The sequence below is a fragment of the Streptomyces sp. NPDC003379 genome (genome assembly GCF_053589195.1).
The window spans coordinates 112,444-168,337 of sequence record NZ_JBSFRK010000016.1 but is presented as its reverse complement, the minus strand read 5'-3'; the positions used below and the strand labels follow the sequence as shown (position 1 = coordinate 168,337).

Here is a 55,894-nt window from a genome sequence, read left to right as displayed (position 1 = left end):
CGTCCCCACCCATGGCCGGAGTTCCGGCTTTTGCAGAATCTGCGGCCCTCACCAGGACGGCGACGTCAGGGCAGGGGCCAATGCGTGGCGACCCAGAGGCATGGATCTGCTCCACACCGCCGTCGGGTGCCACTGGCTGAATGCGTGTATGCGGGCGTTGGGCCCGTCGGGGCGGAGCCGGGGGCCCGCGTGTGCGTGCCCCCGGCGTCCGTCACTCGTCGCCGGGCGCGCGCCCAGCACCTTGGAGCGGACCTGGTCGGCGGTCATAGCCCCGGTCCACACCCGGACCTCGTCCAGGGAGGCGGGCAGGTAGTGCCCGTTGAACCCACCGGCCCCGCCACGCCCGGCGGCGAGTTCACCGCCGCCCTGCTCGATCGCGGGGAAGGCGGCACCGTCCTCCTGCGCCTGCTCGGTCTCACTCAGGTACAGGTGCGTGTTGCCGAAGCCGCCCTAGCGCCAGAGGTAGCCGTCGGCCCAGACCTTCTCCACCCACAGCGCCCACGACGACTCCTTGCCGTCCGGGGTGGACTGACCGAAGACCTGGGCGCGGGAGCCGACCTTCATGGCCGCGAACTTCGCACCGTCCAGCTTGACGCCGGCGGTCACCGTAAAGGAACCGGTCTCGTCCACCACCGGGCCGGTGGTGGACATGTAGCCCGAGCTGCCGTCGAGTTCGAGCTCCTTGTCGTCGGGGTCCACGACCGCGCCGGTGGTCGAGATGTCCATCGAGCCGATTGCGTACGAGGTGGACTCGGCGACCTTGCCGTTCTCCGCGGTGGCGGAGTCCCAGTAACCGACCAGCTCGGTCGCGGGCACACTGTCGGTCTCCAGGCCCGCGTCCTGGCGCAGCTGGTCACCGGTCAGCGCGCGCTGCCAGACGTTGACTTCATCGAGCCGGCCCATGAAGTTTTCACCCCAGGCGCCGCCGACCTTCGACCGTCCGAACTGCAGACCCTCGGTCGAGACCCAGGGCGTGTATGCGCTGGAGGCCGCGTACAGCTTGACCGGCTGGCCCTGCGGGCGTCCGTTACCGTTGCTGCTCTCTGATGAGGCGCGGGCGGCGTTGGAGCGGTGGACGCGGCGGGCGTCGTCGGCACAGGCGCTTGCCCTGCGCGCGCGGATCGTGCATTCAAGCTGCCGACGGATCCGTTGTTCATGGAGAAGGTCTACGACGTCGTCCTCCTGTACTTCAACCCGCCCGAGTGCGCGGTCATCAGCGCCCTGCACCGCCAGCACCGGGCAGCGGAGTTCAAGAAGTTCCTGATCCGCATCGACGAGGAGATGCCGGGGCACCTGCAGATCCACCTGATCGTGGACACTACGGCACCCACAAGACTCCCGGGACCGAGAGTCGCGTAACGGCCCGTCGGGGCATCCACCGCACAGGACAGAACTCGTGCCGGCTGGACCGGGCATGTCCGCGAGCCACGCCCGTTGGACACTCGACGCACTCAAGCACCGCCACCACGACCTCTCACCGAAAGAGATCGCCTTACGAAGGGCATGGTTCCGATCGACGAACATGCACGCATCCTTCAGCGAAGGACTGCTTCGTGGCACAAAATTGAAGATTCCTCTGCGCGCGCTACCGTCGCCACCGAACAGGCCCAGAGAATTCCCTCAGTTCACCGCTCGGCCGCAGGCACCCACAAACAGCTGAACCGCTGAACGGAGACTGCACCCCAGGTCTCTCTTTCACTCAGCCATCTGAAGTGAACTGGGTGTGCCGACGGCACGTGCGAAGACCGCGACGACTACGAACGGAAGTGATCGAGTGACCGCCGATATCGCCGCCGACAACGAGCTGAGTCTGGATGCCGCAAAGGGGCGCATGCTGGATTTTCAGAACGGCCTGAGGCTGGCCCATCTGCTGTACGTTGTGGCCGAGCTGGGCGTTGCCGATCAGCTCACCGCGGGTCCGCTGCCGGTCGACGAGATCGCCAAGCGAGTTGACGCACATCCGGGTACCTTGTACCGCGCGATGCGGGCAATCGCCAGTCGAGGGGTGTTCACCGAGGTGGCCCCTAGCATTTTCGCGCTCAACACCATGGCTGAGACTCTGCGCTCGGACATCCCGGGTTCGCTTCGGGACCACTTCCGGTATGAGGGACAGCCCGCGCTGCAGCAGGCGTACGCCGCTCTGGGCTACAGCATCCGGACGGGAGAGTGCGCTTTCGAGCACGTACACGGCACCGACCTGTTCTCGTATCTGACAGCGCGTCCTGAGCTGGACCAGATATTCAACAACGCGATGGGGGAGATCGTCAGTCACCTCCAGGGTGTCGCAGTCGAGGCCTATGACCTGTCCGGGATTCGGCAGATTGTGGATATCGGCGGCGGCCACGGCTACCTGGTGGCTCGAATCCTCGAGCGCTACCCGGAAATGCGGGGCGTGGTGTTCGACCTCCCCCCGGTTGTTTCGGGGGCCACCGAAGTGCTCACCGAAGCCGGTGTCATCGACCGCGCCGAGACAGCCGGCGGTGATTACCTGACCTCTGTGCCCGCCGGTGCCGACGCCTACGTGATTTCCCATGTGATTCACCAGTTGAGTGACGCAGAGGCAATCACCGTGCTCAAGAACATCCGTGCGGTCATGGACCCCTCCGGCCGGATCGTCATCCTCGATCCGGTGATCCCGCAGGGGGATGTCCCGCATCCCGGGAAGTTCTTGGACATCGTAATGATGGCGCTCACCCCGGGCCGTGAACGCACGGAAGCCGAGTTCGTCAGCCTGTTCAAGGCAGCCGGGCTGCGCCACGCGGAGACGGTGGCGCTTTCGGCACCCTCGAGTGTCATCGTCGCCGTGGCCGACTGACCCCGGGGCAGCTCGGACGGCGGGGCCTCCTGGCAGCTCGAGTCGGCTATGCCGCCCGCGCGCCAGGAGGTCCTGCTGTCCGTAGCCAAGAAACTACTCAGGGTCTTCGTCAGACTCGGGCGACCAGCGCGAAGGTGATGTCGGACGGGTCCTTCAGTACGGCGACACGGCCGCCGCCGCTCGTGTTCGTGGGAGCGGAGACGAGCGTGCCCCCCAGGGAGACCGCTGCGGCCGACGCCGTATCGACATCCTCGACGCCGAAGTGCAGGCTCCAGCCTGCCGAGCCGGCGGGCCCGTCGGTGATGCCGCCGAATTGCGTTGCGTCACCGGCCGCAGCAGCCTGAATGACGCCGTCAGCCTCCGAGGGCTCGATCGTCCAGCCGAAGACCTGCGCATAGAACGACGCGGAACCACCGACGTCCGGAGTGCTCAATCCGAACCAGGACGGTGTGCCACGTTCGCGCATCAGGCCGGAACCGGGGTGCTTGTCCGGCTCCCACGCGCCGAAGACCGCCCCGTCAGGAGCCGCGTAGACGGCGGCACTGCCGGCCACCGACACCTTCCTCGGAGGGCTGACCACCTTGCCTCCAGCGTCCTCCACCGCTGTCGTCGTCTTGAACAGGTCATCCGTCATGAAGTAGACGCTCCAGCCTGCCGAATGCTCCTCGCCCTCCTTGAGCTTGATCGCGCCGACGATCTTCTCGCCCCGAAGAGTGAAGTTCACGTAGCCGCCCGGAAGCTCGAGGGGCTCCCACCCGAAGAGGGAGCTGTAGAAGGTGCGCGCCGAAGCGACATCGGGGGTGTCGAGATCCGCCCAGCACGGTGCGCCCGGAAGGTGACGGGTGATCTTCATCGTTCTCTCCTCACACTGCAGCAATCGCTCTACGTCGCCATGGGCCGACCTGCTTCAAGGCCCAGCCCGACCAGCGTGGCGGTGCCCCGCAGCCCAATTCCAGCGAGAACCCGCAACTCGCGTATTCCTTCCATCAGTTGTGTCGGCCATGTCGAATTCAGTCACGGCTTCACATCCCAGGTTGACCGAGGGTTGGTGCCCCACCCGTCTCAATATCTTTGCGTCGAGGACGGCTTGGGCGACTTCCGTGTACAGATGGCGACGTGCCTTCATCAACCCCGCCACTGCTTCCGGGGCCGGGTGTCGGCGTCGAGGATCGCGCCGCCGGCGAGCGCGAGACCACCCTCGTGCTCGGCCGGCGCCATCGCGACCGTGGTCTTCCCCGGCGCGCGGAGGTACACCTCGCCCTCGTCGACTTGCCCACCCCCATCGGGCCGACCAGGACGACCTGCGACCCGGTCACCGGATGGGGAGGTTGTCGAGGTACGCCTGCGCGTTGCGGCGGGGTCGGGGCACGCTGTCACCGCCGAACTTCTCGGCCACCGCGTCCGCGAGGACGAGGGCCACCATGGCCTCGGCCACGATCCCGGCGGCCGGCACCGCGAACACGTCGGAGCTGGTGGTGGGCCGCGGGCCTCACCGGTGGCGACACCGACGTTCAGAGCGCGCGGCACGGTCGCGATCGGCTTCATCGCCGCCCGTACGCGCGGCAGCTCACCCGCGGTCAGACCGCCCTCGGTACCACCCACGCGCCCGGAGACCCGGCGGATGCCCTCGTCGGTCTTGACGATCCCGTCGTGCGCCTTCGAGCCCGGGCACCCGTGTGGGCTCGAACCCGTCACCGATCTCGACGCCCTTGACCGCCTGGATGCCCATGCGAGCTCCGGCCAGGCGGGCGTTCAGCTTGCGGTCCCAGTGCACATCTGAGCCAAGACCCATCGGCACCCCGTAGGCGAGCACCTCGACCACACCACCGAAGGTGTCGCCGTCCTTGTGTATCTGGTCGACCTCGGCCACCACCGCCTTCGACGTGTCCGCGTCGGGTACACACCCTGCGGTGCCTTCACGGAGCACAGCTCGACCACGTGGCTGACGGTCTCGATGCCGACAGCCTCCTTGAGGTACGAATGTGCGATCGCCCCCGATGCAACCCGGGCGGCCGTCTCGCGGGCCGGGGCCCGCTCCAAGATCGGCCGCGCCTCGTCGAACCCGTACTTCTTCATGCCCGCCAGGTCCGCGTGACCGGCCGCGGACCGTGTCAGCGGTGCATTACGCACCATGTCCTTGAGGATCTCCGGGTCGACGCCGCCGGGCCAGGTGGTCCGCCACCATCTCCGTGGTGATCGGAATGCCGGCGGGAAGCCCCTTCAGCGCCGCCACAGGTGCGGCTCCGTGCGACTCCCCTGCGGTCAGCCGGCGCAACCTGCTCAACGGTGCTCCTCCTGCAGCTCTCGGGGGACCCACGGGGATGTCGAGGGCTTTCCCGGCCCGGTAGACCCTCCAGAGGGCCACGCATAGGTGAGGTCGGCGCCGCGTGGCAATAGGCGTACAGCAGGTCGGCGCTGTCTCGCAGATCCTCGAACCGAGGCGAGGAATCAGGGGCTTCGACAGGCCTGTCGGTCAAGGTGACGAGGGGAATACCAAAGGCATCGCAGAAGCGCACGAATCTCGCCACCGACCCGCAGGTCTCAGCGTTCAGCCCGCCTTGGAGCAGCCGGTGCTGGTTGATCACCAGGCCGACGACGTGGCCGTCCAGGCGCACGAGTGTGCAGATGATCTCGCGCTGCGGGGCCGTGCCGTCCACCGAGGCGACTTGCCGCATCTGGCGGCGAGCAGGACGCCGACCCGTGGGATGACCCCACACGCATGGGCGATGCGCCGGAAGAAGCCCCCATAAGCGGCGGGCGGGACGTTCTCCCCGACACGGTCTCCGGCCACGCTGTTCAGCGAGACCAGAGGGGCTCGGGACGCGATGGCCATGGCCATGGCCGTGATCCGCTCCACCGTCATGAGGTGGGCTTCACTCAGGACGCCGCCGCTGTCGGGAAGTCGTGGGCGTACAAGAAGACTGGGCGACCCTCCACCTCGCCCCAGCCCAGCGATCACATCGTCCGCAGGCGGCCGCCCGTCCTGCGGGACTGAGTCCGTCGCGGCGGTGCGACTCGTAGACGACGGCGACCTTCACGTCGCGCTCCATGGCGGCGCTCACCAGTCCGCCAGGTGCAGGACCGTGGCCGGTTCCTCGTCTCTCGCCACGAGAGCACCGTCGGCCGGGTACGCGAACGCCCGGTTGTAGTACACCAGCGGCGTCCGGTCGTCCGCGTGGGTGTCCACGACTCGGCCGATGAGGATGCTGTGATCGCCGGCGTCGATGATGGCGTGCATCGTGCAGGCGACTCGGGCGCAGGCGTCGTGCGAACCGGGCAGTCCCAGTTCACAGGCTTCCATGTCACCTGCGGCGAACCGGTCGACCCCTGACTCGGCGAAGCGTCGCGCGACCATGTCCTGACCGCATGCGAGGACGTTGATCAGGAAACGGTCGGTGGACGTGAACGCCTCGTGCGTGCTGGCGGTCTTGTTCAGGCAGACCAGGACGAGGGGCGGGTCCAGGGAGACGGAACTGAACGAGTTGGCGGTGAATCCCCAGCGCTTGCCCGCGCCGTCGATCGTGGTCACCACGGTCACCGGTCCGGGAACCCTGGCCATTGCCTGTGTCAGGGCTGTGTGGTCCATCGTGTCATCTCCGGGTTCGTCGCGGATCAGGGCTGGAGGCGGCTCGTACGCCAGCCATGGCCCTGTCGGTCGTAGCGCAGCCTGCGGTGCAGCCGCTGGGAGTCCGCGGACCAGAACTCCACGACGGTCGGCGCCAGCAGGTACCCGACGTACGCGGTGGGGCGGGGCAGGGGGGTGCCGGGAGCTCCCAGGCGGGCCGCTTCGGCGCGCAGTGCCGACACGGCCGCCATGTCTTCGAACGGTGTGCTCTGCCGGGAGACCGTGGACATGGAGTGCATGGGGATCGGCCGACCGAACCAGAGGGCATCGGATTCGGCGTCGCCGAGCTGCGACACCGGGCCGGAGAGGATGAGCTGCTGGCCGGTCTCCCGCCAGTAGAGCAGGCCACAGGCCCATCCGGTGGCGGCCAGTTCGACGCCCTTCTGACTGGTGCTGTGGGTGGCGAAGACCAACCCGCGGTCACTGACGTCGGTGATGGCGACGATGCGGTTGGAGGCTCGCCCTCTGGTGTCGGCGGTGGCCAGGGCGAGCGCACGGGGTTCCCGCACTCCGCGCGCGGTCGCCTCGACAATCCATTGGCGGACGAGCGGCATGGGGTCGGACGGTGGGTGCTCGTATTCGGGGAAGTCGATGTCGACCTCGCCGGTGAGGCTTTCGAACTGGCTGGTGTTCACGTGGTCCTCGCTAGACGTAGAGGGCGCCGCGCGCCGCGATGGCTCCGTGGCCGCCGACCTGCACGCTCCGGACGTGTTCCCCCGCGCCTTCCGCGGTCGCCAGCATGAGAGAGGGGCGGCCCATCTCGACCCCCTGGAGGATCTGGAGCCCTTCGCCGTACGCGCTGAGGCCGTGTCGGGCCAGGTGGATGGCGAGGGGGCCGGCGGCCGATCCCGTCGCGGCGTCCTCGACCACCCCGTAGGCGGGCGAGAACATGCGTGCCCGCCAGTGGACGCCCTCCCCCGCAAAGCAGTTGGCTGCCATGTCCGGGAACTGGCCGAGGGCTCTGTGGTCCGGCGTGAGGGCCGACAACGCGGCGATGCTGTCGAGCCCCACGAAGACGTGCCGAGGGCCATTGCGGTAGATCTCAACCGGTGCCGTGGACTTCGGGACGCCGAGTGCCTCCAGGAGCTCCGTGGTGTGCTCGTACGGCTCCCAGGTGGGTATCGGCTGCTCCATCCGCACTGTCGGTATGCCCTCGTCGTCGCCCAGCTGGAACGGGATGAGCCCCATGGCGGTCTCCAGCACAAGCTGCTGCTTCTTCAGGGTCTGTCCCAGGGCCACCGCTGTGCCGAGCATGGGATGCCCCGCGAACGGCAACTCGTTGACCGGAGTGAAGATGCGGATCCGGGCGTCGCCGCCCTGCTCGGGCGGCAGGACGAAGGTGACCTCGGAGAGGTTCATCTCCCTGGCGATGCGCTGCATCGATTCGGCCGTCAGGTCGGCGGCGTCGAAGAAGACGGCTACGGGATTGCCTTCGAGCGGGCGGCGTGCGAAAGCGTCCACGACTACGTACTCGTGCATGATGCTCCTCCCCTGTGGACGGATGTGGTGGTCGCCACCACTGATGCGAACACGGGCCCCAGGTCCGCCAGTTCGTGGGTGGCGTACGCTCCCTCGACCGTGGCCTCGACGTCGAACCTGGTCCGGTGGTCGGGTAGGCGTCCAATAAGTTCCGCGGCGCGGTTCGGCGGGAGGCCGGCCGGCCGGTCCGACTCCCAGAGCATGACCGCGCCCCAGCGGTTGTGCTGCCTGTCCGCCATCCAGAACTTCAGCCGCAGGCCCGGGACTTCGCGCCAGGCGTCGACGGCCTCGTCCCGCAGGTGCTCGCGCAGGGAGTCGATGGTCTGCGGGGAACCGTCGAGTTCCCACCAGGCGATGTCAACCCGCACGGCCGAGCACCTCCCGGATGGCCTGCCCGACGATGCGCGGACCGTCGACGGTCAGGACCGACTCGGCGTGGAACTGCATCGAGGCGAAACCCGGGCCGCGGAGTGCGTGCACGTGGCCGCTGTCCTGGTCACGGCTCACTTCCACAAGCCCGATCCGCTCGATCTCGATCTTGTCCTCGGCACTGTGGGCGGCGAACGTGTTGTAGAAGCCCACGTGTTCACGGGAACCGAACAGGTCGATCTCCCGCTGCACGCCCTGGTTCGGGACATCCCGGCGGACGAGGTCGAGGCCCAGGGACAGGCTGAGCACCTGGTGGCTCAAGCACACGGCGATGAACGGCTGGTGCCGCTCCAGAAGGCCGTCGATCGCCGAACGGAGATGACGGATCTTGGGGTCTCCGGCGACCCGCGGGTCTCCTGGGCCGGGCCCCATCACCACGAGGTCGTGGCCGCCGAGCCCATAGGGCTCGTCGAAGCGGCTGACCGACACCCACAGTCCCAGCGCGCGCAGTTGGTGTCGCATCATCGCCGTGAAGGTGTCCTCCGCGTCGATGATCAGGGCTTTCAGCCCGGCCAGCCCGGTGACGGCGGGCCGGCGGCCGGTGTGCTCCTGCAGCCAGAACTGGGCGATGCCGGTGTTGCGACGGCTGAGGGCCGCACGGACGTCAGGATGTGTTGCCAGACTGCGGGGGTGTCCGGCTTCCAGCGCGGCGAGGAGTCCGGAGGCCTTGGCGCGTGTCTCTTCGACCTCTGAGGCCGGGTCGGAGTGCCTCACCAGCGTGGCGCCCACTCCGATCTGTACCCGGCCGTGTGTGTCGATGTCCGCGGTGCGGATGAGGATGGCCGAGTCGAGTGAGCGCTCACCGTTGGCGTCCCGGCCGATCAGCGCGGCCACGCCGCTGTAGTAGCCGCGGCCTTCGGGTTCGTACTTCCGGATGACGCGTGCCGCGCTCTCCAGCGGGCTGCCCGTGACCGTGGGGGCGAACATCGTCTCGCGCAGGATCTCGCGTACGTCGCGGTCGGTCCGTCCCTCGATGAAGTACTCCGTGTGGGCCAGCCGGGCCATCTCCTTGAGGTGCGGGCCCAGGACGCGGCCACCGTTCTCACAGATGCGGGCCATCATCTTCAGTTCCTCGTCGACGACCATGTACAGCTCGTCTGTCTCCTTGCGGTCCGCGAGGAACGCGGTGACGCCCTGCAGCGTGGGCCCGGCAGGTGGATATCGGTACGTGCCGCTGATCGGGTTCATCACGGCCGTGCCGCGGTTCACGGAGATGTGGCGCTCGGGTGTGGCGCCGACGAGGGTGCGTTGGCCGGTGTGGATGAGGAAGGTCCAGTACGCGCCCTGCTCACGCTCCAACAGGCGCCGGAAGAACGCCAGCGCGCTGTCGAGGGAGTAGTCGCTGATGTCGGCCACGAAAGAGCGCTTGATGACGAAGTTGGCGCCTTCCCCCGTGCCGATCTCGTCCGTGATGACACGTCGCACGGTCGCGGCGTACTGGTCGTCGTCCACGTCGAAGCCGTGGGACGTCACGCGCGCCGGAGTGCCGGGCAGCCGTACGAGGATCTCGGGCACGGGCACCCTGGCCTGACCGGTGACCGACAGAGCGATGGCCGGTGAGCCGTCGTCGGGCACTGTGAAGCCGCGCTCAGCGATCTGCCGATACGGCACCACGACCAGGACCTCATGTCCGGCCCCGGACGAGTCGTCGTCCACCTCGGACAGCGGGATGTCCGCCAGCGTCTCGGGGAGCGTGACGTCTCCGACCAGAACGTCGACCATGTTCGGTGTCCCGCACTCTGGCCGGTGCAGCAGAGCGAAGGCGTCCGGCTCCAGGCTCAGGATGCCGGCGAGCAGGTCGTCGCCGTCTCGGCCACTCACGCGAACACATCCCCGGACGGAACGACCATCGCGCAGCGCTGCGCCGCGTAGCCCAGTGCGAGCCGGTGATGATGCTCGGAGAAGTCGCCCAGCGTGTCGGCAGCCAGGAATGCCTGGATGTCGTTGGTGAAGGCTTCGAGCGCCGTTGCCAGAACACCGACGTGCGCGTAGACGCCACAAAGGATGAGCTGATCGCGGCCCGCGGCCCTCATGCGCTCCAACAGGTCCGAGTGGTGGAACGCGCTGTACCGCCACTTCGTGAACGTCCAGTCGCCGTCGGCCGGGGCCAGTTCCGGCGTCACCTCCCGGTCGGCCGGGTCGGTGCGCATGCCTGGCCCCCAGAAGTCCTTCAGGAGCCCGCGCTGCTCGTCCGTCATCCGGCCGGGCTGTGCGGTGTACGCCACCGGCACCCCGAGGGCCGCGCAGCGCTTGCGCAGCGTGGCCGCGTTGTGGACGAGCTCGGAGCGCAAGGGGTCCGGCAAGGTGTTGAGGAAGTAGCGCTGCATGTCGTGGACGAGGAGGACTGCACGTTCCGGCCGCGGCGTCCAGCGCGCCACATTCTCCGGCAGGCTCTCAGCGGTGGGCAGGGGGTAGGTAGCGATGGGAGGTAAGCCGGCCATCGAGTGGCTCCTTCCAGACGGTGTGGCCGAGTCAGCGTTGGTGTTCACGGGGCGTCGGACCAGGCGGTGACCAGGGAGACGGCCTGTCGTGAGGTGAGGCGAGGGTCGCAGAGGGTGGTGTGCCTGCCGTCGGCCGATCCGAGCGCGGAGGTATCGGCGACGCACTCGGTCACCTCGTCCGGAGTGGTCTCCAAGTGGAGACCGCCGGCTACGCCGCCCGCCGCCGCCACCGCGCGGCAGAACCCGGCGACCTCACGGGCCAGAGTGGTCAGCAAGCGGGTCTTCCTGCCGCCGGGGGCGGTGACGGTGTTGCCGTGCATGGGGTCGCACAGCCAGATCACGGGATGCCCCGCAGAACGGACTGCCGCCACCAGCGGAGGCAGACGGTCACTGACCGCGTCGGCACCCATTCGCGCGATCAGAGTGAGACGGCCGGGCTCCCGGAGCGGGTCGAGGCGCTCACACAGGGAGGTGATCTCCGCCGTGGTCATGGTCACACCGACCTTGCAAGCCACAGGGTTGACGACATCGGCGAGCAACTCGACATGGGCGCCGTCCGGCTGGCGGGTCCTCTCGCCGATCCAGGGCCAGTGCGTGGAGCCGAGCCAGCGCCTGCCGTCACCGATCTCTCGGATCATCGGGACTTCGTAGTCCAGGAGAAGTGCCTCGTGACTCGTCCACACCAGGGGTTCGATGCTCGGCCACGCGCGGAGAGCCGGGGCACGCCATCCCAGGTGTTCCACGATGTCGCCTGCCGCCATGTATCCGGTGAGGATGCGCAGCGGATCGGGCTGCCGGCTCTCCAGGTCGGGCTCCGGACTGTTGACCATGTGTCCGCGGTACACCGGCAGTACCAGGTCGCCGACCTGCTCGAAGGAGTTCGAGCGCGGCTTGGCGAACTGTCCTGCTATGCGTCCCACCCGGACGACGGGCTTGCCGGTGACCATCTTCAGCGTGGTGGCCAGCAGGTCGAGCACGGCGGATTTTCGCCGGACGTGCTCGGCGGTGCACTCCTCCGGGTCCTCGGCGCAGTCTCCCGCCTGCACCACGTGCGCTTCGCCGGCAGCGACGGACGCGAGCAACGACCTGAGCGTCTGGACGTCCTCCATACGGACCAGAGGCGGACGGGAGCTGAGAATTTCCCTCACACGCTGGACCTGTGAAAGATCGTTCCATTCGGGCTGTTGTAGGGCTTTCGATTTATGGGTGCCGCTTACTACATGTCCCACGACTGTGCCCCCGTGAGGCGGAGAGGAGAATTTACGGCCGATTCATGACGGTCCCGCACTTAAGCGGACAGTCTCTCAGGTGGGGATTCCCTCACGCTCGACGTGCGGGACGTCGATTCCCAGCGAGCGGAACTGCTGACACGGGTTCATGAACTCGCGCTGCTGCTTTATCTTCCCGTCCTCGAACAGGAAGGAATGAATGAAATGATTTCGGTAGTGCCCTTCGGGGTATCCCGGGAAGCGGATCTTTCCCTCACCGTCACACTCGACCCAGAAGCGGTTGGGGTCCTGTGTGTCGAAGACCTCGATGTTGATCCAGGCCCAGTCGGGGAAGCACTTCAGGGACCAGACGGCATGCTCGCCCAGCCGATCGCGGCCTCGGATGACGATCGGTTCCCCGCTTTCCGTGGTCCACAGTCCGCCGACACCGTCCTCCGTGAAGAGAAGGTGCCGCCGGAGCCGATCTTCACCGCGGGTGCTCATGTACTGCTCGACGATGGCGCGGTTATGGGCGCGCAGCGGGGTCTCGTCGGTGGGTATTCGGGGCTCTGCCATGGTGTCCTCTGCTGGCTGGAGGGATGGGGCCGAGGGGTTCACGTCGCAGGTCAGACGATGAAGCTGATGTCGCGGGGGTCCTGGCCGACGAGGGCACGGCCGTAGACCTGCTCGGGGATGCCCATGCCGAAGCCTGCGTGGCGGCTGCCGACGTTGATGTCACGCCAGAGCCGCTGGAGCGGGTTGGCCTCGTTGAAGGCGGAGGAGCCATAGGCGGTCAGCAAGGTGCCGACAGCCTCTCGACACAGTCGCCCGACCTGGGCGGACTCCAGCCGGTTACGCGCTCGCACGGTCAGATCCGTGTTGGTGCCGGCATGGGCGTACTGATCAACCGTGTCGGCGATGCGGGTGGCGATCAGCTTGGCCGTATCGATCTTCCAAGTGGCGTCGGCGAGGTCGAGCTGGAAGGTCGGCGACTCGGTCTGGTCGCGATAGGTGGAGCCCGCGACAGGGCGGGTGGGGGCCTGGTCGCGGACGTAGGCCAGGGCGGCTTCGGCCCCGCCGATCAGCGACCCGGTCAGTCCGATGGCGAACAGGCCGGTCAGGCTGTTGCGGTAGGGCAGATCCGGGTCGACCACCCCGTCGGTCTCGCCGTTGAGGATGGGCACGTAGGGCACCAGCCGGTGGTTCGGCACGAACAGCCGGTCGGCGACGACGGTGTTGCTGCCGGTGCCCCTCATCCCGGCGAAGTGCCAGGTGTCCTTGATGCGGACCTCGTCCGCGCGCATCAGAGCGAATTGGATTTCGGGCCGTTCGTCGCCGGTGGGAACCGCGATCAGGGCGCTGACCCATTGGGCGTGCAGACAGCCGGAGACGTAGCCCCACTCGCCGCTGACGACGACGCCGCCGTCGGCCGGCTCGACGTCCTTGGCAGGCAGCCCCAGCACCAGAGCGCACCGGGCGTCGGGATCCTCACCCCACACCTCGTCGCCGGCAGCCGGAGGGAAGAGGGATGCCACAAAGTTCCCGGCGTTCAGAACGCCGGCGATCCAAGCTGCGGAGCAGCATCCACGGCCGAGTGTGATGGCGACCTCGAGCAGGGTGCGCATATCCGTCTCGTAGCCTCCGTGCCGCCGTGGCGTCATCAACCGCAGCAGGCCCGCCTCCGTCATGGCCGACATCACACGCGCTGAAATGCGACGCTCGGTTTCACATTCGGCAGAGTCTTCCCAGAGCAGCTCCCGCAAACCTTCGGCTCGTTTCACGAGCTCGACATGGTCAGGGGCCTGCGCCTGCGCGTCGGTACCAACCACCGGATTTGACATTCCGAATCATTCCCTTCGGTTTCTCGGCTCCAGAACGCTATGACCTCGAAAACGTCGAGGTCAAGGAAAATTTTCACTTTACAGGCGATCCAATGAATCGCGAAAAGAGCATGACTCACCCGCACGGCGACTTTCACGCCGTGTTCGCGATTTTTGCTGTTCGATATGTCGAGGAACGGCGTTACGCCTGTCGTTTCGCCTCTGCTTTCCATCGGCGGCGCAGGTTTCCGACGACAACCCGCCCGACCGTGGCCGGATTGAGTAGAATCGTGGGAGGGGAAAGCAGGGAACTGACCTTCACGAACTCCTGGGTCAGCGCCGAGTCGCGTTCCGCGGCGGTCATCAACCAGCCGAAGTACGCATTGCTGATGCGCACCGGAAGGGGCCGCGGGCCGGCCACCTCGGGAAGTGAGAGATCGCTGCCGACGGCCATCCGCCAGGCGACCTCGATGCGCCGTGCGGCCGTCTTGAAGAAGCGACGCGGCAGCTGGTCCCCGCCCTGCGCCAGAGTTTCCTTCAGCGCCCCGGCCTGCAGGGCGGCCGCCGACATCCCCTGGCCATACACGGGGTTGAAGCTGCAGATCGCGTCCCCGAAGACCAACAGCCCGTCGGGGAAACGTGCCAGCCGCTCGTAGCGGCGGCGCACGCTCGCCGGGTAGCGGTGCGCGACCGGGTCGTCGAGCGGCTCAGCAGCGCAGAGGACCTCGAAGACGTCAGGTGGAACGATGGGTTTGGCGAAGTCCAGGAACCCGCTCGGGTCGGTGGGCGGGTGATGCCCGCCGTAGCCGATCAGCGTCAGCATCCAGTGGTCTTCTCCGTGCTGAAGGAAGGTCGCGCCGGTCGGCCGTCCCGGGCAGGCTCCGACGATGACGACCTTCCTGCTGCCGAGGGCGCCCGGCGCCACCCTCAGGTTCCGGCTGACGTACTTGATGTCGATCGCGAGCCGGTCTTCCTGTGGCTGGTCGTAGCCCAGGTCATCAAGCCATCGAGTCGTACGTCCGCCTCGACCGGTCGCATCGACGACAAGGCTTGCGGTGAGTTCCTGCTCCGCTCCGCTGTCGCGGTGCACGACGCGGACACCGACGACGCGACGGCGGTCTGGGGCACTGATGAGTCCCGCCGCCTCACAACGATCCACGATCTCGACGTTCGGCAACGCCCGCACCAGAGCCCGTACTTGCCCCTCCAGCTGGGGGCGGCTCGGCTGGTAGGTGGGGATGGGGTCCGCGTAGCGGCCCTCCTGGCTGAGGAGGTGGCCCCCTGGCGCGAAGTGCATTTCAGTGGGTTCTCGGACCACTGGCACTCCGTCCGCTTCGAAGTCCTCCAGCAGACCGGGAAACATCTCTTGGAGCCACTTCGTGCCGGCGGGCAGTATCGCGTGCGCGTGGTGCCCCTGGGGCACTCCGCGCCGGTTCTCCTCCGACTCTGCCAACGCGTCCCGGTCGATCAACGTCACTCTGTCGAACGTGTCGGACAGCACTCGTGCGGCGAACAGGCCACCGATGCTGGCCCCCAGCACTACGCAATGGCCGACCGGTGTCCCCGGCCCAGTCCCGCCGGAGCGGCCACTCCTTGGTAACCGATGCTCCCGCGGGTCGTACGGATGCGCGGTGTCGTCAGGCATGCGTGTCCTCCACTGTGCTCGGGAGATGTGGTGCGGTGTGGGGCTGGGGAGACGATCCGGACCGCGGTTGCTTCGGACGGCGGCCAGAATTGAACCGACCGGCCGCAGGGCAGCCGCGGATTTCTTCGCGCGGGCGCCCCCCGCCGGACCGGTCAGTGAATCGGCGCTTAACTCTCCGGTATTTTCGGGCAACGCGGGCACACCCGGCTCGTAACCTGAGGATGCCCGAGAGGCATATGCCGCGAGGGGGCGCGTTGACCCCACCATCAATTTGAATCCTCTGCCGGCAACGCCATGAGTGGAATTGCTAATTCCACCTGTGGCCTACTGCCGGTCCTGGGGATTTCCCATCAGACCGAGGGAGCGGTATCCGGGTCGGCGAGCGAACCGCTGGCCAGCCAGCACGCCGGAAGCGGCGCCACCGTGCGCCCGTGTCCGATCCGCGGATCGTCGCCCGCGTACACCTCCGTCTGCCAGCCGTAACCGCCCATCCAGGACTTCAGGTCGTCGCGGGCGGAGAGCCAAGAAGCTCCCTGCTCCTCGACCCGCTCACGCACGGGCCTGCCCTCTTCCCCGAGCATGGCCGCCTTGAGGTGCTCCAGCATGAGCCGGCTCCCGGGGGCGGACAGCTTGGTGAGATCGGCCAGAATCGCGTCACCAGCCACATCTGTCAGATACATCAAGAGGCCCTCGATCAACCAGATCGTGGGCTGCGACGGATCGAACCCAGCAGCCCGCAGCGGCGATTCCCAGTCCTCCCTCAGGTCAGCCGCCACCCCGTGGCGTTCGCACGCAAGGGGGAGGCCGGACCGTTCGATCAGAGCGTCCTTGAACGTCGTCATCTCCGGCAGTTCCACCTCGAACCAGCGCGTCCCGGTCGGCAGATCCAGCCTGACGGTGCGACCGTCCACGCCGGCGGCCAGCGTGACGACCTGGTGGACCCCCCGCTGGGTCGCGGCGATCACCTCATCGTCGAAGAACCGTGTGCGCACCGCGAAGTACGCGGGAAAGCCGCGTGCGCTGTTGTGGGTCTGCTTGATGACCTCGGCCACGTCCGCCAGTACCGGGTCCTTCGCCAGGGTCGAGAGCATCGTGGCGGCGAGCGGATCCCGGAACAGCGCGTCGGGACGGTCGCTCTCCAGCTGCCGCATCCACGCGACGAACAATGCAGTCTGCCCGACGCCGACCGAGGGCGACTTCAGCTCCCCCATAAAATCCTCCCCAGAAACAGTTAAATTCAACGCAAAGGCGAGCGCCCTTAGCGCTAACTCATTGGCCTGAGCATCCACTTGAAGCATGGCACGCGTGCGACGGTGTTCACTATGCGCATCGACTATACGAGAGCGTTCTTGCTTGACCGGTGAACTGATGGAATTCTGTGGGCTTCTACGGCTGCGATGATAGTGTTCACTGCGCTATCTTCAACTTTATTCCACTGAGCAGGCCCCCGTTGAAGGATGTGTGCATGCTCGACACTTTGGACCGTGCGCTGATCCACGCGCTGCACATAGACGGCCGCGCGCCGTTCAGTCAGATCGCTGTCGCGCTCGACGTCTCACCCCAGACCATTGCCCGCCGCTACCGACGCCTGCGTGACGAGGCGTCGCTGCGCGTCGTCGGGCTCGCGGACCCCCACCGAGCCGGTCAGACCCAGTGGCTCGTCAGACTCACCGCCGCCGCGAGTTCCGCGCAGGACCTGGCGCACGCCCTGGCCCGTCGACCCGACACGTCATGGGTCAAACTCACCTCTGGCGGAACCGAGATCGTGGCGGTCATCCACACTCCTACCAACGATGCCGTCGGCAACTCCTTGTTGCTGCGCGACATCCCCCGTACCAACAACATCACCGCTGTGTCCGCGTACTGCCTCCTGCACATGTACCTCGGAGGCCCCACCAACTGGCGCCGAAGCGCCGACACCCTCACCGAAGAGCAGCAGCGCATCCTGAGATCGCACGAGACAGCGGACAGTGCCTACGTCCCCGTCCCTCGTCAACTCGGCGAGAGTGACACGGACTTGCTGGTCGCGCTGCAGAAGGACGGGCGTGCCAGCCATGCGGAACTTGCCCAGGCGACTGGCTGGTCCCCCGTCACCGTCGCGCGCCGCCTGGCCGACCTGCAGGCCGGCGAAGCCATCTTCTTCGATGTCGAGGTCGACACCGGGCTGTTCGGCGCCAATACCAGGGCGCTGCTGTGGATGTCGGTGAGCCCCGCACATCTGGAACACGTGGCGACGACTTTGGCGAGCCATGACGAACTCGCCTTCGTCGCCGCAACCACCGGCCCCACCAACCTCGTGGCTCAGGCCCTGTGCAGCGACCCCTCCGACCTCCATCACTACCTCGCCCGGCGGCTCGGCTCCCTCGATGCGATCCAGACCCTCGAGACCAGTCCAGTGCTCCAGAACGTCAAGGCGGCGAGCCCGATGATCACGGAACTCGCTCGTAGCCGGCAGTCGGCAGCGGGCAGGCGCGTACGGCCGTGAGGACCGGCGCGTCCGCACATGCCGAAGCGGCGGCCGCGCGGCCGCCGCAGGAACTGTTCAGGCACGTGGCTCGCTCACCGTTGCGTCCCGGCTGTGTCCGACGCCTCCTTTTCGATCATCAGCCTGCTGCCGACGAAGCTCACCACCACGAGCGCGGCAGCGACCCAGAAGGCGATCTGGACTGCGTGCAGGGCTTCCGAAGGCCCGCCGGGCTCCGCGTTGTCAAGGTAGACGCTGCCCAGGACGGCGACGCCGAGTGTGGCTCCGAGCTGCTGGACGGCATTCAGCAGTCCGGCCGCCGACCCGATCTCCTGGGGCTGCAGCGGCTTCAGGGCGATGGTGAAGAAGACAGGAGTGAAGAGCCCGACACCCAGGCCGACGACGGCCAGCGCCATCAGCAGCGGCTTGGGGTAGTCCGTGGGGTCCGCCGCATGGTAGACGGCGATGGCGCCCAGCGCTCCGACCAGAAGGACCACGAGGCCCAGGGGCATCAGGCGGTGCCCGTAGCGCTGGGCCAGATGTGCGCCCGCCACCCACGACGCCAGTGCCAGTCCCACCGACCACGGAGCAAGCGTCAGTCCCGCCTTGAGGGCATCAGTGCCGACCCCCAGCTGAAGTTGCAGCACGATGACCGTCATCAGTCCATTGGTCACCGCGAAGAAGGACGCCGACGTCACGAGAGCGGCAGAGAAGCCCCGGTGAGTGAACAGACTCGGCTCCACCAGGGGGCTGCGGCCCCTGCCGACAACACCGCGCTGATGCAGCCCGAACACCGCCATCACGATCAGACCCGCCGCGATGGCGCCCCAGCTCCACCCGGACATCGATCCGCTGCCTGCCCCGATCAAGGGATACACGATGAGCCCGATGCCGATCATGGCCAGGAGTGTGCCGGTCAGGTCGAGAGTGGGGCGGTTCGGCGCGCGGTTCTCCAGCAGCTTGGGGCTGATGGCAAGCACCACCAAGGAGACGGGAATGTTGACCAGAAACGCGGCTCGCCACGACGAACCGAAGAGGTCGGCATGGGTCAGGACACCGCCGAGCACCGGACCGCAGACGGCGGCCAGCCCCATCACGGGGCCGATGCTGCCCAGCGCCTTCGACATCTCGCCACCGGAGAACATGGTCTTGATCAGGCCGATGGTCTGGGGAATGATCACGGCCGCCGTTGCCCCCTGCACCACGCGGAAGGCGATCAAGAAGCCCGCCGAGGGAGCCACGGCGCACGCTATGGACGCCAGCATGAACCCGGCGACCCCGATGACGAACACCCGCCGTCGGCCAACGATGTCGCCCAGCCTGCCGCCTGTGATCAGCAGCACCGCGAACGGAAGGGTGTAGGCCGTCGTGAACCACTGGATGTCGGACACGGACCCACCCAGATCGGCATGGATCGTCGGCGCGGCGACCTGCACGATGGTCGCGTCCAAAAGGTTCATGGCCTCACCGAGCAGCAGGGCGACGAGCGCCAGCCACCGCCATCGGTACGACTCTGTGGAAGACGGCACAAGTACACGCTCAGCAGTCATCGGAGTTCCTCTCCACCGTTGTCTACACATCGAGCCGAACCTCCGGACAAGGTCATCGGGCCCGACCATGAGCCAGCGTGGAAGGATCGGCACAGAGGCTCCAGCCGGAGCGCAGAGTTGGAAGATTCCTTCCATCAAGGGCGCCGGGCGTGTGGATTTCCCACGCAACGACCTGTTGCCCTTACTCCCTGCGCGGCGCCGTGCAGGGGGGCGAGACAGCCGAAGGAGAGCGTGAGCTTCCTTCAGTCAGCCGCCCGGGATGGAAGAAATGTTCCAGTGCGCGGTGAGAGCTGGAGTTTCCGGGTGTGATCACTCCACGCTGGGATCCCTTGGTCACCGCGTGTGCACCAGGGCTTCATATCCCTACGTTCTTCCTGTTCAGGAGGGTGCATGGCAGCCCTGCCCGCTACCCAGAAAGAAGTCCGCCTCGTGGCCCGGCCCGACGGGCTACCGCGGCTGGAACACCTCGGTGTCGTCGAGACGCCGCTGCCCTCGCCGGGGGAAGGCGAGGTACTCGTCCGCAATCACTTCTTCCAAGTCTTCGCCACGCTGCGCCTGCTCATTACGGGCGTCACTCAGGACACACCGTTCCCCGTGCTCAGCCCCGGCGACCCGCTGGTCGGGGCAGCGATCGGCGAAGTTGTGCGTGCACCGGAGAGCAGCTCGCTGCAGCCAGGGGATCTCGTCTCGCACGGGCTGGGCTGGCGCGAGTACGCCGTCGTCCCCACGGGCGAGTGCGTACGCCTGGACAGTGAGGCGCTTCCCGACCCCATCACTCATCTTCAGCGAGGCTGGACCGCCTATGCGGCATTGACACGGGGGGTGGAACTCCGCCCCGGGGACACGGTGTTCGTCTCAGCGGGCGGAAGCGGGATCGGCGCGATGGCGGGGTTGATCGCCAAGCGGCTGGGGGCAGGCCGTGTCATTGCCAGCACCAGCTCGCGGCAGAAGGCCGACCGCCTCGTGAAGGAGCTCGGTTACGACGAGGTCATCATCCGCGGTGGCGCACCACTCACCGAACAGTTGGCGAAGGCCGCACCGGAGGGCATCGACGTCTTCTTCGACAACGTCGGAGGCGAACAGTTGCAGGCTGCCGTGGAGGCCGCACGTCCGGGCGCCCGGTTCGTCCTGATCGGCGCCCTGGCCGGACAGCTCTCCGAACACAGCGGCGGCACCACGGCACCTGTCCAGCTGGACTCCATGCCGCTCATCCGCAAGAGGATCGTGCTGCGCGGCTTCAGCTCGGACGACTTCGACGACGAGTCGGAGTGGACGGAGACGTTCGGTGCCTGGCTCCGAGCGGGCGAACCGGTCTTCCCCCACGCTCGGATCAAGGGCATCGAGCACGCCCCTCAAGCACTGCTGGACGTGATCGAGGGGCGGCACATCGGCGCCGCCATCGTCGAGCTGTAGCTCCAATCCTCTTTCGTACACGACTACGGTGAGTCGGGCGAAGGCTCCACGCCCTGCCCGACCGCACCACCCTCACGTCACACGCTGAGAAGGAGCCCCCGTGTCGCGAGCCACCACGCACGTCCTCGACCTCCCCCTCGCTGTCCGCCCAGAGCCGGACGAGCTGATACAGGCCGCCATGGAGTGGCACTTCGACCCTGATACAGGATCCCGGTTCTGGCTGGAGCGGGCACAGACCCTGCCCTTTGATCCCCGCCGCGACATCCGCACCCACGAAGACCTCAGGCTGTTCCCCGATGTGACGGCCGAACTGCGCGACGCCCGTGCCGAGGACCTGATCCCGCAAGGCTACGGCCAACACCCGGATGTCATCGGCGTGTTCGAAAGCGGCGGGACCACAGGGGCGCCCAAGCGGATCGTCCTCCTCCAGGACTGGCTGGAGCGCATGGTCCACTGGAGCAACGCCAACCTCGACGCCCACGGTTTTCCCGCCCAAGCCAACTGGCTCGGGCTCGTTCCGACCGGCCCGCACATCGTGGGTGAGTACTTCCGCAGGTCGGCGACCAGCCACGGCCGCCATGGCTTCACCATCGATCTCGACCCTCGTTGGGTGAAGAAGCTGATCTCCAGTGGACGAGGCGCTGACGCCGACGCCTACGCCGAACACCTCGTCGACCAGGCCGCGTTCGTACTGCGCACCCAGGACATCGAGGTGCTGACCATCACGCCCCCACTGCTTGAGCGCCTCGCGCGGCGGGACGACCTGGCCGAGTTGGTCAACGAGAAGATCCGGGCGATCCGCTGGGGCGGCACACAGCTGGACGCCGACTCCCGGTATCTGTACAAGACCGAGGTCTTCCCCAAGACGGTCCTGTGCGGCAACTACGGCAGCACGATGATCCTCGGATTCGCCGGCGAGCGTCCGGGCCTTCCGGCGGACTCCGGTTGCGTGTTCGACTCCTACAGCCCGTACGTGACGTTCTCGGTCGTCGATCCGGAGACACTCCGGCAGGTAGCGTACGGCGATCGCGGCCGCGTCCTCGTCCACCACATCAGCAAGTCGTTCTTCCTGCCCAACAACCTGGAACGGGACACGGCAACCCGGATCGAGCCACTCGCCGGTCAGATCGGCGATGCGGTGGCGGACATCGCTCCGGTCGCGACCTTCGAGGACAAGGCCGTGATCGAGGGGGTCTACTGATGGCGGGGGCCTCTCCTGATCTCGTACAGCTTGACGCCCTGGGCCCTCAGGGCCGGTTCAGGGCCCGCAACCGCATGGCCGTCCACGATGTCGCGGGCCGGCAGGTCGCCGACTTGAGTCTGGTTCCGTCCTTGTTCGTCGAGCGCACGATGAAGTCCCTGCACCGAGCGACCACCCCCGCACTCGATGACCGGATCGGCATGATCGGCCGTGCTGCCGAGCTCTTCTCGACCGCCACGTTGGACGGCCAGTCGGTCGACGAGTACGAGTATCAGGTCAGCCGAGTCGGAGGAATACCGATCTCCGTCGTGCGGGCCACCACCCTGGCCATCGCACATCGGATGACGAAGGCCCACTACAGCGTGGAGCACGCCCGGCCCACCGGGGCGGTGACACGGTGGAACGACCCCCTGACCCGCACCGGCCGTGCGGTGTGGGCGCGGCGCGGAAGCGTGTTCGCGGTGCACGCGGCCGGCAACCACCCCGGCCCGCACAGCCTCTGGCCAGAGGCGCTCGCGCTCGGGTACCGCGTGGCGGTCCGGCCTTCCCGGCGAGAGCCGTTCACCCCGCATCGCCTGATCACCGCACTGCGCAGCGCGGGCTTCGGCAACGACCATGTGGCACTGCTGCCGACCGACCATCCGACCGCGGACGCCGTGCTGCGGGGATCCGACCTGGGACTGGTCTACGGCGGGCAGGACGTGGTGCGCAAGTACTCCGCGGACTTCTCGATCCTTCCGCAGGGCCCGGGCCGTTCGAAGATCCTTCTGACCGAGGATGTGGACTGGCGGGACCACCTCGACACCATCGTCGACTCTGTGAGCGGCCACGGCGGCACCGGTTGTGTCAACACCACCGCTGTCTTCGTCGAGGGTGACCCGACTCCGCTCTGCGAAGCACTCACCGAGCGCCTTTCCCCGGTGGCCAGCCTGCCGCCGGAGGATCCCGCGGCAGTGTTCCCTGTACAACCGCTCGCCACAGCCAAGGCGCTTGAGGCACATCTGCTCCACAGGGCGGCAGACACCAAACCGTGGCTCGGTGGCGACGGCATCGCTGATGAACTGGGGGACGGCAGCGCCGTACTCCGGCCCGCCGTCCACCAACTCGACCGGCCTGACGCCCCGCAGACTTCCGTCGAGCTGCCCTTCCCTTGCGTGTGGGTCGCCCCGTGGACCCGCGCAACCGGGATCGAACCGCTGAAGAACAGCCTCGTCCTGACGGCGATGACCCACGATGTCCGGCTCGTCGATCAGCTGCTGGAAGAGCCGTCGATCAGCAACGTCTATGTAGGCGATCACCGAACGTTCTGGATGGAGTCCGGAATGCCCCACGATGGCTATCTCGCCGAATTCCTGATGCGCTGCAAGTCTGTGATCAGGAACTGACCCGTACTCCGTAACGGTGAACGCCCGCGCCCACGCCGAGGGGACCAGCTTCCCCTCGGCGCTCCGGGCCGCGGCAACGCACGGGTCCCAACCAAGCGGAGCACTGTCGTGTGCAGGCGCCGCGCCGACGGTTTGCCGCGCCTTGCCATGTGGTGCGTGAAGGATGGTATGCACATGCTCGATGACCTGGACCGCGCCTTGATCCATGCGCTGCACATCGACGGACGTGTCTCCTTCACACGAATAGCCAACGTCCTGGACGTATCCCCGCAGACGGTCTCCCGGCGCTACGACAGACTCCGCGACCGTGCCGCGCTCCGCGTCGTCGGTCTGCCCGCCCCGCACCTGACGGGTCAGGAGATGTGGCTGCTCCGCCTGACTGCGGCGCCCGAGACAGCCCTCGATCTCGCCCACGCCCTGGTCCGGCGCCAGGACACTTCGTGGGTCTACCTCACCGGTGGCGGTACCGAGATCGTCGCGGTGCTCGAAACCCCGCTGGGCACATCACACGGTCACTCGCTTCTCCTCCACGAACTCCCGCCCAGCATCGGGCTGACCGCGGTCTCCGCCCATCACCTTCTGCACACCTACGTCGGCTGGCGCACCCCTTGGCGCATGAGCGCCAACGCCCTCACGCCCCGCCAGCAACGCCTGCTGGGCGGCACGAAGTTCACCGAACGTCTTGAGTCCCCAGCTGCGGAGCAGTACCGGCAGATGCAGCTGTCCCCCGCGGACCGCGCCCTCATGGACGCCCTGCGGCAAGACGGCCGAACCGGCGTCGGCGACCTCGCTGTCACCACGGGCTGGTCGCCCGCCACGGTCTCGCGCCGACTGGACAGTCTCCGCGACTGCGGGGCGATCTTCTTCGATGTCGAGATCGACTCCGCGCTGCTGGGCGGCAGCACCAGGGTCCTCCTGTGGATGGCGGTCACCCCGGCCCATCTCGATGAAGTGGCCACCACACTGGCCCGCCACACCCAGCTCGCCTTCGTGGCCCACACGACCGGCCCCACCAACCTGGTCGCTCACGCCCTGTGCTCGGACACCGCGGCCTTCTACCACTACCTCACCCACGGCCTGGGCTCAGTGAAGGCAATCCGCACATTGGAAACCGCCCCTGTCCTTCGAACCCTCAAAGCGGTGGGCACGATCACGTCCGGAGCGGGCATGCGACCTGGCAGCCAGTGAGCGTGTTCTTTGAAGGGGGCGATCGAGTTCTTGGACGGTTCGCGCCCAGGATCCCCTGGATGAGAGCGCGACCGGCTCGGTAACCCCGTGCGGGTCGGTGGCGAACGGCTTCTCCTTCGTCACGTGCACCCCCGCCTCGGCGCGCGCTTCGATGGCTTCCCGCCGACGTGGTGCGGCGCCGCGGCGATGACGAAGTCCGGTCGCACCTGATCCAGCAGGTGCGTCGGGTCGGTGAAGCCGGGCACCTGACACCGGGCACCTGACGGGGCACCTGACACCGGTCGGCTTGCGCGGTCATGCGCTGCGGGTCCACGTCGCACACGGCCACGAGCTCGGCGAGTCGGCAGTCGGCAGTCGGCCAGAGCGGGAAGGTGGTCCTTCCTGGCCTGGCCACCGAGTCCCACCACGGCGACCCACCACGGCGGCCCTTCGCCCGCCGGTACGGGCCCGGGCCGATGACGCTCATCGCGCTCGCGATCACCCCGTTGGCCCAAGTCCCGCTGCTGCTCGCCTCTCCCGGTCTTCGCTGGAAGATCGCGGTCGGAGCGGCGCTGTTCCTGCAGCTTGCCTGCGCCGGTGCCGCGGGGACTACGCAGCGTTCGATTCGTCAGATCGTCACGGAGCGGTGCCCTGAAGGGCTCACCGTTCTTCCTGGCTCCGCGCTGGGACGCAGCGAAATATCTGGCCGGGTCCAGGGCAAAGGCGGTTCCGCGTTCAGCTACGCGGTGAAGATGCCCTTCAGCACCAAGGCCGGAGCGCCCGAGAGGGTCGCGGCCCTGCACATCAAGGACGCCTACACCAAACCCAAGAAGACCGAACCAAGCAACACCAAGAAGGACATCCCCGGCCGTACCGCCAAGGAGCCCTTGACCCGCCTCTATCACGACCAGAAACGCCGGGAGGAGAACCGGGATGAGGCGATCAAGGTGTGCAAGGCCGAATGGGGCGCTGGCTACTCCGAGGGCGGCAAGAAGCAGTGCGATTGGCAGGATCATGAGCGGCTTCTACTCCAAGAACCGCATCATCGACGGCCCCGACGACGGTTTCCTGATCAAGGTGTCCTGACCTGCACGTCCTGTGGGCGGGTACCCTCGCCCACAGGAACAGTCACACCGGCCAGAACTGCAGCAGGAATCGCTCCACTCCATCGGGCACGCCCTGCTCAGCAAGGGCCGCGACCTCTTCCTGCCCCACCACGTGAGCGCGCAGCCGCCATCGCTGGTTCGCGACGCCGAGGTCGATTCCGTTCTCGTCCGGCCCGCCGGCCGTGTGGAACTGAAGCTGCCCCGTCGCGGAGTCCAGCTCCATCTCCCCTGTCGCCTCCCAGGAGGCGGTGCGATCCGGCTCTGGTGGTGAGTCCCAGACCTCGACCGTGAACGCGGCCGTGTGCGTATGGCCTCCCGACTTGATGTCGACCCGCCCGTGCTGCGCCGACACCAACCCGTCCGCGCCTTCGGGCCAGTCGTCGATCACGTCCTCGTCGGCCTCCTGCAACCACAGCAGGAACCGCTCGATCCGGACCGGGAACTGCTCACGATGCACTAACGCCATACTGATACTCCGCTCGCTCAGCTCGCTACCCCACCAAGCTTCGCGGCACATGATCGAAGACGAGTGGTGTCGGCGCGAGCAGGGTCGTCGTGAGCCGATCAGTCTCGGCCGCCGGCCACCGAGCTCGGCATGCTGGAGCAGGTCGACGTGCACGTGTCCCGCCCGGCCCGCACGCTGGCGTCATGGTCTCCAGCGTGCCCGTAGTGATCTACCCACCCGACGAGGACGGCAGCCGCCGTGTCCGCATCGACGGCACGATCTTGGGGCGCGCGTACTCGGTGCAGGATGTGGCCCGGTTCATGCAGGAGGCCGGGCTCCAGAACTTCGATGAGGTCGACGTCGTCCGGTCCGCGCTGATCGAGTGGCGTGGCGGCGGGCCGGGACATCTGGTGACGTGCTTGAGGGGAGTGGCCGGCTGAGTGCCGCTCGGCGCCTCCCCGGCCAAGACGACGCACGGCTGCCGCTTCATCTCCGCATGAGGTAGTCCTCAGGTGGGGTTACTAGAGGTAGGCGCGGCCCGGGAGGGCGGCGGCCTCTTTGCCGGGGCGCATCTCGATCCACGCCATGATCGCGGCGACAGTGGCCAGGACGACGATGTAGACGCCGCCGAGGAAGTCGGGGACGCCCTCCACCTTGTCCGCTCCAACCAGGGCGAGGATGACGACTTCGACCGTTGTTCCCGCGGCGAACACAGCGAGCAGGCGGCGGTCACGAGCAGTGCGGCGGGTGAGCGTGAGGTAGAGGAACGGCGCGAAGGAGAGCAGCCCGGCGGTGAGAATGGGCAGGAGTGTCCAGGCGGCGCGCTTGAGCATGTGGAGTCCCTTGTCTGGGGTTGAGTGATGGGCCGCAGACTGCCCGCTCTCCATAGGGACCGGAGGCGGTGTGACTGATCTGTAACGGTACGGATGGGCACCTGCGAACACGTGTGCGGGAATCTCCTCTGCCAAATGGAGTGGGCGCTGACCGCGTGCTGCTGACGGCACGGCCTCCCCGACCGGCACTCTTCACCGGTCACGGAGTCGCGACCACCTGCCTTATGCAGTCGCGCGTACTGCTCCCGGCCCAGATCCGCCAGATTGGAGCCGGTGGAAGCGTTACGAGGTTTCAGGCACTGGTTCCTCTCGTACGGCTTCTCGTCTCGCTTGCCGGGCCCGCACCGTCTGGCAGTACCAGCACGTCCCGTTGTTGTCAGGGCTGCTTGCCGCCCTCCCGCGCGTCTCCGCGATCAGGCTGCCCTCAGCTTCACCGGTCTGCTGCGACAGTCCAGCAGCGGGGGTCTTTCACCCCCACCCGAAGTAGCGGCGCCTCGTGGCGTACCAGACAGTACTTCCAGTCAATTCGGCAGCGCACCGCCTCCGCGGCCTGCCGGTCGCCCCTGCCGTTGAGAGAGGCATCGAGGTGACCTGGTTCATCGACGGCCGGGACACCGAACGCTGCATCCGCGCAGTCGTGTCGCTCTCACGCGTACCGCCTGGCCGAAGTTGTCGACGGGCGGGGCGCTGGTCGGCTGAGGCGCTGGTCGGCTGAGGCGTCGGGCGTCTCGCTCCGCCGGCGCGTGACCGCGTCCGGCGGCTCGCGCCTCGACGTCTCGGCGGTGCGCCCAGCGGACGTGCTCGTCGTGCCGGGCTTCGAGGTGCCGCCCGCACACGACGTCGGCGCAGCCCTGGCGCGCCTTGAGCCGGAGGCGGCCGCGATCCGCGCGCGGGCCACGGTGGGCACGACGGTCGTCTCCGTCTGCGTCGGCGCGTTCTGCCGGCGGAGGAGGGTCTGCTGCGCGGGCGCGAGGCGACGACGTCCTGGCCGTACGCGGACCGGCTTGCCCGCCGGTACCCCGACGTGCGCATCCGCTCCGAGCAACTCGTCGCCACCGACGGCGGCGTGACGACCACGGCGGCCTCCAGCGCGATGCACTTCGCGCTGCGCCTCGTCCGCGAGCACGACGGCCTCCGCGTGGCCCGCGCCACCGCGCGCGTCGCGCTCCTCGACGACGCGCGCTCCACGCAGTCCGCCTACGTCGACCCTGGACCGCCTGCCCGCCGTGGGCAGCGGCTTCTCGCTCGGCGTCAAACGGTGACTCGACCAGAACCTCATGGCGCGCTACGACCTGCCCGCCCGCGCCCTGGCGTTCCAGGTCAGCACCAAGACCATGCTGCGCCGCTTCCGCGACGAGCTGAGCCAGACGCCCCTCGTATATCTGCACACCGCCCGGGTGCGCCGGGCCAAGCCCCGCTGGAAACGACCGGGAGGACCGTCGCGAGCATCGCCGCCGGCGTCGGGTACCGCGACGCCGGGACGTTCGGCGCCCTCTTCGTCCGGTACACGGGACTCCCCCACACGCACCCCCGCTGTCGCTCCGGCCGCATCCGTGCACAGTTCGTCGTTCCCGCGCACCGCAGGAAGCGGCGGGCCTTATGCTCCCGTAGCAGATGGCAGCGGGTCACGGCGAGAACCGCTCGGGGGCGACGGGGGGACGGGATCACATGACCGTCGAGGAGTACTGGAGCAGGAGCGACGACGAGCTGTACGCCTTGCTGGGGGCGGAGCTCCTGGGTGAGGGCGTGGGGCTCTCCCCCGCTGACGACGAGGACAAACGTCGGTTCGGGCAGCAGTGGTTCGCCAACAAGCACCGGGAACTGCAGAGCAAGATCTGTCATCACGAACGGGCCCAGGCGCTCATGGGCACCACCGGTTCGGACCGGCTCCTCGACGCCTACGCCCTCCAGGAACTGCTACAGCAGTCCATCGGCGACCCGACGACGGCCACCCTCATTGCCGTCCTCGTCGCCAGGGTGGGACTCGGCACCTTCTGCCACAACGCGCCCGCGCGCCCATGAAGACCCTGGCGGACCGCAAGCGCGCGCTCCTCCAGGCGGACCGCGAGGCGGCGCTGGCGGAGAAGCGGCGGCAACTGCGGGAACTAGGGGCCCACGACCTGCTGCGACAGCTCGACGACTACTCCACCAGCTGGCGACAGAATCCTTGGTGCAAGCCGGGCACCGACCTGTCCATCGGCTTCGTGGACATGGTGGGCGAGGAGTTGAGGGCCGCGATGGCCGACCTCGGGGCGAGCGCCGCCCGGCTCGAATCGGTACGTGTCGTCACCACGCTCGACCAAGCCGTGTCGGCCCAGATGACCCCCTTCGACGACGGCTCGGGCCTGGTCATCGTCGCCGACGGGATCTTCGGCATGTGCTCCAGCTACTGCCAGTACCTCGCTCTCTGCGCCGACACGAGGTCCCACGCCACGTCACGGCCCACGGCCTTGTGGCGGCTGCTGCGCGACCTGGGCAAGGGGGAGGTCTTCGGGTACGAGGACGTGCTCACCGCCCTGCTGCGCTACCACACCGCCCATCAGCGGGCCTTGGCCGTGTCGACGCAGCTGGGGGTGCGGCTCAGCCCGGAGGGCGAGCAGTACGCCGCGCAACTCAGTCACCTCGCCTATCGCTTCGTCGTCGGCCATGAGATGGCCCACCACGTTCTCGGGCACTCCCACGGCCCGAGCGCGTTCGCGCCGGGCGAGCACCTCCCGGCCTGCTCCGCGGACGACCGCAGGGAACGGGACGCGGACCGGCTCGCCTTCCAGGCCACCAGACGAGCCAGTGATAAGCAAAGCCACGGCCAGTGGGAATCGATGGTCATGCTGGAACGGGCCACCATGGCCGCGCTGATGGCCATGATGGCCCTGCACGTGGCGGAGCGGACGCTGTTCATCCACCGCGGTTGCACGCATCCCCCGGCCGCGGTCCGGACAGGCTGGCTGCTGGAGCAGCTCAAACCGGGCAAGCAGCGGTCCACACGCCGTCTCCTGTGCGTACCGATGAAAGCCACGGAGGCCGCCACCGATCTGTCAGAGCATGCCCGGCCCTTCTCCTGGCAGGCGTTGGACCCGGACCTGGTGTACAGCCCCATGCCCCGCTCGCACCTGGAGGCGATCGGTGAGCTCGACGCGCTGCAGTGCGAAACGGAGGCCTTCCACGTCGCCTGGCTGGAACGGCACGCCACGACCGACACCGCCTGGCTGGGCGAGGGAGCGCGGCTGGCCGCCGCCGGGGAACCGGCGCCCGCGCTGCGGCGCTGGGGCGTGGACGAAGGGGTCTCCCGCGCGCTGTGCAACCCCCAACGGGCACTCACCTTCTTCACGTTGAAGGAGCACATCGCCCGGTCCTTCACCGAGCGGGGCATCGCGGAGCCGTGGCTGGCGCCGCACGCCCTGGTGGCGGGCATGCTGATCACCAGGCGCGTGCAGCCGCGTCGAGCCCGCCTCGCGCAGGGCCCCGACGGGCACGACCCGCAGGACGGAACCCTCCCCAGCACGGATTGACGGGCGCGGCGCAGCAGCGGGCATGCCGCCCGTCGAGACGCCCAGGTCCCGAACGCCTGCTGCGGAGACGGTTCCTACAACGCTGAGGTCGAAAGACAGACTCTGATCCGTGGAAGACATTTTCGGACGCTCCTGCTTTGCTCGGGCGCGACGAGTCCCACCTCCAGACGGGCGCCATTGCCGTCCTGAAGATGCTGGCAGGCTCCAGGTCCCCGCCCGCCGCGTGCTGGGCGTGCGCACGCAAACCACAAGGAAACGCTTACCCAGGTCCACCCCCGCGGACCGCAGATGAATAATCTCGTCCTTGACGTCCTGCCGCATGGCACCCTCCGATGAATCCGCCTCAGTGGATGCCCCGGGGAGCCAAAGGAAGAATCGGAATCTGACACGCGTGCTCCTGGACGGCACAACGCCGCCATGGCGACAGACCGTGCCGACCCGCCGGGTTGCCGGGTCGTTCGAGGATGCCGAGTGCCGGTGTTCTCAAACAACCTGACTTTCACGGAAGGCACACAGTCGCTAGAGGGCCGACAATTCGGGTCAGGCCACAGGTACGAGAAGATGGCGGCCATGCAGTGCATCGAGTTCCTGAACTACCCCATTGGCGAACAAGTGCCGGACCTGCAGTGGGGCGTCCGTATCGACGGCACCGATCTGCGCGTGTACGCCGCCGACGCCACCCGCGGCCTCTGGCGCCGGGAGCGCAAAGACGACGGCACGGCCGAGGAGGAACAGCGCTTCCTGCTCCGCCAGCACGACGGCCTCACTCTGGCCGAGGTCGGTGACCCCGCACGCCATTTCCTCGGCGACCCGGCACAGGAGTTCGCCGATCCCTCCGCCGGCACCACTCCGGTTCTGGGCTGTTCGTGCGGCGTCTGGGGCTGCTGGCCCCTGCGAACCGTCATCACCACCACTCCCGAAACCGTCACGTGGTCCTCCTTTCGGCAGCCCTTCCGCAAGGAGTGGGGGGAGCTCGCCATGGGCCCGTACGTCTTCGCCCGCCCTGCCTATGAGGCCGCGTTCGCGGAGCCGGTCCGTCTCGCTGCGGACCCGCTACGGACAATGATTCCGTGACCCCCAGCCGGTACGGCTGCAGGGGCCAGCAGGCGGATCGCGGACTCGGCCGCGGCTTTTGCGGCGCCATAAGGAGTGATCGGATCCGGCGTAACTGCTTCGTCGTAGTGGACCCGGGAGCCGGTTGCCTGGGGTCCCAGGGGCTGTCTGAGCAGGTCAGCGGATATATGGAACCATCAGACACCTCAAGGAACGTGGGCGGTTGGGGTGGGTCAGGCGTGGGAGGGGACGGTGCGGCGGATTCCCTGGAAGCGGCGCGCCCAGGACCTAAGCCGGCGTCGGGTACCGTCACCGCCCCCGCTGTTCCACCATTTCCACTGGCAGCCTGGTCCTTCTTCTCCGGGGTGACTGCCTTGATGTTGCGTTTGCGCAGGTAAGAGCGGTTGACCGGGAGGACGAGTAGGCCTAATGGAACCCGAAGGTTGGTCCTGAGCCCCGTTCATGGGTGACGGCCTCGCCGTCCTTCGGGGCGCGGTAGCGAGCCTTTGAGTATGCCCGGACCTTCGAGTCCTATTGACAAGACGAAGCCGCTACCGCGCCCAACAGCGTTCGTTCAAGGTGAGGCAGAGGAGTATCGACAAACGTGCCCGAGCGGTATCACTGGTGACGGTTATGAGCACGTTCCGTCACTGCACTCCTGGCCCATCGTTAACGCGATTCGCTGTTCGCAGTCCGAGCTGGCCGTGTGGATCACCTCTCTCCATTGCCTGAGTCTCAGCTCTGAAGCAGACCGAGGGCCGCACGGCTTGCTGGGGTTGCGAACGGCTGGTGGGATGACGTCCCTTGAGCACTTCCATTAGGGAGCACGCGCACCCTGCACAGACTCGGTACTGGAAAAGAGCCCGTCAGAGGAGGATCACATGGAGGTCACCGCGTTACCGGCGCCCGTGTTCTGCGGGGTGGACTGGGCAGAAGATCACCACGATATTGCGCTGGTCGATGCCGGCGGGACGCAACTGGCCAAGCAGCGGATCAGTGATGATGCAGAGGGATTTGCTCAGCTGATCGCCCTGCTGGGCGAGCACGGCGACCGCGCTGACGCCATGATTCCAGTTGCGATCGAGACGTCCCGTGGACTTCTCGTCGCGCGTCTTCGGGCCACCGGCCGCCCCGTTTACGCAATCAACCCGCTTGCGGTTGCTCGCTACCGGGATCGTCACTCCGTAGCCCGGAGGAAATCCGACGCCATCGACGCCGCGGTGTTGGCGAATATCCTGCGGACCGACATGGCCGCTCACCGACCACTGCCTGCGGACTCCGAGCTCGTGCAGGCCATCGCGGTGCTTGCCCGAGCACAACAGGATGCCGTCTGGGACCGCGGCCAGGCCAGCAACAAGCTCCGCTCTCAGCTGCACGAGTTCTACCCGGCCATCCTGGACGCGTTCGCCGCTCACAAGCACGGGCTGTGCGCACGGGAAGCCCGAACCATCCTTGCCGCCGCCCCGACGCCGACCATGGCTGCATCGCTCACGCGGCGTCGATTGCAGTCTTTACTCAAGAAGGCCGGCCGAGTACGCGGTATCGAGGCTGAAGCCGACCGGCTCCATGAAGTGTTCCAACGCGACTATCTGCACCAGCTTCCGCAGGTGGAAGCGGCGTTTGGCCAGCAGACAACTGCTCTACTCAGACAGCTCAACACCGCCTGCCTCAATGCGGATCAGCTCGAGGAATCTACGGCTGCCGCATTCGAAGAACATCCTGATGCATCGGTCATCCGCAGCTTTCCAGGACTCGGATCCTTAACCGGCGCCCGCGTCCTGGCGGAAATCGGTGATGACCGGACCCGATTTGCGAGCGCCGACTCGCTCAAGGCATACGCCGGAAGTGCCCCAGTTACGCGGGCAAGTGGTAAGAGTCGCACGGTTATGAGCCGGAGGATCAAGAATCAGAGGCTAGCAGCCGCAGGCTACGTGTGGGCCTTCGTATCGCTTACCAAGTCAGCAGGCGCGAGGGCCCATTACGACCGCCGCAGGGAAGCCGGTGACCGGCACGTCGCGGCACAACGCAATCTCTTCAATCGCTTCATGGGCATGCTCTTCCACTGCCTCCAGCACGGCCAGCTCTACGACGAGCTCAAGGCATTTCCGATCCATCCGGATGACCGTTCCGCCACTGCGGCTTGACTCTTATCGGCGTGGGATGTCTTGTCCGCGGCGACAGCATTAGGCGGGGTCCGGGGGACGGCCGACCGGCAAAGCGTGGCGGGACATGCTCGAACCGCGGCCGAGGCGCGCTCGAACCCGGTCGCGCGCCGGTCGTAGAGGGTGGGCTGCCGCCCTCGTCCAGCCCGGACACCCCGCCAGGAGAATGACTTGAAGGAAACCGTTCGTCTGGTTCTTTGGTGGCCGGTTGTGGCGCTCTCCGAGGTCGCGGTCGGTGTTCCGTACTCCCTCGATCTCTACGACACCTCGGGCTTATCGGTTGTATCTACCTCGCCTGTATCTACCTCACCGGCCTCATCTGTCCTATCGGGCTGCGGCTTCGCGTGGAGGATGTCGCGGGCCTGGTCCGCGGCGCGGGTGATGCTCTCCGAGACGAAGTCGAGGAAGCGGGCGACACTCTCCAGGCGGGCGGCGGCCGGGGTGTCGGGGCCGAGGACGGAGACGCCCTGCCGGGCGGTCGCTACGACCTGGGACATGGACCGGGCGCTGACCATCATCGAGTGGTACCAGATGTCGTCGTCGACGACATAGCGTTCGCGGCGGCGTTCGTCGCGCTGCCGGCGGACGAAGCCCTGTTCGTCGAGGAACGTGATCGCCTTGGAGACGGACGCCGGGCTGACCTGGAGACGCTGGACGAGCTCGGAGGCGGTGAGGCTGCCCGAGTCGGTCAGGGTGAGGCAGGTCAGCACCCTGGCCATCATCTTGGGCATGCCCGAGGCCATCATGACGGTGGTGAACACCTCCTCGAAGTCGCGCACGGCTTCGAGGTCGCGCCCGTGGGGCTGCGGCGAAGCCACTCCCTTGGGCGCCACCTGCCTGCGGCGGTGGGCACGGTGTTCGGTGGCGCGGTGGGCGAGGTCGGCGCGGTAGCCGGTGGGGCCGCCGTTGCGCATCACTTCCCGCGTGACCGTCGAGGTCGGGCGGTCGAGGCCTCGGGCGATCTCCGCGTAGGCGAGGCCGTCGGCCAGTCCCAGCGCGATCTGCTGGCGTTCCTGCTGGGTGAGTCTGCCTCCCGGCATCGCGATCTCTCCTTCGTGGGCGCAAGAGGCCCTTCCGTGGGCTCCAGATGCCCCTCAGCATAGCGTTCACTTACAACTCGTTGCAACGAAACGGCAGAGTGTTGTTGCATTAGCCTCGAAACCATTGCAACGAATTAAAGCCATCTACCTGCACTAACGCTGTTAGTACGCAACGCATTGCTTGCCGAAACTATGAATGCAACGTAGCGTTTTCATCATCAGAAAGCGCAGGGCGCCGAACGGGCCTCGCGACACAGACGAAGGAGCACACCATGCAGAAGTTCGCCGTCCCCGCCCCGGCCGCCGCCGTTCTCGACATCCCTGCGGGACGCATCCAGGTCATCGCCGCCGACCGCGACGACGCGACGGTGGAGGTCCGGCCCGCGGACGCCTCGAAGAACCGCGACGTGAAGGCGGCCGAACAGACCACCGTCGAGTACGGCGACGACGGCGTCCTGCGGATCGACGGGCCGCCGGTGAGGAAGCAGATCCTCGGCACCACCGGATCCATCGAGGTGACCCTCCAACTGCCCGCGGGCTCCCGCGTCGAGGCGAAGGCGGCCGCCGCCGACTTCCGGGGCGTGGGACGACTCGGCGACGTCGTCTTCGAGGCCGCGCAGGGCACGGTCAAGCTCGACGAGGGCCAGGACGTCCGCCTGGCCCTCACCGCCGGTGACGTCTCGGTCGGCCGCCTGAGCGGTGACGGCGAGATCAGCACCCTCAAGGGCAGCCTCACGGTCAGCGAGGCCGTGCGCGGCAAGGTCACGCTGCGCACCGAGCACGGCGACGTCTCCGTCGGCGCCGCCCGCGGCGTCTCCGCCTCGCTGGACGCCGGCACCCACTACGGCCGGGTTCGCAACTCTCTGCACAACACCGACGGTGCCGGTGCCGCTCTGCACATCCACGCCTCCACCGCCTACGGCGACATCACCGCCAGCAGCCTGTGACCACCCGAAGCCACCGAAGGAGCTCCCTCTCATGACCGATCCGGCCATCGCTGCGCACGGGCTGCGCAAGTCCTACGGCGACAAGACCGTCCTCGACGGCATCGACCTCACCGTCCCCGAGGGCACGATCTTCGCGCTGCTGGGTCCCAACGGTGCGGGCAAGACCACCGCCGTGAAGATCCTCTCCACCCTCATCTCCCCCGGCGAGGGCTCCGGCGCCATCCACATCGGCGGCCACGACCTCGCCACCCACCCCCAGGCCGTCCGCTCCACGATCGGCGTCACCGGGCAGTTCTCCGCCGTCGACGGCCTGATCACCGGCGAGGAGAACATGCTCCTCATGGCCGACCTCCACCACCTCCCCAAGGCCCAAGGACGCCGCGTCACCGCCGAACTCCTGGAGCGCTTCGACCTGGTCGAGGCCGCCAGGAAACCCGCCGCCAGCTACTCCGGCGGCATGAAGCGCCGCCTCGACATCGCCATGACCCTGGTGGGCAATCCGCGGATCATCTTCCTCGACGAGCCCACCACCGGCCTCGACCCCCGCTCCCGCCACAACATGTGGAGCATCATCCGCGCACTCGTCAACGACGGCGTCACCGTCTTCCTCACCACCCAATACCTCGAAGAAGCCGACGAACTCGCCGACCGCATCGCCGTACTCAACAACGGCAAGATCGCCGCCGAAGGAAGCGCCGAAGAACTCAAACGGCTCATCCCCGGCGGACACATCCGCCTCCGCTTCACCGACCCCACCGCCTATTACCGCGCGGCCCTCACCCTGAGCGATGCCGCCAACGACGACGAAGCGCTCTCGCTGCAGATCCCCAGCGGCGGCAGTCAGCGCGAACTGCGCGCCATCCTCGACCAGTTGGACATCGCCGGCATCGAGGCCGACGAACTCACCGTCCACACCCCGGACCTGGACGACGTGTTCTTCGCCCTCACCGGCGACACCACCACCCCCGACCAGTCCGCTCAGCCCGCTCAGTCCAAGGAGACCGTCCGATGAGCTCCCTCTCCCTCGCCGTGCGCGACTCCTCCACCATGCTGCGCCGCAACCTCCTGCACGCCCGGCGCTATCCGTCGCTCACGCTGAACCTGCTCATGACCCCGATCATGCTGCTCCTGCTCTTCGTATACATCTTCGGAGACACCATGAGCGCGGGCATCGGCGGCGGGGACCGCTCCGCCTACATCGCCTACATCGTCCCCGGCCTGCTCCTGATGACCATCGGCTCCACCACGATCGGCACGGCCGTGTCCGTCTCCAACGACATGACCGAGGGCATCATCGCCCGCTTCCGCACCATGGCCATCCACCGCAGCTCGGTCCTCTTCGGGCATGTCGTCGGCAGCGTGGTGCAGGCCCTCATCAGCGTCGTCCTCGTCGGTGCCGTGGGCGTGGCCATCGGCTTCCGCTCCACCGACGCCACCGCCCTGGAGTGGCTCGCGGCCATCGGGCTCCTCGCCCTGGTCACCCTGGCGTTCACCTGGATCGCCGTAGGGATGGGCATGGGCAGCCCGAACGCCGAGGCGGCCAGCAACAACGCCATGCCGTTGATCCTGCTGCCGCTGATCTCCAGCGCCTTCGTCCCCGTCGACGCCATGCCGGGCTGGTTCCAGCCCATCGCCGAGTACCAGCCCTTCACTCCCGCCATCGAGACCCTCCGCGGCCTCCTCCTCGGCACCGAGATCGGCCACAACGGCTGGCTCGCCCTCGCGTGGAGCGTCGGCCTCACGGTCCTCGGCTACCGCTGGTCCATGGCGCAGTTCAACCGGGACCCCAAGTAGGCGGCCCGAGCGTGGGGCTCGCCTCCCGCCGTCCCCTCCGGGGGAGGACAGCATCCGTACGAGGAAGTCCAGGGCAAGGGCCCGCGGCCGGGTTGGCCGCGGGCCTTGCGCGTGCCTGGACGCAGTGCGTGCCTGGGCGCGGGGTTACGCCGGTTCGTTCGGAGCTTCTGCCGGACGGCCCCTTCTACCTGCTGGACCACTGGGCGGCCATCGCCGACCCCGTACGGACCTGCGCTCGCCGGCTGACGCCGTGGCGCCGCGCCCATGCCACCCACCGCGGGTCGGACGCCTTACCTACCGTGGGCGGCAGTCCGTACTCCTCGACCTGGTCCCGCGTCAGCAGGACCCGTTCCGTCCGGCTCCAGCAGCCGGTGCGCGCCGCCCAGTCCCGAAAGTCCGTGCACGAGGTCTTGTCGGCCGCGGGCGGGTGCGAGCGCGCTTGACCTTGAAGCCCAGCAAGGCACAACAAAGGCCCCAGCGGCTCTGTGTTGGGCTGCTGGATGCCTTCGGGTGCGGCTCAGGCTGCTACGTATGCGACGACGCCACGGTCGAAGGGCCGTGACATAGTAGATGACGCGGACCCCGTCGATGTCGTCGACGTAGTCGCGCAGCAGGGTGTCGGGAACCGGGGTGCCCGGCTCGGGGTTGACGCTGACCGCGACGATCGCGCGGTCCAGGCGGTGTGTCTCGGTGGCCGTGAGCTTCGCCGGCTGGCTCAGCGCGGGCTCCACCAGGACGACCTGGGACCGGCGCGGTGCGTGCTCAGGCGACACGGGGCTGCTCACCGGCGAGGCGCTCCAGGTGGGTGTCGCGGGCTTCCTCCCACAGCACGCCCGTCTCCGGGGACGGGTAGCCGTTCTCCGCGATGTCCTCCAGCACCGAGGCGAGGACGTCGACCTTCGCGCGCTGGTCGGCCGTGTACGCGCGGGCGGCGAGCAGGTGGATCATCTCGTCGCGCCAGCGGCGGACGGTGGATTCGGCGATGTTGTTGCCGCCGGCCATGCCGGCCAGACGCTGATCGTGGCGGAGCACGGCCAGGACGATCACCGCGATCTTCCCCGGCGGCAGCGACCGCCAGCGCGAACCTATCGATTTCAGGTGACGCCGCAGCAGCGCGGCGAGGTGGTTGACGGTGCTCATGGACAGCGGCAGACGGCACTGGTAGACAAGGGACACGGTATCCCCGGCGCGCTCTTCGGTTTTGCTCACACATTCCCAACGAGCCCTGGAGGCACCGCCGTTACGTCCGCCCCAGGGAACCGCAGGTCACGGGCGGACGGTGAACCGCCCGTCGGGACGCTTGTTCAGCCAGCCGCGACCGGCCAGTTTCGTCAGCTTCCCGCGCAGCGGCTCCGGCTTGCCCCGCACCCCGGTGTCCAGCCCGAGCGCCTCGCCCACCTGCCGGACCATGACCGGCCCGCCGGCAGCGCGGACGGAAGCGAGAATGCGCTGGTACTCCGGCGGGAGCGCGGTATCGGCCATCCCCGCGGCGCGGTGCGGGATCAGCAGCACCCCCTCCCCGCCCACCTGCGCGACAGCCGGCGCCGTCGCGGCCCGTTCGGCGGCGAGCTGCTCGCCCATCCGAGCCAGGACCCGCTCCGCCGCCGCCAGGTCCTCGCGTTCGGCCCGTACCTAGGCCAACTGCTTGACCAGCTGTTCTTCCAGATCGTCCAACTTCGCGCGGCGTACCGGGATCCGCTCCTGCACCTCGGGATCCATCATGCGGCGGATCGTAGGGAGGAGAACGAGGCGGCGGACCGGGACAGGCGAACCGCCCTGCCCGACGATCTACATACTGGACACTGCCCCACCATCAGCCCGAGCAGGCACACCCGCTATCACACCGGAGGTCCTGACCATCCAGAATCAAGATGGCGGAGCTTCACTGCTCCCTGCACCCGCGGGGATGGGCCCTCGACCGATTCGAGGCAGATCTCCGGCGCGAATGGGAGCAGGTGTTGTCCAAACGCGCTGGCGCCTTCGGTGCCGGCGAGTACGGAGCCGATGCGGTCAAGGCCGGTGGTGATGCGACTGCCGGGTCACCACAGCCCAGCTCGCGTCCGAGGCCGGAGGCACCTGGAGCCGATACGCCGCCGGAGACCACTGGCGGTCACCACCCGGCTGGACCCCGCGGAGAACCGGCGACAGTTGAATACGCGAGCCCACCAGTATCACACTCGGACGCCAGCGAGCCGTACGTGCTCGCCGTACCCCACCGGCCGGTGACCGATGTCCGTCTGTCGTCGGCCGACGTCGGTGTCTACATGCGGTGCCGGTGGCTGGGGGATGTCTGCTTCCCGTACGGCGATCTCGACTGGTTGATCGCCGAACTCCACATGCCCCCGGAGGAGACCCGGGCTTCGGTCCGGCGCCTGGTCGCACTCGGCTCGACACGGTCGGGCCCGTCGAGATCGAGTCCATCAGCGCCCGGGACGTGGCCGAGCGCGTCCGTGACGCCATCGAAGCGACTATGGACGAACTCACCCCGGCCGAGCGCTCTGCTGTCGCCCATCCTCGCGGACCTTGTGGACCGGCGCAGGGACCAGGCCGCGGCGGCACTGGACGCCCAGTTCGACCGTGAACTCGGGCCTGGTTGAGCGCGCAGGACACACGAACGGAGCCGACCACCGAAGTGATCGGCTGACGTCGGCGATCCGAATTTGGAACAGTCCCAGTGGCTACCCGTGGCAATCGCTCGTGGTCCTTGGCCAAGCGACCTGCTCCTATGGTCAAATCCCGCGCCTGGTGTGTAAGGTTCATTTTGCAATATCACCTATTACCATTCAGGGGGACGGGCTACGATGCCGGACACCAGGATCAGTGAGCTCGTGCGGATGTGGATCAACGGCTGGGTCGTCTCCCGCGGCAGCTCGGACCCGGTCGACGAGTCATGGGGGTGGACGATCGACGTCGGGCAGCCCAAGCACGTCGCCCGGCACGTGTTGCCGGAGCCCTCCGAGACCGATGTGCGCAAGATCGCCGCCGGGACGAGCGCGCCCGGGACGTGGCTGAAGCTGTTCGCCGAGGACCAGGCGGTCCTGCCCTGGGTCGGGCCGGGCTGGCGGCGCGACAGTCCCGGTTTTCTGATGTCCTGTCACCTGACACCGGAGCGCCCTGAGGTGCCGGCCGGATACACGCTCACCAGTTGGACCCGGGGCGGCGTCAGCCGAGTACTGGTCCGCACGCGTGCCGGGCACTTCGCCGCCCGTGGACAGATCGCCCAGGTAGGCGCCCATGTCGTGGTCGACCAGGTCGAGACCGCCGCCGAGCACCGGCGCAAGGGCCTCGGCGGCCTGGTGATGCGCACGCTGCAGAGCACCGCGTACGAGGCCGGTGCAAAGACTGGCCTCCTGGTCGGCACGCCCGAGGGCCGGGCCCTTTACTCCTCGCTGGGCTGGACCATGCGCTCCCCGATGACGAGCCTCTGGTACGAGCCCTCGGATGCTGCCCAGTCAGGTGAATATGACACCAGTGGCCCACCTCGTCGGACTCCACCTACGCGGCGCCATCCTGTGGCTCCGCAGCCTCCAACCCACCACATGATCTGAACTCAGAACAGTGCCTACTGATCTGTTCGGGGTGTTGTCGCTTGGCTGGTCAGGCTGAGTCCGGTGCCGGTGAGGCAGCCGTCGATGAGTTCGGAGTGGTGCTGGATGTGCCGTAGGCCGCGGCGGAGGGTGTGTTCGAGGTGGTCGTCGTCCGTGAAGGTGACGTTGGCCAGCCAGCCGCCGCGCCGCAGCAATTACCAGACGCCCTCCGCCGGGTTCAAGTCCGGTGCACAGGAGGGGAGGTAGATGATGGTGAGCCAGTCGTGGTCGGCCGCGTAACGGCGCATCCCGGCGGTCCGGTGCGTGTTGAGATTGTCCCAGATGAGGACGATGGGGGCCTTGAGCTGGATGTGAGCGCGCACGATGAGGTCGCGGTAGTCGGTTCAGGCAAAGCTGTTGCGGCCCTTACCGCGGTGCTTGCGGTGACGACGGGGCCGGTAGATCAGCCGGGACAGCTCGCCCGGCCGGTAGCAGCACAGGGCAGCGATCGATCGAGTAGCGGCGCCATGCAGTTGAGCGCAGACGCCGGTCCTTTGCTGAACAGATTGACGGCCTGACTGTTCCTTACGGACGGCGCACTGCCATACCGACTGGGATGCTCCACGAAATAGCCTTGGCCCTCGCCGGCCGGGCTGGCGCCAGACTGGCGGCGGAACTCCACGTCACCGTCAGCCGAACTGCCCTGCTCAGTATGCTGGGTGCGTTACCTGACCCTCCCTTGCTGGAGCCAAGAGTTCTAGGGATAGAGGATTTTGCGACCAAACGCGACAGGAAGTACGGGACCGTCCTGGTCAACGCCGAAGGTCGCAAGGTCGTGGATCTGCCGCCAGGGCAGGAGAAAGAACTGGTAGCCAGTTGGCTGTCCGAGCACCCGGGGGACGAAATAATTTGCAGGGACCGGGCTGGCGGCTACGCTGAAGCGGCGAACGCGGGTGCACCTCAAGCATTACAAGTAGCCGATCGCTGGCATTTATGGGACAACCTCGCACACGCTGTTGAACGAACCGTCATCGCCCACCGTGCCTGCCTCGTGCCACCGGCGCTGACCGCCCCCTCTGCCAGACGCTTGGCCACCGCTCCCTCCATCCACGGTCGACCCTGACACCGGCCGTGAGAAGTGGCTGGCGACTCGGACCCGTCAACGCCACCGAGAGGTTCAGCAACTGTTCGCACGGGGCCGTTCAATCAGCGATCTTGGCCGGGAACTTGGAATGGGACGGTCGGCAGCACGGCGCTATGCCCGCGCAGAGGTACCGTCTCATTCGCCGTTGGAACGAAGGCTGCACCAACGCCTCACTCCTGTATCGCGAAATATGCGAGCAAGGCTACCCAGGGCGTACCGCACAAGCAGTTCGGCACTACCTGCATCCTCTTCGGACATCTCTGGGATCGATCCGTTCACCAATGCCCGTCCTCAAGCCGCAACAGGTGACCAACTGGATCATGTGGCATCCACATCGTTTGCACCCGACCGAGAAACAACAACTCGATGAAGCCCTGCACTGCTGCCCGGAGTTGGCAACTATCCGCGGCCTCGTCCATACCTTCGCCCGCATGCTCTGCAATCTGTCCGGCGAGAACCTTAAAGAATGGCGGGACTGACCCTCTCCTGGAGTTCAGGGCCCGTCGAAGGACACGTAAATCGGATTGTGCTCAAGCGTCAGATGTACGGCCGAGCCAGCTTCGCGCTGCTCCGGAAGCGGGTACTGCTCACTTGAGCAAGTGACCCAACGTCACCTCTCACGGGAATCTTGGCAGAGCCTCTCGAATGACGTCGCACCGCGCACGCACCTGGGCACCCAGAGGGAGCACGCCCTTGGTTGGGTTCAACGGCGCTTCCCGTGGCCGCATCTCGATGGCTGCACTGGTGCGCTTCAAGGCCGGCGAACGCAGCCGCTTGATTTTCCGTCCTCGCGTCCAGGGCCATCACCAAGGTGCCCACCGCGGCTTCACCTGGCAGGACTACCGTGATCTCCTCGTTCGGGCTCACCTTCAGCTCGGCGGTCCCGTTGTTGTGCTCTGGGACAATTTCAATGTTCATCGTTGCAGTCGATTACGTGAGTATGCGGCAGGCCATGACTGGCTCACCATCGTCCAGCTGCCCAGCTATGCACCCGACCTCAATCCGGTGGCCCGCTCCCACTCCTCCCGCACTCTGCGCCCCCTCCCCCGCTGAACCCGGCGTCGCCGGGCAACGTGCGTGGGCCACCGCAACGTTGCAGTGATCGCAAGTACCGTATGGCGTCGCGCACGCGTACCCCATCCATTTCGGTCACTACGGCCCCGAAGAGCGCGTCCCAGAGCACCGCGTTTCGCTGCGAACCGGGCCTGGGGCACCTCACACCGGAGCCCCCGTGTTCATGCGGTGACCGACTGTTAAGCTCCCGTGGCTGCCGATCATGGACATGCGGTCAACGGCAGCACAACAAACGGGAGGGCATAAGTGAATCGGAAGTCTGCAGTCGGCGCGCTTACCGCCGGGCTCTTCTTCGCCGGGGCAGGGGCCGCATTCGCGGGGGCGAGTGGTGACGTCGAGGCGGCCGCGTCGTGGCACAAGATCCCGACACGCAAGAGTGGCGGCGTCTCGTTCCACTCGGGCAAGTACAAGTGGGAACCCGCCGGGCCCAGGACGCACGGCGCCTTCCACTTCAAGGGCTGGCTCAAGGACACCAGTGCCGGTGATGGCCACAACGTCTACGTCCAGGTGAAGGCGGAAGGCCACGACTGGAACCGTTTCAACGGCAAGCAGCGGAAGTCGAAGTGGCAGGACTATCTCGTGTGGGCCCCGGCCGACCGATACACGGACGACGCCCGGATACGCGCATGCCGTGACCGAGGCTCGTTCCACCCGGACAACTGCTCGCCGACCAAGCGGTACCGGCGATAAGCGCTGCCGGAGACAGTCGCACCACCTTGTGGGCCCCGGTCCTTCGACCGGGGCCCGTCCGGCCCATTGGGGGAAACAGTGAGTACGTCGGAAGTCCTGGTTGCCGAAGGAGTTGACCTCTCCTACGGCTCCACCGCCGCCGTGCGCGACGCGCATCTAAGCCTCGCCCGCGGCGAGGTGGTGGCGATCACCGGGGCCAGCGGGTCCGGCAAGTCTTCGCTTCTGTACTGCTTGGCGGGGGTACTGCCGGTGGCCCGGGGGCAAGTGCGCTTCGAGGGACAGGCATTCGGAGACCTCGGCGACGAGGAGATCAGCACACTGCGGCGTGAGCGATTCGGATTCGTGTTCCAGTACGGCGAGTTGCTGCCCGAGCTGACCATCGAGGAGAACACGGCGCTGCCGCTGCGGCTGGCGGGTGTTCGCAAGCGTCCCGCGCTGAAGGCCGCTGCCGAGGTCCTTGACCGCCTCGGCATCGCCGAGCTGCGCGAGCGGCGCCCGTCGCAGGTGTCCGGCGGGCAGAGCCAGCGCGTGGCCGTCGCCCGTGCGCTGGTGCACCGGCCTGCCGTAGTGTTCGCGGACGAGCCCACCGGCTCGCTCGACAGCGCGAACGCTGACGCCGTGCTGAAGGAGTTCTTGTCCCTGGCCCGCTCCCAGGGCACCGCTGTGCTCCTGGTGACGCACGACCAGACGGTTGCCGCGCAGGCGGACCGCCGCTGCACGATGGCCGACGGTGTCCTCGCCCTCAAGGGGGCCTCGGAATGAAGGAGTTCCTGCTCGGGCTGCGGCTGCTCCTCGGCTCCGGGCGCGGCACACGGGTGCGCTTCCTGCTGATGACCGTGGGTGGGTCGCTCGGGGTGTGCTGCCTCGCGCTCGTCCTGACGATCCCGGCGATCCTCGACGCGCGGGACGGCCGGGCCGCCGACCGCGCCACCGTCGTCTTCCCTGGCAAGCCCGAGCGTGACCGGACCCTGGTACTGGAGCGGTCCGACCCGCACGGCTCGAAGCCCTTTCACCGTGTCTTCCTCGCCCGCGGCACCAACGACACTCCGAAGCCGCCTCCGGGTCTGAGTGAACTCCCCTCGCCGGGTGAGGTGTTCGTCTCCCCGGCTCTGCACGACCAGCTCAAGCGTGAGCCCGCCTTGAAGGGGCTGCTGCCCGGCCGGCAGAAGGGGACCATCTCCCCGGCGGGTCTCACGGACCCCAACGAGCTGTACGCGTACGTCGGCACCGACCGCTCCAAGCTCACCGGGTTCGGTGCGACCCGCGCCCTCAAGAGCTTCGGTACCGGCTACGCGCCTGTGCCCGCCATCGAGCCTTCCACCCTCGACATTCTGCGCTTCACGCTGGGCACGCTGGTTCTCCTGCCGCTCGCGGTCTTCCTTTCCGTATGCGCCAAGCTCTCCGCCGCCAGCCGTAACCGCCGTCTCGCCGCGCTGCGCCTGCTCGGCCTGAGCGCCAAGGGCACCCAGCGAGTCAACGCCGCGGAGACCGTCGCCGCCGCACTGCTCGGCGCGCTCCTCGGCCTCGGTGAGTTCTGGCTGCTCAACCAGGTCATGGCCAGGACCGGGCTGCCCGGTCTCAAGTGGTACCCGGCCGATGGCGCGCTGTCCGCCTCCACCCTCGCCGTCTGCCTGCTCGGCTGCCCGGCCCTGGCCTGGTTCGTCGGCCGCGCGAGCGCCCGCGCGGCTGCCACAAGCCCGCTCAGCACGCGCCGCACGGCAGCCCCTCGCGCGCCCCGCGTCTGGGGCGGCCTCCTGCTCGTCACCGGCCTCGGCATCGTCACCGGCTACTGTCTGACCGGCCTCACCGACCGTCCGGCTCAGACGACGGGCATCAACACACTGCTGGTCCCGCTCGGCGTGCTCCTCACCGGCCTCGGCCTCGTTCTTACGATGCCGCTCCTGTCGTACCTCCTCGCCAAGCGCCTGGCCCGCTCTTCCTCTCTCACCCTGAATCTGGCCATGCGCCGCAACGAGGTCGAGCCCGGCAGCGCCATGCGCGTCGTCACCGGGCTGGTCCTCCTGGTCTTCTCCGCATCCCTGGCTCAAGGCGTCCTCGTCGAGGAGGACCAGATCCTGCGGCCCAGTTCACCCTCCCAGGAGTACGGCCTGTCCCTGTCGGGCCTCAGCAAGGACCAGCAGAACAGGCTCCGCGACATCCCGGAGTTGCGCGCACACGCGATGGTGATGGAACCGCCCTTCGATCCCAAGGCAGAGGGCCCGCGCATTCCCGCACGTGCCCTGGTCGCGACCTGCGGCCAGCTCGCGAAGATGGTGCGTCGTCTGGAGGGCTGCGTGGACGGCACGCCGCTCCGCCTCACCGACCCCGCGGTCACCGAGGAACCCATCGCCCCCTCCACCGTCCACCTGCGGCAGGGCGACCGCCGCACGTCCGTGAAGGTCTACGTGCCGCGTCGGCAGGCCCTGTACTCCGGCTACGACATCACCTCAGTCGACGCGCCCGTCCTTTACCCGCCGTCCAAGCTGCCGCCCGGTGCCCTCCCCGCGGCCGGCAGCCTGATCCTCGCCAGCGCGTCCGACCCCGAGACCGTCAGAACGGTGCTCGACCGCATCGGCGCCATCGTGCCCACCGCCGATGTCGACCCCGTCGGCATCAACATCGACGCGCTTCAGCAGATCACCGTCATCGAGACCCTGCTCGCCGTCGGCATGATCATGGGCTTGATGATCGGCGTCGCTGCCTTCCTGGTCTCCGTCACCGACCGTGCGGTAGAGCGCCGGGCGCAGGTCACCGCCCTCTCCCTCATCGGAGCCAGGCCACGTACGCTGCGGCTCGTCCAGTGCGCCCAGGTGGTTTTGCCCCTGGCCCTCGGCCTGGTCCTCGCGCTGGTCGCGGGAAAACTGGCCGAGTCCTCATACCTCGTCACAGGCGGCGGAGAGGTCCTCTGGGACGGTGCGGGCATCCCCCTGCTCGCCCTGGCCGCGCTCGCCGTCCTGATCGTGGCGGTGCTTGGCACGCTGCCCCTGGTCGGACGCCACATCAATCCCGAACTGATCCGACGCGACTGAGGGTGTTGCAGAAGGCCGTGGTCATGCGGCCTGAAATGCGCGGCTGGTCTGTCGGTTCATGCGGCGAGGGTGAGGTTGTGCATGGTGGCGACACCGTGGTGGAGGCCGTCGCCCCTCTGGCGGCAGTTGCGGAGGATTGTCCAGTTCTTCCTACGGGCGAAGGTGTGCTCGACGCGTGCCCTGACCCGGCGGTGTTCAGTGTTGTCCTCCTCCTGACCTTGCAGGAGAGGCCGTCCGGCCCTTCTACGGTGCGGGACGATCAGGCCGGTGCCCACCAGAGGGCTGTCCGCGTCGATGACAACCTGCACGTTCGCCGAGAACCGGTAGTGCCTCGATGAGGCGCCGAGCGTGCGGTGCGGACAGGGACCAACGTTCCGTCCACGATCCACAACCGGTCCACGTCGGTGACCGGCCGCGGGGCCGGCTCCAGCGCCAGCAGCGGCCGCAGGCTCTGGATGACCCGGCAGACGGTGGCCGAGGAGATCCCGAAGAGCGGTGCGAGCTGCCGCATAGTGAGGTTCGTGCGAGTACACCGCTTGGCCGGCTGGGCCATCGCCGACCACACGCGCACCGAGTCCTGGCTGTGCAGCAAGCGTCCGACGGTTGTGGCGCTGACCGGAACTGTCGGGAGTGTAGTGGGCTGATGGCATGGCGGGGACGGTCTTGCCGGACCGCCCCTCCAACGAGTGTCCTGCGTCGATGCCAGCCCACATCGCGGCCATGTGGTGCCTCCGCGCGATGTGGTGCTGGTGCCTCCCCACGGACGGACTCGCTGTCGATTCCCTACTCAGCGATCATTCGCAATTCCTAAATGGCAGCCGAGTCGTCGTGGGACGCCGGGTGGCCAATCAGATGAAGCCACAAGCGGCAGAAACATGAAAGCCACACCCGGCGTCCCTGGTGGACCAACCATACGAAGGGCTCGTCCGGTCCCAAGGAAAAATGTAGGGAAACATGACCGCGCGCGACGGCTAAGGGTTGTCCCGCAATGATCTTCGGATAAGTGTGGGCCCGTCTCGGTGTGGCGGTCGACCTATCTGGAGAGGTTGAGGTTGTGCAGGCGGGCGACGCCGAGCATGGCGTGGTGGACGCCGTCGCCCTTGAGACGGCAGTCGCGGAGGATCTTCCAGGTCTTCATGCGGGCGAAAGTGTGCTCGACGCGGGCGCGTACCTGCTTGTGGGAGCGGTTGTGTTCCCGTTTCCAGTCGGGGAGTTCTTCGCCGGCCCTGCGGCGGTGCGGCATCACGAGTCCGGTCCCTGGATAACCCCCGTCGGCGATCGTCATGGTCTTGCCGACGGCGGCTTTCGCTCCCGATTCGTCCCAGGCTCTGCAGTCGTTGCGATTGCCCGGCAGGGGTTCGCCGACCACGACGATCAGACGAGTGTCGGCGTCGATGACGACTTGGTGGTTGGTGGAATACCGGTAATTCCTGGACTGTTCGGCGATCGTGTGGTCGCGGGTGGGCACCAGAGTGCCATCCACGATGAGGACGGTGTCCGGCGCGAAACTCTGTCTGGGCTGAAGCGTGAGAAGCGGGCCAAGATGGCCGATGATCCGGTTGGCCGCGGACTTCGAGATGCCGAACAGCGGCGCGAGTTGGCGCAACGTCAAGTTCGTGCGCCAGTAAGCTGTCACGAGCAGCACCCGGTTCTCCAGTGTCAGGCCCCACGGCCGACCCCGCCGTACCGCTTCCGCACCCTCGCGCCGCAGCGCAGTCACCAACCTGCCGAAGCAGCGAGGGCTCAGCCCGGTGAAGGTGAATACCGGTGCGTCACCGCGCTGTCCGGCGGTAATGACGGAGCCCAGAACGTGGGAGGAGGCGTCGACCGCGAGGTGAATCTTGGTGGTCAGGCCGCCACGCGAGCGGCCGAGCGCGTGGTCGTTCGGCTCGGCCGCCAGCCCGTCGGGAAGCGTCCGGCCCGGGTCGGGAGCCCCTTTTCCGGGCGCCAGCGGCGTGCTGGTGGGCCCGGCAGACGGTTGAGTCCACTGACACCTCCCACTCGATGTGCCCGGCAGCATCCGCTTTGACCTGGAGTTTCCTCAGAACGTTCGCCCAGGTCCCGTCGATCTGCCAGCGCCGGAAGAGCGTATACACGGTCTCCCACGGCCCATATCTCTCGGGCACGTCCCGCCAGGGAGAACCCGTCCGGGCCCGCCACCACATCCCGTCGAAGACCTGACGCCGATCCCGCGGCTTGCGTCCCATCCGCGGCAGTGGCGGCAACACCGCTCCCAGCCGCTCCCACTGTGCATTCGTCAGATCGCCACGAGACATTCGAAAATTGTTTCACGACCTTGATCACCCCTCGAACGTGCCTCAGCTCGGAACCTGGGACTGGACACCTTGCCTTCGCACCGACGACCTCCGAAAGGTCACCCGCTTGCCCTCAACCGCACTTGAGGTCGTACGTTCTCTGCATGACCTGCACAGCGTGCAGGCTCCGCACCAAAACGCCAGGAGGGGACATCCCATGACGACCCAGCAGCTCTCCGACGCCGAACTCGCCGAACAGCCCGCCGCATATTGGACCGGTGTCGCCTACGAGGCGCTTATCGCGTACATCCGGGCCCAGCAGGCGGAAAAGGGCTACACCCAGCCCCAGTTCTGGCTGCTGCGCAACCTGTCGGAGAACGACATCTCCCCCGACGGCAAGGGGATGACCCTCCCCGAACTGCAGGCCGCCATGACCTCCTACATACGACCCGAGGACGATCTGGCGGCAGAGGCCGAGGTGCTCCTGGAGCGCGGCTGGTTGACGCGGGACACCGAGGACCGGCTGTGGCTCACCCAGGAGGGGGAACAGGCCCGCGCCGACATCAAGAGCACCACCCCCGCTTTCCGCGCCGTCCTCCACGAGGGCATCGACGACGCGGACTACGTCACCACAGTGAAGGTACTTCAGCAGCTGATCCGCAACGCTGGCGGAACGGCCGCCTGACAGACTCAGGGGTCGGGCAGCGGCCCGGCCCCTGGCGCGTTCGTGGCAGGTCAACCGATCCCCGCTGCCCAACTTGCCCTCATACGGCAACCGCTGTGACCACATCTCAAACACGCCCTAGCTCACACGCTTATACGGGACAGCCCTAGCGGCGACGGACCAAGCGCCGCCAGTTCGCCCTGGACATCGGACGCCCACTCGAACACGACCTCCGCCAGGTCATGCACGCCAGCCTCTACGTGGACCGCACAGGCATCCCCTGGCGGTTCCTGCCCCACGACTTCCCGCCCCACCAGACGGTCTACGGCTACTTCGCCCGCTGGCAACAAGACGCCGTGTTCGAGCAGCTCACCGGACTGCTGCGGACCCCGGTCCGCCAGAGCGAGGGCCGCAGCAACGAACCGTCCGCCTGCGTGCTGGACTCCCAGACCATCAAGACCTCCGCCAACGTGCACCCGGCGGACCAAGGCACCGACGCAAGCAAACGCATCATCGGCCGCAGGCGCCAGCTCGGCTGCGACACCCTGGGACTGCTGCTGACCGTGCTGGTCACCTCCGCGAGCGTCTCCGACACCGCGGCCGGCATAACCCTGCTGACCCGCATCGCCACCGTCCACCCGTACGTCACCAAGGCATGGGTCGACGTCGGCTACCACACCACCGCCATCGAGCACGGCGCCCGCCTCGGCATCGACGTCCACCCCGTCCAACGCCCGCCAGGCGCCAAGGGATTCACGATCATCCCGAGACGCTGGACCATCGAACGCAGCATCGGCTGGCTCATGCACCACCGACGCCTCGCCCGCGACTACGAAACCCATTCGCACCGGTCCGAAGCCATGATCCACGTCGTGATGATCGACCTCATGACCCGCCGCCTCACCCGTGAAGCCACCCCGAACTGGCGCGGAACCTATCCCGGACCAGACACGAACCACATAGCGAGACGCGATCGAAACGGACACGGCCAGGGCTGGCACCGGGCATCCTGCCATCGGGGGTTTATGAGATGCCCTTTTGTGATCACTCTCTTCGTTGCCCGTGACCCTCGTCCTGTGCAGGGCAACTTTCCTACCGCTCGAGCGGTCATGCACTCATGATCCTCTCGTCCGAAGATGCCGGTACCTGGATTCTGCCCGTGGTGTTCTTGCTGGGGTTGGCCACTATCGCGCCGATCGCCTGCGCGGTGCTTGCTGGGCGAGTCGTCCTGCGTATCGCCCGGGCTGCGGCTGCGGGTAATGCCTGGACTGCGTTCAGCCCTGGCACATGGTTGCTCGCCGCAGCATCGGGTGCGCTCGGCGCAGGGTCCCAGTTCTCCGCCTCGCTGTCCGGCAGGCCCGCCGCATGGGTTGAGACCGTGAGCCTCGTCTGTGGCTGCTTCGCCCTGGCCGCACTGGCGATGGCGGGACTCACAGCAGCCCTGAACCGGCGTCTCAAGGACGGTGCAACCCGCACGTGAGGCGCCCCACAGCCGTCAGAGCACCCTCTCGAATATCTGTTCCTCCCAGCCTCAGTCGCAGTCCCATCGGGCGACAGAGAAGGGGCGGAGTACGCCCCCGGAGCAGGCCTGCCTTCCGCCTCACCCGCAAAAACCATCCCAAACTGGCACGGAATCCAACGACACGGAACCAAACGCGAATCACAGAGCGAAACGCTCAGCAAACCGGGGGCTCCCATGGCGGGCCCACCGCGCCCCCTGCGTTGCCAACGCCGCAGCTGATCGGTGAAGCCCACGTACGACGATCTGCCCCCTCATCCCAAGCTCTGGAGGCATTAAGCATGGTGGACCGTAATGACGGACTACAGGAAGTCGTGGCCGCAGCAGAAAGCGCTCATGACTCCGCCAGGTCCGTCTCGACCAGGTTGACCAGGCGGCGGACACAGTGGATCTTCTCTTCGAAGGGTATGGCCTCGCTGCGGGCGGGCACCGCGCGGATTTCCTTACGCAGGGCGAGGCATAGCGGCGCGATTGTTCCTTCCGGTTGCCCGCGATGCCCGCGATGCCCGGAGCGAGAATGCCCTGGACACCGCGGTGGATCGTGCCGCTATTGCTGGTGCTTCACCATCGGGATTCCCAGTATAGGGAGTTGAACGTGGCGCGGAGCGGCGCCGCCCCATTGCGCGTGTCGGTCCAGTTTTCACCGCTGTCATGGGAGTGACGCAGGGGCCACCAACCGTAGGCGATTGTCCGCAACTGGCTGTGCCCGATGTTGCTGGAACTGGTGTAACGCACCAGATGCTGTGCCTCGTCCACGACCGGAGTCGCACTGCCGACAGCCACGTCAGTGTCGGCTTCCGAGCCGATGAGTGTCCAGTCAGTGCCCTGTTCGGATTTCGGCACATTTGTGGAATGCAGCCAGCGCATGAAGACGGATTCGGAGCGCATGTCTTCGCACTGACGGTTGATCGGAACGGCTGAACAGATGAGATCGGAGATCCACGCACCGTAGTGGGGGGTACCGAGGGTGACCGCGTCTTCGACGTAGATGTAGGGCGGCCATCCCCGCATGTGGCGCTCGGTTCCTGTCAGAGCCGCCCGTATGATGAGACCGCCCATGGAGTGGCCAACGAGGTCCACGCTCCGTCCGTACCGGGAATCCCTATTGTAGATCTTCCACGCCAGGCGGCGTCCCAGCTCTACGAGGGGCAGGTCGCGGGTGCCGTCGCCATTCCTGGCCAGGGTGAGGTTGCAGTGTGTGTCGCCGTTGTAGAAACCCACTTGGACGAACTTTCCTCTCCACCCCCAGCGCTTCATAGCTCTTTCGGCGGTGTTCCAGCGGGATGTGCAGCTGACTCCGGGGCCGTCGTCGTTGATTTCCGGCGGGTCGAATCCCTTGACCATGTATAGCGGCTCGTTGGTGCTGTTGGTACGTGGCGGTGGCGTGGGGCCTGGATCGGCAGCTACGCCTGAGGCGCCGGTGAGCACCGCGGCCAGACTCAGCGCCATGACGGCGAATAACTTCCCTGGATGTCTCACGCTTTCCCTCCGTTATATGTGCAACGGTTTGTGTCGCCGGGATGCTGGTTGGTTTCCCGGTGTTTGCGTTACTGAGTGGAGCAGGGATCGAGTCGTTCGGGCTGTCAGGGCGGCCGAACAGCAACTGGTCGTAAGACTGCGCAGGTGTTACAACGGCTCGCCCGGCTTGGCACCACAGATACTGCTGACCGCTGATGGCGTGAGGCAACGGCAGCTGGCTGTCCCGGACATACTCGGGCTGTCCAGGCTGGTCAGGGCCTTGTCTGAATCGCGTCCCAGACGGCCGGGCACGGCGGTGTGCGTGGGTGGCGGAATGGCAGCATTCCCTTTGAGTGCAGCTCTTCTGTGGAGACGTCCTGATTGCCGACACTGATCAGGTCGAAGTGCTCATGGGCGCGGGTGGGACCGGTGGGTCTCGGCTTCGGGTGAGGGTGGACCCGGTGGTGTCGGTGTTGGGGAGCAATGGCACGGTCATCTGCTATGGACGAGTGGTTCTTGCAGGCAGGTAGTGGGTCGCGATTCGATTGGGGGCCTGTCGGCGCGCAACGGCTCGCGGCGGATGTCGCGTGTGTGGTGGTCGTCGACGTGTTGTCGTTCACGACCTCGGTGTCGGTGGCGGTGGAGTCCGGGATGCGGGTCTTCCCCTATGCCTGGAGGGATGAGTCCGCGTCGAAGTTCGCTGATGAGATGGGTGCCCGGCTGGCTGTTGGGCGCCGGATGGCCACGCCGGACTCGCCATGGTCGCTTTCGCCGACCGCGCTGAGGAGTGCTCCGTTCGTCCCGCGCCTGGTGCTGCCTTCTCCCAATGGTTCGTCGATCGCCGCCGCAGCCGGCGGATCGCTGGTGGTTGCGGGTTGTCTGCGCAACGCGACGGCGGTGGGCAACTGGCTCGGGCAGCACGGTTATGGAACCCTCGACCGTCCAGTTGCCGTGATCGCCTCGGGGGAGCGATGGCCTGACGGCAGTCTGCGTCCCGCGCTGGAGGACCTGCTCGGTGCCGGAGCAGTCCTCGCCGCGTTGCGGAAGCAGTGCGGTGGTTCCCTGTCGCCCGAGGCGGCCGCCGCTGCCGCCTGCTTCGAGGCGACGCCGGATGTCATGACCGCGGTCGCCGCCAGCGCATCAGGCCGGGAACTTTCGGACGGCGGCTTCGCCGACGACGTGGACATCGCAACCGAACTGGGCGTCTGCGACGTCGTTCCAGTTCTCTCCGAAGGGGCGTTCACGGCAGCTGGATGGCCCCAGTCCGGCCAGCCTCGGCCGGTGCGTCGGGTGCGTTACCGGTAGTTCGTTGTATCCGGCGGTCGTGTGGGTCTTGACCCCTGACACGTTGGACACACGAGACACTGGATCCTGAGGATCTGAGGACGGATATCTCGTGGTCATGAAGAATCACCCGCCGGAGTTCAAGGCGGATGCGGTCGCGCTGTACGAGTCGCGGCCCGAAGCGACGATCAGGTCGGTCGCCGCCGATCTGGGAATCAACCCGGAAACCCTGCGGAACTGGATCCGGGCAGCCGGGGCAAGCCGTCCCCGGGAACGCCGAACTCAGGAACCGGCCCAGCCGCCGGCCCCGCTGGAAGCGGAGAACGCAGCCTTGCGGAAGAAGGTCCGCGAGCTGAAGGAGGAACGTGAAATCCTGCGCAAAGCGGCGAAGTATTTCGCCGGGGCGACGCGCTGGCGAACCGCTTCCAGTGCGTCGCCGACCTCCAGCGCCGCTACGGCGTGAAGCGGCTCTGCAGCGTCCTCGGTATCGCCCGCTCGAGCTTCTACTACTGGCGGCGGACGGCTGCGGACCGGGCCGCCAGGCGGCCGATGCCCGCCTGGCGGCCCGGATACGGGCCGTGCACCACGAGTCGGACGGCACCTACGGAGTCCCTCTAATCGCGGTGCGCGTCATCAGGCCACTGCGCGGCCACACCTGAGTCAGTTCGCCTGGACTGCCTGACGGTCCTTCAGCGCACGCGCCTTCGCGTTCTCCAGATGCTGCCGCATCCGGTCGGCGGCACCTGCCGCGTCCCCGGCGGCCAGTGCTTCGTATACAGCGGTGTGGTCGTGAGCGGGTGACGCCGCGTCGGAGGAGCCCAGCTCGGTGAAGAGGCGGAAGCGCTGCACATGCCCGCCGAGCGAGCGGTAGGCCGACGCCAGGAAGGGGTTGGCCGACTGCTCGGCGATCAGGAAGTGGAAGCGCTCGTCGGCCGACAGGTAGGCGCGGACGGACTTGGATCCGCCCCCCTCCGCGCAGCGCCGCAGGTCGGCGATGCTGCCCGCGAGATCTTGGAGGAATTCGGGGGTGGTGCGGCGGCCCGCCTCGTACGTGAGGGTCGGCTCAAGCACCAGGCGCGCGTCCATCAGCTTGACCAGTTCGGTCTCGCTGAAAAGAGGGGCCACCCGGTAGCCCTTGAGGGCCTCGCGACGTACCAGACCGGTGTGTTCGAGCCGGGCGAGCGCTTCGCGCAGGGGGGTCTGGCTGACGTTCAACTCGCGGGTCAGCGCACCGATGTTGAGCGACTGGCCGGGCGACCACAGTCCGTCCATGAACTGCCCGAGCAGCACCTCATACATCTGATCGGCCAGGGGGAGCCGACCCGACGGGCGCGTAACCATGCGAGCCTCCTTTGTCGGCCGATGGTAGCGCGGCCCCTCTCCTCGCGATCACATGTTCTCATGCACTGCTATAGGATTGAGGCAAATTCTATACTATAGTTTCGGGCTCGGAGATGGACCACTGGACGCGTAAGCGCAGAGCTGAGCAGAACAGAGGACTTCCCCATGGCGCAGCCCCTGTCCCCGTACGAAATCCCGCCCCGTGTCCTCGTGACGACGCCCTATCTCGAACCCGGCGGCGAGGTCGACCGGATGCTCCAAGACGCGGGCCTGGACACGGTCTTCGCCCGTCGCGCCGACCGCGAGGCCACCGGACGCACTCTGGCGGAGTGTGTCGCGGACGCGGCGGGCATCGTCGCAGGCACCGACCCCTTCACC

At 67.3% G+C, this 55,894-nt stretch carries 51 protein-coding genes and 8 pseudogenes (1 of these 59 cut by a window edge); 29 read left to right on the top strand and 30 right to left on the bottom strand.

The features are described 5' to 3' along the window. Positions 1 to 450: 450 nt before the first annotated feature. Entirely contained in the window at positions 451 to 903 is a 453-nt protein-coding gene (locus ACWDVB_RS18280; protein ID WP_451515889.1) for a hypothetical protein, read from the bottom strand. A gap of 252 nt (positions 904 to 1,155) precedes the next feature. Here ACWDVB_RS18280 and ACWDVB_RS18275 point away from each other — a divergent pair, with 252 nt between their 5' ends. Continuing rightward, on the top strand, positions 1,156 to 1,359 hold the full coding sequence (locus tag ACWDVB_RS18275) for a hypothetical protein (protein ID WP_451515890.1): 204 nt from the start codon (positions 1,156 to 1,158) through the stop codon (positions 1,357 to 1,359). A 415-nt stretch (positions 1,360 to 1,774) separates the two neighbouring features. Further along, positions 1,775 to 2,815 (top strand): methyltransferase, encoded by a 1,041-nt coding sequence (locus ACWDVB_RS18270; RefSeq protein WP_451515891.1) that lies wholly within the window; start codon positions 1,775 to 1,777, stop codon positions 2,813 to 2,815. A 109-nt stretch (positions 2,816 to 2,924) separates the two neighbouring features. On the opposite strand, the gene ACWDVB_RS18265 is transcribed toward ACWDVB_RS18270, so the two are convergent. The 16 genes and pseudogenes from ACWDVB_RS18265 to ACWDVB_RS18190 form a co-directional block, all read right to left on the bottom strand. Further along, positions 2,925 to 3,668, bottom strand: coding sequence for a VOC family protein (locus ACWDVB_RS18265; RefSeq protein WP_451515892.1), 744 nt, complete (start codon positions 3,666 to 3,668; stop codon positions 2,925 to 2,927). A 225-nt stretch (positions 3,669 to 3,893) separates the two neighbouring features. Beyond that, a pseudogene (locus tag ACWDVB_RS18260) lies at positions 3,894 to 4,084 on the bottom strand (shikimate kinase); the annotation flags it as partial. 43 nt (positions 4,085 to 4,127) lie between these two features. Further along, positions 4,128 to 5,099: pseudogene (gene aroC, locus ACWDVB_RS18255) on the bottom strand (chorismate synthase). Between the two features lie 115 nt (positions 5,100 to 5,214). After that, a pseudogene (locus ACWDVB_RS18250) lies at positions 5,215 to 5,490 on the bottom strand (carboxyl transferase domain-containing protein); the annotation flags it as partial. Continuing rightward, positions 5,397 to 5,789 (bottom strand): annotated as a pseudogene (locus ACWDVB_RS18245) (carboxyl transferase domain-containing protein); the annotation flags it as partial. The pseudogenes ACWDVB_RS18245 and ACWDVB_RS18250, both read right to left, overlap by 94 nt. Before the next feature lie 84 nt (positions 5,790 to 5,873). Continuing rightward, on the bottom strand, positions 5,874 to 6,401 hold the full coding sequence (locus ACWDVB_RS18240) for a flavin reductase family protein (RefSeq protein ID WP_451515893.1): 528 nt from the start codon (positions 6,399 to 6,401) through the stop codon (positions 5,874 to 5,876). 26 nt (positions 6,402 to 6,427) lie between these two features. Next, positions 6,428 to 7,075, bottom strand: coding sequence for a phenazine biosynthesis FMN-dependent oxidase PhzG (gene phzG / locus ACWDVB_RS18235; protein WP_451515894.1), 648 nt, complete (start codon positions 7,073 to 7,075; stop codon positions 6,428 to 6,430). A 10-nt stretch (positions 7,076 to 7,085) separates the two neighbouring features. Further along, a complete protein-coding gene (locus ACWDVB_RS18230) occupies positions 7,086 to 7,919 on the bottom strand; it encodes a PhzF family phenazine biosynthesis protein (protein ID WP_451515895.1) in 834 nt (277 codons plus the stop codon). After that, complete coding sequence (locus ACWDVB_RS18225) at positions 7,904 to 8,287, bottom strand: hypothetical protein (RefSeq protein WP_451515896.1); 384 nt, start codon at positions 8,285 to 8,287, stop codon at positions 7,904 to 7,906. The genes ACWDVB_RS18230 and ACWDVB_RS18225 overlap by 16 nt, the downstream gene beginning before the upstream one ends. Next, positions 8,277 to 10,169 carry a chorismate-binding protein gene (locus ACWDVB_RS18220; protein ID WP_451515897.1) on the bottom strand — a complete coding sequence of 631 codons (1,893 nt, stop codon included), beginning with the start codon at positions 10,167 to 10,169 and terminating at the stop codon, positions 8,277 to 8,279. The genes ACWDVB_RS18225 and ACWDVB_RS18220 overlap by 11 nt, the downstream gene beginning before the upstream one ends. Then, positions 10,166 to 10,789: an isochorismatase family protein gene (locus ACWDVB_RS18215; RefSeq protein ID WP_451515898.1), complete on the bottom strand. Its 624-nt coding sequence runs from the start codon at positions 10,787 to 10,789 to the stop codon at positions 10,166 to 10,168. The genes ACWDVB_RS18220 and ACWDVB_RS18215 overlap by 4 nt, the downstream gene beginning before the upstream one ends. 44 nt (positions 10,790 to 10,833) lie before the next feature. After that, a complete protein-coding gene (locus ACWDVB_RS18210) occupies positions 10,834 to 12,018 on the bottom strand; it encodes a 3-deoxy-7-phosphoheptulonate synthase (RefSeq protein ID WP_451515899.1) in 1,185 nt (394 codons plus the stop codon). Between the two features lie 75 nt (positions 12,019 to 12,093). Continuing rightward, positions 12,094 to 12,573 (bottom strand): PhzA/PhzB family protein, encoded by a 480-nt coding sequence (locus tag ACWDVB_RS18205; protein ID WP_451515900.1) that lies wholly within the window; start codon positions 12,571 to 12,573, stop codon positions 12,094 to 12,096. A gap of 50 nt (positions 12,574 to 12,623) precedes the next feature. Next, complete coding sequence (locus ACWDVB_RS18200) at positions 12,624 to 13,838, bottom strand: acyl-CoA dehydrogenase family protein (protein WP_451515901.1); 1,215 nt, start codon at positions 13,836 to 13,838, stop codon at positions 12,624 to 12,626. A 181-nt stretch (positions 13,839 to 14,019) separates the two neighbouring features. Beyond that, positions 14,020 to 15,462 carry an FAD-dependent oxidoreductase gene (locus tag ACWDVB_RS18195; RefSeq protein ID WP_451515902.1) on the bottom strand — a complete coding sequence of 481 codons (1,443 nt, stop codon included), beginning with the start codon at positions 15,460 to 15,462 and terminating at the stop codon, positions 14,020 to 14,022. Positions 15,463 to 15,812: 350 nt separating this feature from the next. Further along, entirely contained in the window at positions 15,813 to 16,751 is a 939-nt protein-coding gene (locus ACWDVB_RS18190; protein ID WP_451515903.1) for an SAM-dependent methyltransferase, read from the bottom strand. A 176-nt stretch (positions 16,752 to 16,927) separates the two neighbouring features. Here ACWDVB_RS18190 and ACWDVB_RS18185 point away from each other — a divergent pair, with 176 nt between their 5' ends. Next, positions 16,928 to 17,947, top strand: a complete 1,020-nt coding sequence (locus ACWDVB_RS18185; protein WP_451515904.1) for an Lrp/AsnC family transcriptional regulator — start codon at positions 16,928 to 16,930, stop codon at positions 17,945 to 17,947. Positions 17,948 to 18,021: 74 nt separating this feature from the next. Here the strand turns inward: ACWDVB_RS18185 and ACWDVB_RS18180 are convergent, their stop codons facing one another. After that, complete coding sequence (locus tag ACWDVB_RS18180) at positions 18,022 to 19,476, bottom strand: MFS transporter (protein WP_451515905.1); 1,455 nt, start codon at positions 19,474 to 19,476, stop codon at positions 18,022 to 18,024. Positions 19,477 to 19,866: 390 nt separating this feature from the next. Between ACWDVB_RS18180 and ACWDVB_RS18175 the strand changes: the two genes are divergently transcribed. From ACWDVB_RS18175 to ACWDVB_RS18160, 4 genes are all read left to right on the top strand, one after another. Continuing rightward, a complete protein-coding gene (locus ACWDVB_RS18175; RefSeq protein ID WP_451515906.1) occupies positions 19,867 to 20,889 on the top strand; it encodes an MDR family NADP-dependent oxidoreductase in 1,023 nt (340 codons plus the stop codon). Positions 20,890 to 20,989: 100 nt separating this feature from the next. After that, positions 20,990 to 22,090: a phenazine antibiotic biosynthesis protein gene (locus ACWDVB_RS18170; protein WP_451515907.1), complete on the top strand. Its 1,101-nt coding sequence runs from the start codon at positions 20,990 to 20,992 to the stop codon at positions 22,088 to 22,090. Between the two features lie 74 nt (positions 22,091 to 22,164). Next, positions 22,165 to 23,475 (top strand): aldehyde dehydrogenase family protein, encoded by a 1,311-nt coding sequence (locus ACWDVB_RS18165; RefSeq protein WP_451515908.1) that lies wholly within the window; start codon positions 22,165 to 22,167, stop codon positions 23,473 to 23,475. 174 nt (positions 23,476 to 23,649) lie between these two features. Then, a complete protein-coding gene (locus tag ACWDVB_RS18160) occupies positions 23,650 to 24,663 on the top strand; it encodes an Lrp/AsnC family transcriptional regulator (RefSeq protein ID WP_451515909.1) in 1,014 nt (337 codons plus the stop codon). 1,107 nt (positions 24,664 to 25,770) lie between these two features. On the opposite strand, the gene ACWDVB_RS18155 is transcribed toward ACWDVB_RS18160, so the two are convergent. Next, a complete protein-coding gene (locus tag ACWDVB_RS18155) occupies positions 25,771 to 26,367 on the bottom strand; it encodes a hypothetical protein (RefSeq protein ID WP_451515910.1) in 597 nt (198 codons plus the stop codon). 29 nt (positions 26,368 to 26,396) lie between these two features. Between ACWDVB_RS18155 and ACWDVB_RS18150 the strand changes: the two genes are divergently transcribed. Continuing rightward, positions 26,397 to 26,633 carry a hypothetical protein gene (locus ACWDVB_RS18150; RefSeq protein WP_451515911.1) on the top strand — a complete coding sequence of 79 codons (237 nt, stop codon included), beginning with the start codon at positions 26,397 to 26,399 and terminating at the stop codon, positions 26,631 to 26,633. An 81-nt stretch (positions 26,634 to 26,714) separates the two neighbouring features. Here the strand turns inward: ACWDVB_RS18150 and ACWDVB_RS18145 are convergent, their stop codons facing one another. Both ACWDVB_RS18145 and ACWDVB_RS18140 read right to left on the bottom strand, forming a co-directional pair. Beyond that, positions 26,715 to 27,026: a hypothetical protein gene (locus ACWDVB_RS18145; RefSeq protein ID WP_451515912.1), complete on the bottom strand. Its 312-nt coding sequence runs from the start codon at positions 27,024 to 27,026 to the stop codon at positions 26,715 to 26,717. Between the two features lie 646 nt (positions 27,027 to 27,672). Further along, the gene (locus ACWDVB_RS18140; RefSeq protein ID WP_451515913.1) at positions 27,673 to 28,281 is read right to left on the bottom strand and encodes a hypothetical protein; all 609 of its coding nucleotides are present in this window, start codon (positions 28,279 to 28,281) and stop codon (positions 27,673 to 27,675) included. A gap of 413 nt (positions 28,282 to 28,694) precedes the next feature. Here ACWDVB_RS18140 and ACWDVB_RS18135 point away from each other — a divergent pair, with 413 nt between their 5' ends. From ACWDVB_RS18135 to ACWDVB_RS18120, 4 genes are all read left to right on the top strand, one after another. After that, on the top strand, positions 28,695 to 29,048 hold the full coding sequence (locus ACWDVB_RS18135) for a hypothetical protein (RefSeq protein WP_371657184.1): 354 nt from the start codon (positions 28,695 to 28,697) through the stop codon (positions 29,046 to 29,048). Next, positions 29,045 to 30,535, top strand: a complete 1,491-nt coding sequence (locus ACWDVB_RS18130; RefSeq protein WP_451515914.1) for a hypothetical protein — start codon at positions 29,045 to 29,047, stop codon at positions 30,533 to 30,535. The genes ACWDVB_RS18135 and ACWDVB_RS18130 overlap by 4 nt, the downstream gene beginning before the upstream one ends. A 570-nt stretch (positions 30,536 to 31,105) precedes the next feature. Beyond that, the gene (locus ACWDVB_RS18125; RefSeq protein ID WP_451611976.1) at positions 31,106 to 31,609 is read left to right on the top strand and encodes a hypothetical protein; all 504 of its coding nucleotides are present in this window, start codon (positions 31,106 to 31,108) and stop codon (positions 31,607 to 31,609) included. Between the two features lie 860 nt (positions 31,610 to 32,469). After that, positions 32,470 to 33,732: an IS110 family transposase gene (locus tag ACWDVB_RS18120; RefSeq protein ID WP_451515916.1), complete on the top strand. Its 1,263-nt coding sequence runs from the start codon at positions 32,470 to 32,472 to the stop codon at positions 33,730 to 33,732. A 275-nt stretch (positions 33,733 to 34,007) separates the two neighbouring features. Here ACWDVB_RS18120 and ACWDVB_RS18115 read toward each other — a convergent pair whose 3' ends face one another. Beyond that, positions 34,008 to 34,790 carry a helix-turn-helix domain-containing protein gene (locus ACWDVB_RS18115; RefSeq protein WP_451515917.1) on the bottom strand — a complete coding sequence of 261 codons (783 nt, stop codon included), beginning with the start codon at positions 34,788 to 34,790 and terminating at the stop codon, positions 34,008 to 34,010. A 272-nt stretch (positions 34,791 to 35,062) separates the two neighbouring features. Here ACWDVB_RS18115 and ACWDVB_RS18110 point away from each other — a divergent pair, with 272 nt between their 5' ends. From ACWDVB_RS18110 to ACWDVB_RS18100, 3 genes are read left to right on the top strand one after another with little or no spacing between them, the layout of a single operon-like run. Then, positions 35,063 to 35,737 (top strand): DUF4097 family beta strand repeat-containing protein, encoded by a 675-nt coding sequence (locus ACWDVB_RS18110; protein WP_451515918.1) that lies wholly within the window; start codon positions 35,063 to 35,065, stop codon positions 35,735 to 35,737. A 31-nt stretch (positions 35,738 to 35,768) separates the two neighbouring features. Next, positions 35,769 to 36,749 carry an ATP-binding cassette domain-containing protein gene (locus ACWDVB_RS18105; RefSeq protein WP_451515919.1) on the top strand — a complete coding sequence of 327 codons (981 nt, stop codon included), beginning with the start codon at positions 35,769 to 35,771 and terminating at the stop codon, positions 36,747 to 36,749. Beyond that, entirely contained in the window at positions 36,746 to 37,531 is a 786-nt protein-coding gene (locus tag ACWDVB_RS18100) for an ABC transporter permease (protein WP_451515920.1), read from the top strand. Before ACWDVB_RS18105 ends, ACWDVB_RS18100 begins: the two co-directional genes overlap by 4 nt. A 762-nt stretch (positions 37,532 to 38,293) precedes the next feature. On the opposite strand, the gene ACWDVB_RS18095 is transcribed toward ACWDVB_RS18100, so the two are convergent. Further along, a complete protein-coding gene (locus tag ACWDVB_RS18095; RefSeq protein WP_451515921.1) occupies positions 38,294 to 38,740 on the bottom strand; it encodes a hypothetical protein in 447 nt (148 codons plus the stop codon). Between the two features lie 57 nt (positions 38,741 to 38,797). After that, positions 38,798 to 39,112, bottom strand: coding sequence for a hypothetical protein (locus ACWDVB_RS18090; RefSeq protein WP_451515922.1), 315 nt, complete (start codon positions 39,110 to 39,112; stop codon positions 38,798 to 38,800). A gap of 641 nt (positions 39,113 to 39,753) precedes the next feature. Here ACWDVB_RS18090 and ACWDVB_RS18085 point away from each other — a divergent pair. Further along, complete coding sequence (locus ACWDVB_RS18085) at positions 39,754 to 40,128, top strand: hypothetical protein (RefSeq protein ID WP_451611975.1); 375 nt, start codon at positions 39,754 to 39,756, stop codon at positions 40,126 to 40,128. 204 nt (positions 40,129 to 40,332) lie between these two features. Continuing rightward, positions 40,333 to 41,079 carry a GNAT family N-acetyltransferase gene (locus ACWDVB_RS18080; RefSeq protein ID WP_451515923.1) on the top strand — a complete coding sequence of 249 codons (747 nt, stop codon included), beginning with the start codon at positions 40,333 to 40,335 and terminating at the stop codon, positions 41,077 to 41,079. A 14-nt stretch (positions 41,080 to 41,093) separates the two neighbouring features. On the opposite strand, the pseudogene ACWDVB_RS18075 reads toward ACWDVB_RS18080, so the two are convergent. Next, positions 41,094 to 41,570: pseudogene (locus ACWDVB_RS18075) on the bottom strand (transposase); the annotation flags it as partial. A 104-nt stretch (positions 41,571 to 41,674) separates the two neighbouring features. Here ACWDVB_RS18075 and ACWDVB_RS18070 point away from each other — a divergent pair. From ACWDVB_RS18070 to ACWDVB_RS18045, 6 genes and pseudogenes are all read left to right on the top strand, one after another. After that, positions 41,675 to 42,181, top strand: coding sequence for an ISL3 family transposase (locus ACWDVB_RS18070; protein WP_451611974.1), 507 nt, complete (start codon positions 41,675 to 41,677; stop codon positions 42,179 to 42,181). Positions 42,182 to 42,483: 302 nt separating this feature from the next. After that, a complete protein-coding gene (locus tag ACWDVB_RS18065; RefSeq protein ID WP_451515924.1) occupies positions 42,484 to 42,681 on the top strand; it encodes a hypothetical protein in 198 nt (65 codons plus the stop codon). Positions 42,682 to 42,847: 166 nt separating this feature from the next. Beyond that, positions 42,848 to 43,210 (top strand): annotated as a pseudogene (locus tag ACWDVB_RS18060) (transposase); the annotation flags it as partial. A 312-nt stretch (positions 43,211 to 43,522) separates the two neighbouring features. Then, positions 43,523 to 43,966 carry a hypothetical protein gene (locus ACWDVB_RS18055; RefSeq protein ID WP_451515925.1) on the top strand — a complete coding sequence of 148 codons (444 nt, stop codon included), beginning with the start codon at positions 43,523 to 43,525 and terminating at the stop codon, positions 43,964 to 43,966. Between the two features lie 78 nt (positions 43,967 to 44,044). Continuing rightward, positions 44,045 to 44,728 carry an ABC transporter ATP-binding protein gene (locus ACWDVB_RS18050; protein WP_451515926.1) on the top strand — a complete coding sequence of 228 codons (684 nt, stop codon included), beginning with the start codon at positions 44,045 to 44,047 and terminating at the stop codon, positions 44,726 to 44,728. Continuing rightward, positions 44,725 to 46,995: an ABC transporter permease gene (locus ACWDVB_RS18045; protein WP_451515927.1), complete on the top strand. Its 2,271-nt coding sequence runs from the start codon at positions 44,725 to 44,727 to the stop codon at positions 46,993 to 46,995. The genes ACWDVB_RS18050 and ACWDVB_RS18045 overlap by 4 nt, the downstream gene beginning before the upstream one ends. 56 nt (positions 46,996 to 47,051) lie before the next feature. On the opposite strand, the pseudogene ACWDVB_RS18040 reads toward ACWDVB_RS18045, so the two are convergent. The 3 genes and pseudogenes from ACWDVB_RS18040 to ACWDVB_RS18030 all read right to left on the bottom strand — a co-directional run. After that, positions 47,052 to 47,521 (bottom strand): annotated as a pseudogene (locus ACWDVB_RS18040) (transposase family protein); the annotation flags it as partial. A gap of 507 nt (positions 47,522 to 48,028) precedes the next feature. Further along, positions 48,029 to 48,802, bottom strand: coding sequence for a transposase (locus tag ACWDVB_RS18035; RefSeq protein ID WP_451516021.1), 774 nt, complete (start codon positions 48,800 to 48,802; stop codon positions 48,029 to 48,031). Beyond that, positions 48,768 to 49,271: an IS5 family transposase gene (locus ACWDVB_RS18030; RefSeq protein ID WP_451515928.1), complete on the bottom strand. Its 504-nt coding sequence runs from the start codon at positions 49,269 to 49,271 to the stop codon at positions 48,768 to 48,770. Before ACWDVB_RS18030 ends, ACWDVB_RS18035 begins: the two co-directional genes overlap by 35 nt. 196 nt (positions 49,272 to 49,467) lie before the next feature. On the opposite strand from ACWDVB_RS18030, the gene ACWDVB_RS18025 reads away from it, so the two are divergent. From ACWDVB_RS18025 to ACWDVB_RS18015, 3 genes and pseudogenes are all read left to right on the top strand, one after another. Then, on the top strand, positions 49,468 to 49,935 hold the full coding sequence (locus ACWDVB_RS18025; protein WP_451515929.1) for a MarR family transcriptional regulator: 468 nt from the start codon (positions 49,468 to 49,470) through the stop codon (positions 49,933 to 49,935). Between the two features lie 155 nt (positions 49,936 to 50,090). After that, positions 50,091 to 50,846: pseudogene (locus ACWDVB_RS18020) on the top strand (IS5 family transposase); the annotation flags it as partial. 185 nt (positions 50,847 to 51,031) lie between these two features. Next, complete coding sequence (locus ACWDVB_RS18015) at positions 51,032 to 51,394, top strand: hypothetical protein (RefSeq protein ID WP_451515930.1); 363 nt, start codon at positions 51,032 to 51,034, stop codon at positions 51,392 to 51,394. 600 nt (positions 51,395 to 51,994) lie between these two features. Here ACWDVB_RS18015 and ACWDVB_RS18010 read toward each other — a convergent pair. Further along, positions 51,995 to 52,912 carry an esterase/lipase family protein gene (locus ACWDVB_RS18010; RefSeq protein ID WP_451611973.1) on the bottom strand — a complete coding sequence of 306 codons (918 nt, stop codon included), beginning with the start codon at positions 52,910 to 52,912 and terminating at the stop codon, positions 51,995 to 51,997. Between the two features lie 480 nt (positions 52,913 to 53,392). Here ACWDVB_RS18010 and ACWDVB_RS18005 point away from each other — a divergent pair, with 480 nt between their 5' ends. Together ACWDVB_RS18005 and ACWDVB_RS18000 are read left to right on the top strand one after the other, a co-directional pair. After that, positions 53,393 to 54,196, top strand: a complete 804-nt coding sequence (locus tag ACWDVB_RS18005; RefSeq protein WP_451515932.1) for a 2-phosphosulfolactate phosphatase — start codon at positions 53,393 to 53,395, stop codon at positions 54,194 to 54,196. A gap of 97 nt (positions 54,197 to 54,293) precedes the next feature. Continuing rightward, positions 54,294 to 54,638, top strand: coding sequence for a transposase (locus ACWDVB_RS18000; RefSeq protein WP_451515933.1), 345 nt, complete (start codon positions 54,294 to 54,296; stop codon positions 54,636 to 54,638). 197 nt (positions 54,639 to 54,835) lie between these two features. On the opposite strand, the gene ACWDVB_RS17995 is transcribed toward ACWDVB_RS18000, so the two are convergent. Beyond that, positions 54,836 to 55,516 (bottom strand): GntR family transcriptional regulator, encoded by a 681-nt coding sequence (locus tag ACWDVB_RS17995; protein WP_451515934.1) that lies wholly within the window; start codon positions 55,514 to 55,516, stop codon positions 54,836 to 54,838. Between the two features lie 165 nt (positions 55,517 to 55,681). On the opposite strand from ACWDVB_RS17995, the gene ACWDVB_RS17990 reads away from it, so the two are divergent. Further along, positions 55,682 to 55,894 carry the 5' portion of a phosphoglycerate dehydrogenase gene (locus ACWDVB_RS17990; protein ID WP_451515935.1) on the top strand. It continues 834 nt past the right edge of the window, so only the first 213 of its 1,047 coding nucleotides appear in the window; the start codon lies at positions 55,682 to 55,684; its stop codon lies beyond the right edge, outside the window.

What these genes read in the sequence shown, in the direction of transcription:
- ACWDVB_RS18025 (WP_451515929.1), top strand. Translation starts at nt 49,468, where the DNA reads ATGACGACCCAGCAGCTCTCCGACGCCGAACTCGCCGAACAGCCCGCC.
- ACWDVB_RS18205 (WP_451515900.1), bottom strand. Translation starts at nt 12,573, where the DNA reads ATGGCAGAGCCCCGAATACCCACCGACGAGACCCCGCTGCGCGCCCAT.
- ACWDVB_RS18230 (WP_451515895.1), bottom strand. Translation starts at nt 7,919, where the DNA reads ATGCACGAGTACGTAGTCGTGGACGCTTTCGCACGCCGCCCGCTCGAA.
- ACWDVB_RS18005 (WP_451515932.1), top strand. Translation starts at nt 53,393, where the DNA reads ATGGACGAGTGGTTCTTGCAGGCAGGTAGTGGGTCGCGATTCGATTGG.
- ACWDVB_RS18240 (WP_451515893.1), bottom strand. Translation starts at nt 6,401, where the DNA reads ATGGACCACACAGCCCTGACACAGGCAATGGCCAGGGTTCCCGGACCG.
- ACWDVB_RS18275 (WP_451515890.1), top strand. Translation starts at nt 1,156, where the DNA reads ATGGAGAAGGTCTACGACGTCGTCCTCCTGTACTTCAACCCGCCCGAG.
- ACWDVB_RS18030 (WP_451515928.1), bottom strand. Translation starts at nt 49,271, where the DNA reads ATGTCTCGTGGCGATCTGACGAATGCACAGTGGGAGCGGCTGGGAGCG.
- ACWDVB_RS18065 (WP_451515924.1), top strand. Translation starts at nt 42,484, where the DNA reads ATGCCCGTCCTCAAGCCGCAACAGGTGACCAACTGGATCATGTGGCAT.
- ACWDVB_RS17995 (WP_451515934.1), bottom strand. Translation starts at nt 55,516, where the DNA reads ATGGTTACGCGCCCGTCGGGTCGGCTCCCCCTGGCCGATCAGATGTAT.
- ACWDVB_RS18280 (WP_451515889.1), bottom strand. Translation starts at nt 903, where the DNA reads ATGGGCCGGCTCGATGAAGTCAACGTCTGGCAGCGCGCGCTGACCGGT.
- ACWDVB_RS18080 (WP_451515923.1), top strand. Translation starts at nt 40,333, where the DNA reads ATGCCGGACACCAGGATCAGTGAGCTCGTGCGGATGTGGATCAACGGC.
- ACWDVB_RS18150 (WP_451515911.1), top strand. Translation starts at nt 26,397, where the DNA reads ATGGTCTCCAGCGTGCCCGTAGTGATCTACCCACCCGACGAGGACGGC.
- ACWDVB_RS18110 (WP_451515918.1), top strand. Translation starts at nt 35,063, where the DNA reads ATGCAGAAGTTCGCCGTCCCCGCCCCGGCCGCCGCCGTTCTCGACATC.
- ACWDVB_RS18195 (WP_451515902.1), bottom strand. Translation starts at nt 15,462, where the DNA reads ATGCCTGACGACACCGCGCATCCGTACGACCCGCGGGAGCATCGGTTA.
- ACWDVB_RS18045 (WP_451515927.1), top strand. Translation starts at nt 44,725, where the DNA reads ATGAAGGAGTTCCTGCTCGGGCTGCGGCTGCTCCTCGGCTCCGGGCGC.
- ACWDVB_RS18105 (WP_451515919.1), top strand. Translation starts at nt 35,769, where the DNA reads ATGACCGATCCGGCCATCGCTGCGCACGGGCTGCGCAAGTCCTACGGC.
- ACWDVB_RS18160 (WP_451515909.1), top strand. Translation starts at nt 23,650, where the DNA reads ATGCTCGATGACCTGGACCGCGCCTTGATCCATGCGCTGCACATCGAC.
- ACWDVB_RS18135 (WP_371657184.1), top strand. Translation starts at nt 28,695, where the DNA reads ATGACCGTCGAGGAGTACTGGAGCAGGAGCGACGACGAGCTGTACGCC.
- ACWDVB_RS18115 (WP_451515917.1), bottom strand. Translation starts at nt 34,790, where the DNA reads ATGCCGGGAGGCAGACTCACCCAGCAGGAACGCCAGCAGATCGCGCTG.
- ACWDVB_RS18000 (WP_451515933.1), top strand. Translation starts at nt 54,294, where the DNA reads ATGAAGAATCACCCGCCGGAGTTCAAGGCGGATGCGGTCGCGCTGTAC.
- ACWDVB_RS18185 (WP_451515904.1), top strand. Translation starts at nt 16,928, where the DNA reads ATGCTCGACACTTTGGACCGTGCGCTGATCCACGCGCTGCACATAGAC.
- ACWDVB_RS18215 (WP_451515898.1), bottom strand. Translation starts at nt 10,789, where the DNA reads ATGGCCGGCTTACCTCCCATCGCTACCTACCCCCTGCCCACCGCTGAG.
- ACWDVB_RS18200 (WP_451515901.1), bottom strand. Translation starts at nt 13,838, where the DNA reads ATGTCAAATCCGGTGGTTGGTACCGACGCGCAGGCGCAGGCCCCTGAC.
- ACWDVB_RS18015 (WP_451515930.1), top strand. Translation starts at nt 51,032, where the DNA reads ATGATCCTCTCGTCCGAAGATGCCGGTACCTGGATTCTGCCCGTGGTG.
- ACWDVB_RS18100 (WP_451515920.1), top strand. Translation starts at nt 36,746, where the DNA reads ATGAGCTCCCTCTCCCTCGCCGTGCGCGACTCCTCCACCATGCTGCGC.
- ACWDVB_RS18120 (WP_451515916.1), top strand. Translation starts at nt 32,470, where the DNA reads ATGGAGGTCACCGCGTTACCGGCGCCCGTGTTCTGCGGGGTGGACTGG.
- ACWDVB_RS18070 (WP_451611974.1), top strand. Translation starts at nt 41,675, where the DNA reads ATGCTCCACGAAATAGCCTTGGCCCTCGCCGGCCGGGCTGGCGCCAGA.
- ACWDVB_RS18265 (WP_451515892.1), bottom strand. Translation starts at nt 3,668, where the DNA reads ATGAAGATCACCCGTCACCTTCCGGGCGCACCGTGCTGGGCGGATCTC.
- ACWDVB_RS18125 (WP_451611976.1), top strand. Translation starts at nt 31,106, where the DNA reads ATGCAGTGCATCGAGTTCCTGAACTACCCCATTGGCGAACAAGTGCCG.
- ACWDVB_RS18175 (WP_451515906.1), top strand. Translation starts at nt 19,867, where the DNA reads ATGGCAGCCCTGCCCGCTACCCAGAAAGAAGTCCGCCTCGTGGCCCGG.
- ACWDVB_RS18090 (WP_451515922.1), bottom strand. Translation starts at nt 39,112, where the DNA reads ATGGGCGAGCAGCTCGCCGCCGAACGGGCCGCGACGGCGCCGGCTGTC.
- ACWDVB_RS18165 (WP_451515908.1), top strand. Translation starts at nt 22,165, where the DNA reads ATGGCCGTCCACGATGTCGCGGGCCGGCAGGTCGCCGACTTGAGTCTG.
- ACWDVB_RS18145 (WP_451515912.1), bottom strand. Translation starts at nt 27,026, where the DNA reads ATGCTCAAGCGCGCCGCCTGGACACTCCTGCCCATTCTCACCGCCGGG.
- ACWDVB_RS18130 (WP_451515914.1), top strand. Translation starts at nt 29,045, where the DNA reads ATGAAGACCCTGGCGGACCGCAAGCGCGCGCTCCTCCAGGCGGACCGC.
- ACWDVB_RS18180 (WP_451515905.1), bottom strand. Translation starts at nt 19,476, where the DNA reads ATGACTGCTGAGCGTGTACTTGTGCCGTCTTCCACAGAGTCGTACCGA.